A 49,158-nucleotide genomic window follows, 5' to 3' on the forward strand; every position below is an offset into this window, starting at 1 on the left:
CGGTAATACTCAAAAGGGTTCAGATTCGTGCGAATAAAGGTATTAAAACAGTTAAGGTTCTTTTTAAATTGTTAAGGAATTTATGAGTGGATTTGATTAACCTGGTATTTACCGAATAGAAGACTTTCTATGATCTGAAGCCAAAACTGTAAATAATATTGGCAAAAACTCAATTTGAACAAATTAAGAATAGAATTGCATAATAAAAAAGACAGTTAATTTTAGGCCATTTTCTACTGTGGAAATTGTAGTGATAAACAAAAAACCCCGTAAATCCTGGGATTTCGGGGTTTTTGTTTGAGTTTGGTACTCAAAAAGTGGAGTCGGAGGGGTTCGAACCCTCGTCCAAACAAGCAATTCAGATGCTTTCTACACGTTTAGTTTTCACTTAAATTGTCGGGAAAAAGTCTGGCCGAAAACTACCTAACTTCTTCCGTATCCTCAATTAGATTTTAGAACTGCATCAAGGTCCTACAGTTCCTATATTTACTTTATCGGTGCCCCTAATGCGAATGCCGTAAATCAAGGCCTTCGCGGGACATCTTGGCTCCCTGTCTTACAGGGACTAAGCAATCCTACTGTGATTCGGATTATGCAGCCAAGGCGTAGTTATCTTCGCCGTTTAAAAAAGTGTGAAATATGAGATTTACGAGCTATATCCCAGCGCTCGACGTGCTTACAACTCAATTAGACTCGCTGTCAAAACCAAGTCGACCCCATAAATAAAGAACATTATTATTTCCGCAAAGGCGGAAATCCAGTCAGTTTTTAGCTGATCTGAGCCTGCAAAGATACAATTTTAAATTCATACCTTTGAAAGGCATTCATAAAAGAACAAAACCCATACCAGAAATGATAAAATTTGCACTGATTAAAGAAGAAAAAACGCCACCAGACCGTCGCGTAGTTTTTTCGCCTAATAAACTAAAAGAACTCGTAAAAAAGTTTCCGGAAGCTAATTTTAAAGTGCAAAGTTCTGATATTCGTATTTTTACAGATCAGGAATATCGCGATGCCGGTTTTGAAGTTTCTGAAGATGTTTCAGATTGTGATATTTTACTGGGTGTAAAAGAAGTTCCGCTACCGGCGCTAATTCCGAATAAAAAATACTTTTTCTTTTCCCATACCATTAAAAAGCAACCTTATAACCGCGATTTGCTTAGGGAAATTCTAAAAAATAATATCGAATTATACGACCACGAGGTAATTGTTAATCAAAAGAATCACCGGCTTATTGGTTTCGGCCGATATGCGGGTCTCGTAGGAACTTACAATGGGTTGAGGGGAATTGGTTTAAAAGAAAATCTATATAATTTACCTAAAGTAGAATCTCTGCCAGATCTTGATGCCATGTTGGCAGAACTCGATAAAATTAAAATTCCGTCAATAAAAATATTACTAACCGGGGCAGGTAAGGTGGCCCGGGGCGCAAAAGAAATTTTAGATCATTTAAAAATCAGAGAGCTGGACGTGGAGGATTTTCTGAAATTTAAAGGAGAAGAGCCGGTATACTGCAATATAGATGTGCTTGATTATAATAAAAAGAAGGATGGCTCCGCGGGCAGTCATAAAGAGTTTTTTAAAGAACCTGGCAAGTACGATTCTAACTTTTTGCGTTTCGCGAAATGCAGTGATTTCTTTATATCGGGACACTTTTATGGAGATGGAGCGCCGGTATTTTTTACTGCTGAAGATGCAAAATCTAAAGATTTCCGAATAAAATATATAGCCGATATTTCTTGCGATATCAATGAGCCTATTGCCAGTACAATTAGACCTTCTACCATAGCTGAGCCTTTTTATGGTTACGATCCTGCAACTGAAGCCGAAGTAGATTTCCGCGAAAAAGAGAGTATCCTGGTTATGGCGGTAGATAATTTGCCTTGCGAATTACCAAAAGATGCCAGCGAAGGTTTTGGCGAAATGTTTATGGAACATGTGATCCCGGCTTTCTTTAATAATGATAAAAATGGAGTCTTAGCCCGAGCGCAGATGACTCAAAATGGCAGGTTAACTTCAAAATTCAGTTATTTACAGAATTATGTAGACGGAGTGTAGATTCTGTTTATAAGAATTTCTAAAATAAGACAGCTTAAAAGTCCTAGTAGGTAAGCAACCAAATCCCAAACCGAAAAACTGCTACCTAGTATTATCATTATAGGTTTGGGTGGCTGGTATTGGAGTAATTTTACGATATCAATGAGCTGGAGAAATTCTATTTTAAAGGAGAATATCAGAACAATAAATAGGCTTTTATAAATAGAGAATCGGCTTATTCCCATGAGAAAGCAATAAAGCATTATTACCACCAGGAAATCCCCAAGGTAAGGTCTTATAAAATCATCTTTTATAAAGCTGGCGATAAGAATTTCAATAATTAACAGGGAGAAAAAGCCAATGAGATAGTTTTTTCTGCGATTTCGGTTAAGTTTAAAGATGCTCAATTTTTAATTCTTTAGATTCCTCATTTTTCTTGCGTGGTATATGCATTTTGAATGTCCAGCGATTTGATCTCTTCTTGATATTCTGAAGGTAGGATCAGCGATTTAAGAAGTCCGTCTATTTTTATAATTCTGCTAATTTTATAAATAGGGATCACCGGGTTTAAGAAAGAAAACTTACGCAAATTTAAATAGTTACGAACGCTAACGGGAGTAATAAGGCTTTGTGTTTCCATTAATAGCCTGTAACGCATTAACCCCAGGTGTTTGCGGTACTGTTGGTAAAGGTCTTTGGTATATTCTCCATACTTAAGGTTTTGCTCCAGGTGTTCCTGCCGCATCTTTTCAAATTCGTGGAAATTCTTTGGTAGATATTTTAAATTCATTCTTTTACCTACCCTAAAAAAAACATCAAAAACTTCTTTTTTTTCAGAAAGTTCTAGCTTGCGTTCCAGGATTTCAAAAGACCTGATAGAATAATCTATAAGCATAAAAAGCACGTCCCGGTAAGCCCAGTCTGGAATATTTTTTCCGCGTTTATTTTCCAGCGAAGCGTGAATAGAATTTATATGATCTATTGCCTTAAGTGCCGACGATTTTTCAGCAAAAACTATTTCCCGGGCATAGGAAACCGTTGAGAAAAGCCTGCCAAGCGGATCTTGAGGTAAACGGCCGGTATAATAAAGCCAGTCTACAGCTTTATTGAGCGCAAACTCTGCCGAAGCCCCGGCGAAAATAAAGAGAATGGTATCACCCTTTCCCCAAATTTCGCGAACTATAGAGTTTTTATTTACAAAATATTGCATTAAGCGATTTTAAAATATTGTTCTGATAGTTTTTTTAACTTCCGGCAAAAGGAGTTCCAAAAACACCAACAGCAAGTTCTGCCCAGATCATAAAAAATACTGCAAGAATAATTCCACCGATTATAAGTCGGTTTTTACTGCTGGAAACCTTTCTCAACACAAGGTCAATTCCCAGCCCGGTAACCAGGAGTAAAATTCCCATAATAATAAAATCTGAAACAGTCCAAACCACTTCACTGCTAAACTGCATCGCGATAAAGGGGATCAATAAAAGTGCTCCCACGATAATTAGGATAATTAAAAATCGGTTAGTTTTCATAATAATAAATTTGATTGATAGTTATTTTAAGTACTTTGAATTTCAAAGTTGAATGATAAAAAAATAGGTTTATCCTTATTGCCTCTGTTGCTTTAATAAGTTTTCAATGGCGTCTATATGTTTCTGAAAATCCTTTCGGCCGGTTTTAGTGGCACTGTAGCGTGTATTTGGTTTTCGGTCTATAAAAGATTTTTCTACCGTTACATAACCTTTCTTTTCCAGGGCTTTAATATGGCTCGCAATATTACCATCGGTAACTCCCAGGAGTTCTTTTAGGCTTGTAAAATCAGCATATTCATTTACCATTAATACACTCATTATTCCCAGGCGTACCCGGTGATCAAAAGCTTTATTTATATCACTTATAATATTTTTCATTAAGCATTTTTTCTGTCATACTTATTGTACATCCAGATACCGTAGGCAATATGAAAAAATCCGAAACCAACTGCCCAAAAATATAATCCGTAGCTCAAAAACTGGGTTGCAATAAGGCCCAGGACTAAATTTGAATACCCTAAACTTCTAAGATCGCCAAAAGTATATTTGCTGGCATGAATAAGGGCAAGCCCGTAAAAAATAAGCATAGAGGGAGCTATAAGTCCTATAAGATTATATTGCAAAAGGATTAAACAGAAAATTCCACCTGATGTTAAAGGAGCAAAAAAATTGATAAGTAATCGTTTGCTGGTGCTATCCCAGCTTTTTTCGTTTGTTTTTTTAGCTTTCCTGGTGGTTAGAAAAACCGCCGTACCAATAGCCAGAAGAAGAACAGCAAGAGCTAATAAAAATAACTGCGTCAATATTTTCGCGTCCATTGAAGCCGGGCTCAGCGAATCTATGGCTGAATTATGCCCATCCAATAAACCTTTTCCAACTATAGCTCCAATAATTGCATAGCCACCTGCAAAAACTCCCGCGAGCCCGCTTAGGGAAATAAATCGAGAAGAGCGGTTCATCATGTGCTTGATGTCGCTTAGGTCTTGAACATACTTTTCATTTTCCATTATAAAGTACTTTGAAATACAAAGTAAAATAAAAAACTTCAATTATTATTTAAAAATCATCAAAATATTAAATTGGCCTGTTTTTTTAATTTTTTTCCGAACTTTATCAAAAATCAGAAATATGATAAACCGAACTTTCTTCTTTTTACTGCTTTTCATTTTTACCGGAACTACTCTTTTTAGCCAGGAAGTAGAACTGATGAGTTACAATATTAAATATGCTAATGAAAATGATGGTGAAAATTCCTGGTCTAATCGCAAGAACCATATAACCAAACAAATTAAGTTTTACGAACCCGGGATTTTTGGAGTTCAGGAAGCTTTGGCGATTCAGTTAAAACATTTTGAATCTGAAATTAAAAATTATAAATATGTTGGAGTAGGGCGAGACGATGGGAAAGAAGCCGGTGAATTCAGTGCTATTTTTTATAATGCTGAAGAGTTTGAAGTGCTTGAAAATAATACTTTTTGGCTTTCAGAAACCCCTGATGAAATTTCGGTAGGATGGGATGCTGCGATGGAAAGGATTTGTACTTATGCAAAATTCAAAGAGAAAAAATCGGGAACAGTATTTTGGGTTTTCAACACCCATTTTGACCACGTTGGGGAAAAAGCCAGGGAGAACAGCGCAAAACTTATTTGGGAGAAAATTTCAGCATTAAATAAAGAAAATCTGCCGGTGATTTTAATGGGTGATTTAAACCTGGAACCCCATACTGGCGGAATAAGATTTTTAATGCGAAAAATGAATGATTCTAAAGCGGTGGCTAAACTCGATTTTGGACCAGAAGGTACTTATAACGGTTATAATTTTAAGGAATCCGTAACTCGAAGAATTGATTATATTTTTACTTCAGATGAGATTGAAGTTAAAAAATATGGCGTTTTGAGTGATTCCAAAGATCTAAAATACCCCTCAGACCACCTGCCTGTTTGGGTGGAAGTTGATCTTAAATAGACCCATTTCTGGAGATATTTTTTAAACTTTTTCTCTATAATCTATTCTTAAAAATTCGTCATCCTAAACCAGGTTACAGGATGACGAATTTTATTAGAACTATTTAGAAATCCATAAAGGTACTTCGGGGTTTTTTCCGAATAATTCTTCGGTTACACTTCCAACTAACAGGCTGGAAATATTATTCGCACCTTTATCGGCCACAATTAAAATATCAACGTTATTTTTCTTTGCACATTCCAATAAATTACTGGCCACACTGGCATCCCTGCCGGGAATAATTAAGGGAGTCACTTCGCCTTCGTAATCTAATTTGCTAAGAAATTTATCTCCTTTTTCCCTGGCGTGTTTTTCAATTTTCGGCGCCATTGCTTCTTTAGGAACATAAGGTGAAAATTGCACCGGTACCGAATATACATGTGCCGCAGTTACAGGAGCCGAAGTAGCCTTCTGAAGCATTTGAGCTATTGGAAAGATTTTTCGAGATTCACGGGAAAAATCGGTTCCCGCCCAAATTGTTTTTATTTCTGGATGAAAGTCCCGTGGAACAGAGAGAATATCGCATTTTAAAAGACGCAGCAATTTGTTGCTTACAATTCCGGTTCCTTTTTTTCTATTCTTGTTTCCAACCATCACCAGGTCTATATAATATTTATTGGCGATATAATTTATCAAAGATTCTGTATAAGGGTCTTCCGAAATAAGAACTTCCCATTCTGCCTTACTATTAAAATGGGTTTCTACTTTTTCATTGAGTTCGTCGCCAATTATCTCATCAAGATTTACATCTTTCATTTGTTCATCAAAAAGCGAAGAAATCTCATATTTCTTAATATTATGTACAAAATATACCTTTTTAATTTTTAGCGTCTCCGATAAGAATGAAGCATATTTTATAACTGAATTATCAATGTCTGAAAGGTCTAAGGCAACCAGAATGTTGGTGAATTTTTCCATAATGCCTGTTTTTTAGTTTTGGTTATTTTTTTTCCCGAGGTTTCTTTTCTTAACAATATCATTCACGATATCTTCATAATTTTCCATCTCCTTTTGTTCTTTTTTATCCTGCATTTCTACCAGGTCTTCTTTTAAACCTTTGTAGAGAGAGTAGCACATAATAAGCAGAATAACAGCAAAGGGTAATCCCGTAACTATGGTTGCGGTTTGGAGCGCTTGTAGCCCGCCACCAATTAATAAAACTGCGGCTACAGTTCCTTCGGTAACTGCCCAAAAGATTCGCTGACCTTTTGGTGCATCTATTTTTCCTCCAGAAGTTAAACTATCAATTACCAAAGATCCAGAATCTGATGAGGTAATAAAAAAGCCGGCAATTAAAATTACTGCTACTACATTTATTACCATAGAAAGCGGGTAATCTTCAAAGAAAACAAATAGGGCAGTGGCAATATCATCGTTAACGGCGTCTATTATACTCATATCCCCACCAAGCGCTTCCTGGATTGAAACACTACCAAAGGCTGAAAGCCAGAAGAAAGTTACTAAAGAAGGTACTAATAATACCCCTAACACAAATTCTCTAATGGTTCGTCCTTTAGAAATACGGGCGATAAACATCCCAACAAATGGCGACCAGCCAATCCACCAGCCCCAGTAAAACACAGTCCAGTCGTTTTGCCAGGAGCTATTAGTGAAAGTTTCACTCCAGGTAGAAATTTCAATAAAATTGAAAAGATAACTTCCGGTATTTTCAACAAAAGATCTAAAAATAAAAACGGTAGGACCAAGCACTAAAGCCAGGCCAAGCAAAAGCAAGGCAACCCGCATATTCCATTCACTAAGAAATTTAACGCCTTTATCTACCCCAAGAACTACTGAAATTGTGGCAATAAGCGTAATTCCAGCAATCAATAATACTTGTGTAGTAATTCCGCTGGGAATATTGAAAACGTGATCTAAACCAGAGGCAATTTGCTGAACCCCGAACCCCAGCGATGTAGCTAAGCCAAATAAAGTAGCTAGAACCGCAAAAATATCTATTGCATCTCCAATTTTTCCATAGATTTTATCTCCAAGGAAAGGATAAAAAATAGAACGTATAGTTAGTGGCAAACCTCGAGTGTATGTGAAATAAGCAAGTGCCAGGCCAACTAAGGCATACACTCCCCAGGCGTGAAAACCCCAATGTAAAAATGTGAAATTCATAGCTTCCTGCGCGGCAGCTGCAGTTCCTGGTTCACCGGTTGGAGGTGCTGTAAAATGCATTACAGGTTCGCCCACACTAAAGAATAACAGCCCAATTCCCATCCCTGCGCTAAACAGCATGGCAAACCATGAGAGGGTTTTAAATTCGGGTTTGGCATTTTGGCCACCTATGCGCATCTTCCCAAATTGCCCGAGGGCCAGGTAGACCAGGAAAACCAGGAATATATTTACACACATGATAAAAAACCAGTCGGCATTATTGGCAACCGCGGTTTGAATATCTGCAAAAATAGTTTCTGCCTGTTTTTCAAAAATGAGGGTAAGAGCGATGCTTACAATAATTATAAAGGATGAAATAAAGAAAACGGGACCGTTTACTTCTAATCCAAAAATTGACTTTTTCTCATCGCTTCTGGTAACTTTCTTTGCCATATAAGTGGTTTTCAGAAATTAAATTAAAAATAGTAGCCTATGTTGATGTTGAATCTTGCTTCCCATTTTGCATCAGGGTTACCGACTGCAAAATCGTCTACAAAATTACCTCCCAACCAGGAGTGATTATAACCGGCGGCGTAATCTATATAAGTATAAACCTGCCCGGCGGTAACCAGTACTCCTGTAACGTTCATATAAGAATCAGTAAAACTGCTCTTATGTTTTTGCATATAACCAAAATCGTTATAGAATTCCAAATTAGAAACGGGCCCCAGGTTTACAGGGATATTTCTTGAAATTGCCAGGGAATATAAATTAAAGTCGGCAGCAACTTCATAAGGTGCGCCATAAGCACCAAAACTTAAAGCTTCCCTGCTTTCTCCTTCGGCATTAATTGGATTATGCGAAGCGGTTAAAGCCTGGGCTTTTAAATTCCAACGATTTTGAGTGATTTCGTAATGCGCGGCCAAACCGTAATGGTTTCCGGTTTCCTGAGTGTCTAAATTATATAGGCCGCCATATTGTGCCGAAACGCCTAATCTATTAGCAGTCTTATCCCCAAATTTATAAACAAATTTCCCGTTAAATTGATTTATTTCTTTGTTTCTGCCTACAACGTCATAAGAATATCTACTGGTAGAAGATTCGGTATCACTGCCAAATCGCAATTCTTCCGAATTTTTAAAGAAAGCAAAGTGATATTCATATTTCTCCCCGGCGTGAATATATTTTATGCCCATATCGTGATCGTCTTCCAGCCCCATATAATAGGTTAAATTAAAGAACCAGTTGTGGGAATTATATTGCTGAATACCAAATGGAACCTGGGTAAGGCCAATTTGAATTTCGTCTATATCATTAAATTTATATCCCATCCAGCCTTGCTTCATTACGCCACCGCCAAAAGCGTCAGAATATAATCTATATTCAGCATTTAAGTAAACCTCTTTATATTTTGCATTGAAGTTTACTCTAAAAATATCGTAACCAAAATCACCACCACGGTTTTTTTGTCCGTCTTTCCAGGAAGAAAGGTTGTAATTATAACGAAGCGCACCACCAACAGATACTTCTGGTTCTTCCTGCGCAGTTAAAGGAGCTACTAAAAATATACAGAAAATAGCTAAACAGAATTTCCAGGTAAATACACCTTTCGAAATAGGTTGTTTTTGCATTAAGGTTTAGGTTGGTTGAATTTCAAATTAACTTAATTTAAAACGGAAACTCTTAATAATGAATTAGATTAACTTTTATTTAATTAAATATAACAGCTGTTAAGAGAGCTATAGGTTTTGTTTACTAGCAGGAGATAATTAAAGCTATGGACAATAAATGCCCTCCAGCAGCTTTAAAATATAAAAGATTGCAACTGAAGAAAAACAACCTTAAATTTTGATAATTTTATTAAATAGGGTAGTGCAATAACAATCACACCCAAGACATATGACCGGGTGTTTTGATAAAATAAGTGGTAAGTAGAACGACATCCACCTTGGACTTAAAGAAATTTTTATAAGCTATTTACCGTTTTTTTTATTGCAACTAAATTACCTAGTAATTTCTCTAGGTAATTAAGATCTAGCATATTGGCGCCGTCACTTTTAGCGTTAGCCGGGTCAAAATGAGTTTCTATAAACAGGCCATCTACTTTATTTACTATTCCTGCGCGGGCAATAGTTTCTATCATTTCTGGTCTGCCCCCGGTAACACCGCTGCTTTGGTTGGGTTGTTGGAGAGAATGAGTAACATCTAAAACGGTAGGAGCAAATTCACGCATAGTGGGAATTCCCCTAAAATCTACAATCATATCCTGGTAACCAAACATAGTCCCACGATCGGTAACCATAACCTGCTCGTTATTGCAATCTGTTACTTTGGTAACCGCGTGTTTCATACTTTCAGGACTCATAAATTGTCCTTTTTTAAGATTAACCACTTTTCCGGTTTCTGCGGCGGCAACTACTAAGTCTGTTTGCCGCACCAAAAATGCTGGGATTTGGAGAATATCTACATATTCAGCAGCCATTTTTGCGTCGCTTATTTCGTGAATATCGGTTATAGTAGGGATCTCAAAAGTTTCAGAAACTTTTCGAAGAATTTTTAAGGCTTTTTCATCTCCAATTCCTGTAAAACTATCAATTCTGCTGCGATTAGCTTTTTTAAAAGATCCTTTAAAAACGTAGGGAATTTCCAGTTTATTGGTTATTTCAACTACTTTTTCAGCTATTCTCAGCGCCATTTCTTCCCCTTCAATTGCACAGGGCCCGGCTAGTAAGAAAAAATTGTTAGAATTAATATGTTTTAACTGCGGAATCTTTTCAAGTTTCATAAAATGGGAATTAGGAAAGCAAAGATAACAGAATTAAGCGGGTGTTACAATTCAAAAAATAAGTGTTTTCCCGAGTTTAATTTTCTACTTACTACATTATACGTAAGAACTATTTGTTGTAATTTCCCGTGGTAATTTTTAAAATATGGAGCTGCAACATTTGCTAATTTCTGAACTACAACACGAAGTTGTGCTTACCGAAAAATTTTTGAAACGTATTCCTGCCGATAAATTGGAATGGCGACCACATAAAAAATCAATGAGCATAAAGCAATTGTCGAATCATCTTGCTGAAATTCCAAGTTGGATAACCGCTACTATGGAAATGGACGAAATGGATATGGTTGGTTATAAATCTCCAGATTTTGATAGTATTGAGGAAATTCTTGAAATATTGCAGAATAATACCTCTGAAGCCGAAGCTGCTTTAAGAAAACCGGATAGTGAATACGAGAAAAACTGGAAAATGATGCAGGATGGCAAAGTGTTAATGGATATGCCTAAATATTCTGTTCTTAGAATGATGGTTCTTAATCAATTGCCACACCACAGGGCGCAATTGGGCGTTTATTTTAGATTACTGGATATACCGGTGCCGGCCACTTATGGGCCATCAGCCGACGAAAATTAAAAGATCAATTTTAAATTCTTAGCTTTGCAAAAAATTTAGCTATGCAAGGATTAAAAGAACAGTTCAGTAATTATTATACCCCTAAGCGTTTACTTATCAACGCACTAATAATGACGGCTGCTACCATTTTCTTTATCTATCAAAGACCCGAAGAGCCTTTGTTAGGTGTTGGTTTCGGAACAATTGCGGCTATTTATTTTGGTTTTTTCGTTTATAAAAAGCTAAAATCTACTTCCTGATTTTATTAAATTGCATTTTCAAAATTAACCTTTTGAATATCAGCTAATTTGCTTCTATATTTTTTATTTTGAATTAGTCGCCTCAGATACTTGTATCTTTAAAATTAGCCGTACATTTGCAGCCTTAAAAATGAGGCGCTTATATGACAGCTATTAAAAACATCGCGATTATCGCGCACGTAGACCACGGTAAAACTACCCTGGTAGACAAGATTATGTATCACTGCCGTTTGTTCAGGGACAACCAGAACACCGGAGATCTTATCCTGGATAACAACGATCAGGAACGAGAACGTGGTATTACTATTACTTCTAAAAACGTATCGGTAGTCTATAAAGACACCAAAATCAATATTATTGATACTCCTGGTCACGCCGATTTTGGTGGGGAGGTAGAGCGAGTATTAAATATGGCCGATGGGGTTCTATTATTGGTAGATGCCTTTGAAGGTCCAATGCCGCAAACCCGTTTTGTGTTGCAAAAAGCTATAGACCTTGGTTTAAAACCTTGCGTTGTAGTGAATAAGGTAGATAAACCAAACTGTACTCCAGATGAGGTGCACGAAAAGGTTTTTGACCTTATGTTTGAATTAGGTGCTGAAGAATGGCAGCTTGATTTCCCAACAGTTTACGGTTCAGCGCTTAATAACTGGATGAGCGACGATCCAGATGTAAAAACAGATAATATTGAACCGCTTCTTGATATGGTACTGGAACACATTCCATCGCCTAAAGTACAGGAAGGTTCTCCTCAAATGCTTATTACTTCTTTAGACTTTTCTTCTTTTACAGGAAGAATCGCTATAGGTAGATTACAACGTGGGCATTTAAAAGAGGGAATGCAGGTTTCATTAGTGAAGCGTGACGGGAGTATAAAAAAGACAAGAATTAAAGAACTTTTTATTTTTGAAGGTTTAGGCCGTAAAAAAGTAGACGAAGTTCAACCAGGTGATATTTGTGCTATTGTTGGTCTTGAAGGTTTTGAAATTGGTGATACTATTGCTGATATTGAAAACCCCGAAGGACTTAAAACCATCGCTATAGATGAGCCTACAATGAGTATGCTTTTCACCATTAACGATTCTCCTTTCTTCGGAAAAGATGGAAAATTTGTGACTTCAAGGCATATTAAAGAAAGACTTACCAAGGAATTAGAGAAAAATCTTGCCCTTAGGGTAAAGGAAACCGATAGTGCCGATAAATTTTTGGTTTATGGCCGTGGGGTAATGCACCTTTCTGTACTTATTGAAACAATGAGAAGAGAAGGTTACGAGCTTCAAATTGGACAGCCACAGGTAATTATCAAGGAAATTGATGGTGAAAAATGTGAGCCGGTTGAAGAACTAACTATAGATTTACCTGAAGAAGTTTCAGGAAAAGCTGTAGAAATGGTAACGATGCGAAAAGGAGAAATGCTAAGCATGGAAACCCGTGGCGAACGTATGATCATACAGTTTATGATTCCTTCGCGAGGAATTATAGGTTTGCGTAATCAGTTGCTTACTGCTACTGCAGGTGAAGCGATTATGGCTCACCGTTTTAAAGAATATCAGCCGTTGAAAGGTGGAATTCCACAGCGTCAAAACGGTTCTTTAATTTCTATGGAACGCGGAAAAGCAATTCCTTATTCTATTGATAAATTACAGGATAGAGGGAAGTTTTTCGTAGATCCGGGAGAAGAAATTTATGAAGGCCAGGTAATTGGTGAAAATTCCCGTCAGGATGATATGGCGGTAAATATTACCAAAACCAAAAAGCTTTCTAACGTACGTTCTTCTGGTGCCGATGATAAAGCGAAGATTGTACCTGCACTTAAGTTCTCTTTGGAAGAAGCCTTAGAATATATTCAGAAAGATGAGTATGTTGAGGTTACTCCAAGTCACTTAAGGTTGCGTAAAATTTATCTTACCGAAAACGAGCGTAAGAGAAATAAAATAGTTTAATCACTCAACTTTAAAGAGTTTGTTTGCTAATTTTCAAAAGGCGTCATGCTGAACTTGTTTCAGCATCTAATAACTTAGAACCTGAAACGAGTTCAGGTTGACGTTAAAAGAGAATTTTCAAACAAACTCTTCTTTTTTATATGGAATTCCTGGGAATTAGTCTTACTGAATGGATAGGTTATCTAGCCTCCTTTTTTGTAGCGATTTCTTTCTTTATGAAGAATATCATAAAGCTTAGAATTGTAAATAGCCTGGGTTGTGTCTTTTTTATTGTCTACGGAGTTTTAATAGATTCCTGGCCGGTAATTATTACCAACGCGGTAATTGTTTGTGTAAATTTCTATTACCTTTTTATCAATAAAAAACCGCACAGGGTAAAAGCTGATGAAGTTCAGCCTTAAACCGATTTTTGAACAACTTCAAAAACACGTTGCCCGTCACATTTTAAAGTTTTTGAAGGATATTTAAGCAGTAAAGCATAATCGTGCGTAGCCATAAGAATGGTATTCCCATTTTTGCTAATTTCCTGAAGTACTTCCATAACTTCTACTGAAGTTTGCGGGTCCAGGTTTCCGGTAGGTTCATCGGCAAGAATAAGTTCAGGGTCGTTTAAAAGAGCACGTGCAATAGCTACCCGTTGCTGCTCCCCGCCAGAGAGTTGATAAGGAAATTTAAATCCTTTAGATTTCATTCCTACTTTATCTAAAACCTCGTCAATTTTAAGATCCATTGCTTTTTGGTCTTTCCAGCCGGTTGCTTTTAGTACAAAAAGTAAATTGTCTTTTATATTTCTATCGGTTAACAATTTAAAATCCTGGAAAACAACACCAAGTTTTCGTCTTAAAAAAGGAATATCTTTTTCCTTAAGTGTACGCAAATTAAAGTCTACAATAGTTCCCTCACCTTCGGTAAGTGGTAAATCGCCGTAAAGTGTTTTCATAAAACTACTTTTTCCGGTTCCGGTTTTACCAATAAGATAAACAAAATCGCCTTTGTTTATGTGTACATCTACTTCAGATAAAATAAGGCTTTCACGCTGGTAAATAGCAGCGTTATTTAATTTCAAGACGGTATTAGACATAAAGTTTTAGGCTTTTCTTCAGTGTAAAAATATCGGTAAATATACATTTTTCAAAAGGCGCGGGTTTACTTTTTTTTACATTAACATAATTATCACTTTATATCGGCGTTAATAAAGCAAGGTTTAAATTATCTTTGAATACTCAACTTAAAAATCAATAAATGACACCTAACAAAATTTTACTGTTTGTTGTTTTAATTTTCTTCTCTTTTAAAGGAATTTCTCAGCGATCGGCTAACTATACCCACGATCTCGCTGAATTTAACAAAGCTCTTGAACTTTATAATAATCAGCAATTTTTGGCTGCCCAAAACTTGTTTGATGAAGTAAAAGAGCAAACCGATGACGAGAAAATTGAAGGAGATTGTGCTTACTATATTGCCAATGCGGCCGTAAGGTTAAACCAGCCCGGTGCAGACCGGTTAATGGAGCGCTTTGTAAGTCGTTATCCCACCAGCACAAAAACTAATTCGGCTTATTTGGATGTAGCCGATTATTATTTTCAAACCGGAAAATATTCCCTTGCCCGCAAGTGGTATGATAAAGTTGATGAAAAAAGTATGAGCAGGGCAGAAAGGGAACGCTATTATTTTAATAATGGCTACGCCTATTTTAGAGCTAAACAATACGACCAGGCGCGCACATATTTAGAAAGGGTTCGGGATTCGCAGGAGTTTGGTTCGCAGGCAAAATATTACATTGGTTATATGGCCTACGAGGGTGATGATTATGAGGAAGCCAATCAAAATTTTGAAGCGGTACGTAGTAACGATAGGTACAGTGAAGACCTTTCTTATTTCCAGGCCGATATGAACTTTAAACTGGGTAATTTCGAGGAAGCTATAAAACTGGCTAAAGAACAATTACAAAGTTCTAATCGTATAGAACGTTCGCAATTAAATAAGATTATTGGTGAAAGTTATTTCAACTTAGAGCAGTATGAAGAGGCGCTGCCTTATTTAAAAGAATATGATGGTGAACGCGGAAAATGGAATAATACCGATTATTACCAGTTGGGTTATGCTTATTACAAGCAGGGAGATTACGAAAAAGCAATCTCTGAATTCAATAAAATTATTGATGGAAAAAATGAGATTGCCCAAAACGCCTATTATCATTTAGCGCAATCTTATTTAGAATCTAACCAAAAACAGCAGGCTTTAAACGCATTTAAAAATGCCAGTGAAATGGATTTCAATTCTCAAATCCAGGAGGATGCGTATATGAATTATGCAAAACTCAGTTATGAGATTGGGAATAGTTATGAAAGTCCGTCGCAGGTTTTAATCAATTATATTGAAAAATACCCGGAATCTGAAAACCGGGAAGCCATGGAAAGTTTACTTATAGATTCTTTCCTTACTTCAGGAAATTTTGAGGAAGCAATGCGCTTGCTGGAAAACAATCGCAACTTTAGCGATAAACAAGCCTATCAAAAAGTAGCTTACTATTACGGACTTCAGTTATATGAAGAAGGTGATTATGAAAGAGCGATTAATAATTTTGAAAAAGCACTTTCTGAACCCAGAGATCAAAAAATTACGGCTAAAGCTACTTTCTGGAAAGCCGAAAGCGAATATAACATCAACCGAATTGATGATGCTATAATTGGATATCGTGAATTTTCAGGAATGAATGCCGCACAAGGCACCGATGAACTTGAAAATCTTGATTATAACCTTGGGTATGCATATTTTAAAAAGAATGAGTATGCAAGAGCAATAGAATATTTTAAACGTTATTCTGAAAACGGCGCGAACGAGGTTGCCCGTAGAAACGATGCTTTATTAAGATTAGGAGATACTTATTTTGTGAGCAGCCAGTACTGGCCGGCGATTGAAGCTTATAACAAAGCACTTTCGCTAAGTGGCGATAATGATTATGCCGCGTTTCAAAAAGCAATGAGCTACGGGTTTATTGATAGAAGAGACACCAAAATTTCTGACCTAAAAAGCTTTATAAATCAATATTCCCGTTCTTCTTTTAGAGACGATGCAATGTATGAATTGGGAAATACTTATGTTGCTGCAAATAATACTTCTGAAGCCTTATCTGCTTACGACAGGCTAATTAGAGAAGTGCCGCAAAGTGCATTTGTGCCCAAGGCAATGCTTAGACAGGCGCTTATTCATTATAATGCCGATAACGGAAACCGTGCTTTAGAAAGATTGAAAAAAGTGGTAAACGATTATCCTAACACACCTGAAGCTATGCAGGCCGTTTCTACAGCAAGAATGGTTTACGTAGATCTTGGCCGAACCGATGAGTATGCAAGCTGGGTACAAAATATAGATTTTGTTGAAGTGACAGATGCCGATTTAGATAATACTACTTACGAGTCTGCAGAAAATCAATATTTCAAGAATGAATATGACAGGGCGATTAGTGGCTTTGAAAATTACCTGCAACGTTTCCCTAATGGAATTCATTCTATAAACGCGAACTTCTATTTAGGACAAATGTATTTTAGAAATGGAAACAAGCAAAAAGCCGCTGCTAATTACCGGTCTGTAGCCGATAAGCCTAAAAATGAATTCACTGAAGATGCGCTTTCAAGACTATCTGAAATTTTACTTGAAAATAAAAATTACCGTGAAGCGGTAAGTTATTTAGAAAGATTAGAGAAGGAAGCGAGTTATGAACAAAATGTGATTTTTGCCCAATCTAATCTTATGAAATCTTACCTGGAATTAGACCAGCCAGGAAAGGCTGCAACTTATGCCGATAAAGTGTTGGCTAATTCAGAGTCAGATTCAGAGGCGAGAAACGATGCGCGTGTAATAGTGGCACGTGCTGCTTTTGCTTCCGGAAATATGAGTAAAGCAAAAAGTGCTTATTCAGAAGTTCAAAAAACTGCTAAAGGAGTATTTGCCGCTGAAGCTTTATATTACGATGCTTACTTTAAAAATGAAAGCGGAAATTACGAAGCTTCTAACGCAGCGGTGCAAATCCTGGCAAAAGACTTCTCTGGCTATAAACGCTGGGGCGCTAAAGGCCTGGTTTTAATGGCCGATAACTTCTACGAGCTGGATGATGCTTACCAGGCTACTTATATTCTGGAAAACGTAATCAATAATTTCTCTAATTATCCTGAAATTGTTCAGGAAGCTAAGCAGGAATTGTCCAGAATAAAGACAGAAGAAGCAAAAACCAATTCTTCGGTAGAAGCGAACAACTAATTCAACTTTCAATCTAACATTTAAGAATTTCTATATGCAAATGTTTTCAATAAAAAGAAACCTGTTTTTAAGTCTGTTTTTAATGAGTGGGCTTCTTTTTGCTCAGGATCCTATAGACAGCGAAACTGTAACCGTAGTAAAACCATATACCCCAACAGTTAAAGATGCAAATAAAATAAAGCAAACTCCCAAAGAGTCAGATTCTGTACGTACAGAAAAAAGGCCGGTGCAATACAGTATATTTTCAGTGCCCGTAGCTTCTACTTTCACACCCGCAAAAGGGCGTGCTACCACGGTAGAAAGAGAACGCCCGGTAAAGGTTTACGATAATTATGCAAGTCTTGGATTTGGAAATTATGGCAACCTTTTAGCCGAATTTTACAGTAACCTGGAAGTGAACCGCACCGATAATTTTGGGGTTTATTTAGACCATAATTCGTCGCAGGGTGGAATTGACGGGATTGCGCTAGACGATAAATTTTATGATACCGAGCTTAACCTAAGTTATAACTCAAAAACGAGAAATTTAGGTTGGAAAACCGAAGTAGGAGCGCAGCACCAGTTATTTAACTGGTATGGTTTACCGCAAGATGCTAATTTTAGCAACGAAGAAATAAATTCAATAGATCCTGCACAAAATTATTTTTCAGCTTATGCTGGAGCCGAAATTGAGCTGTACGATTCTTTTTTTGATAATGCCCGTGGTACTTTTAGACATACCGGAGATTCCTATTCTTCTTCAGAAAATCATTTTGATGCCCGCGGTACTTTTGAACTGAATATTGCCGATGAGTTAATCACCACAAATATTTATACTGATATTGTAAACGGACAAATGGGAGAACAATTCCTGGCAACCGATACTTACGATTATACTTTTATGAATTTCGGTATTAATCCCAGTTTATTAATTTTAAGAGATGATCTTACTTTAAATCTTGGCGTTGCATTTTTCTATAGTCAGGATGTAGAAAACAGTGATGGTAATTTTTATATCTATCCTAAAGTAACCGCTAGCTATAGATTAGGTGGCGATTATTTTACCCCTTACGCCGGTTTGGAAGGTGGCCTGCAACAAAACACTTATTATAGTTTTATACAGGAGAATCCTTACGTTTTTCCGGGCTTGGTAATAAAACCTACAGATAATGAGTATAATGCTTATGTTGGTGCCAAAGGGAAATTAAGCAATAGTATTTCTTATAATTTTAAAACCGGTTATGAGTCGCAATTTAACAAAGCTTTGTTTAGGCGAAATGCCCGGGCTAACGATATCACTACCGAAAATTATGCCTACGGAAATTCTTTTGAAGTGGTTTATGACGATGTGAAAACCCTTTCTGTTGCCGGGGAATTAAATGTAGATGTAAACCGAAATTTTAGATTAGGAATTAATGCTGAATATTTTAATTACAGCACAGATAACCAGGTTGAAGCCTGGAACCTTCCAGATTTTAAAGCTTCATTAAATGCCGATTATCAAATTAATGAAAAGTGGTATACCGGCGCTAATTTATTTTACGTAGGCGAGCGTTTTGACCAGGAAAGAATTGCTTCAGCAGGAGAGCCTTCTATGAATACAATTAGCCTTGATAGCTATTTTGATGTAAACGCTCATTTAGGCTATAGGTTTAACGATAGGCTTTCAATCTTTGCTAAAGGAAGTAACCTTTTAAATAACGATTACCAACGTTGGACAAATTTCCAGGTACAGGGATTACAAGTACTGGCAGGAGCGACTTATAAATTCGATTTTTAATAAAAAAGTCATCTTTAAATTAAAAAAAGCATCATTTATTGATGCTTTTTTTTGTTATTAATAATATCTTCGGCCAAATAATAGCCGGTAGGGAGCTTCAATTCAAGTGTTTATAGGAGCTGGTAAGGTAAAATTCCTTAACAATAACACAACATTGGAAATTCAAAATTAACAATAGAACTAACTAATATTGTACCCAAATTTTTAAGGAGGTCTTTTAGTAAAGACCAAAATCTAAATATCAAAACTATTAAAAAAGCTACTTAAATGGCAAAAGGCAAAAAGTTTAAAAGGAGTGACCGGTCCCGTCCCTATTTGAATATTCTGGACTTTATGGTTCAGGAAAAGGCATTCCTTGCAATTGTTATAGTTGGTATTATTATGGCCGGAATTTTTACCGGTAATAAAACTGCAGCCATGTGGCTTGGTTTTTTCTTCGCTGCCTATGCAACGGTAGCTAATGATAGTATCCAGTCTTTGGGAACTTTTATTGAAAGTAATAAAGCTAAACGTTGGTGGATTTTATGGCTCTACGTGGGTTCTATTTTTTTGGGAGTCGTAAGTTTCAGTTGGTTCTATTTTGATGGTGATGTAACTTTCCAAAGGTTACTTAAACCCGATGGATCCTCACCATATCCGCACCCTGAATCTTTCAGTTTCTTTCAAATTATAGCGCCTTTGGTGCTATTAATTCTCACCAGGCTTAAAATGCCGGTTTCTACCACTTTTCTTATTTTAAGTGTGTTTAGTGCCGATACTTCGGGGATTACCTCGGTAGTTTGGAAGAGTTGGACAGGCTATATTATGGCTTTTATACTATCGTTTTTAGTATGGTATCTTTCTTATAATTTTATAAAAAAATACTTTAAAAGCAGGAAATTTAATCACAGCTGGACGGCAGTTCAATGGATTGTAAGTGGTACACTGTGGGGAGTTTGGGTAATGCAAGATGGTGCTAATATAGCGGTATTCCTTCCGCGAAGCCTGGACACTTTTCAATTTATAGTCTTTGCTTTAACAATATTTGGTGGCCTGGGACTATTATTTTACTTAAGGGGAGATAAAATTCAGGAAGTGGTGAGTGAAAAATCCAGGATTTCTGATATTCGTGCAGCCACCTTAGTAGATTTAACCTACGTAATCCTGCTTATTTACAAACTATTTATAAGTACCGTACCAATGAGTACCACCTGGGTTTTCCTTGGAATTATTGGTGGTAGGGAAATTGCAATTAGTTTGGCAAGAACTAAAAAAGGTAAAAAACACCGTAAGAAAGCAGGTAGAATGATCTTTAAAGATTTTGCTTATGCTATGATTGGCTTATTCGTTTCTGTAGGTCTTGCTGCAGCGGCAAATAAAAGTATACGTGATCAAATTATAAATGCTATTTTTTAAGCATTAATTAAATAAAATTCATAAAATGCGCCTTTAATGGGCGCATTTTTTATTTTTATACGAAAATTGACAATAATGAGAAAAATATTACTTTTCGGGCTATTGAGTTTAATGCTTATTTCCTGTAATTCTGAAGATAAAGAGAAAGCAGATCTTCTTGTTTTTAATGCTGAAATTTATACTGTAGATGATAATTTTAGTTCTGCTGAAGCTTTTGTAACTAAAGATGGTAAATTCCTGGAAATAGGAACAGCTGAAGCGCTGGAGAAAAGATATGAAATTACTGAAAAGCTTGACGCCGGCGGCAAAAGTGTTTTTCCCGGTTTTATAGATGGGCACGCACACTTCTACCGCCTGGGTTTACAACAACAACGTGTAGATCTCACCGGTACCAAAAGTTTTGATGAAGTTGTACAACGAATTGTTGATTTTCAAAATCAACGTGGCGCAGAATTCATAACCGGGAGAGGATGGGATCAAAACGATTGGGAAAACAAAGAATTTCCCACAAAAGATACCCTGGATGAATTATTTCCTGATACTCCAATTGCTGTTACCCGTATAGACGGTCACGCACTTTTAGCCAATCAGGCTGCGTTAGATAAAGCGGGAATAACTACCGAAACTCCTTTTGATGGTGGCGATATTGAACAAAAAAATGGCAGGCTTACCGGCATTATTGTAGATAATCCTATGAGTCTAATTACCAATGCCCAACCGGAACCTTCTACGCAAGAGCAGGTGAACGCCTTGCTGGACGCTCAAAAAATTTCTTTTGAATACGGACTTACCACAGTGGTAGATGCGGGAATTAATAGGGAAACTATAGAACTTATGGATAGCCTTCACCAGGAGGAAAGTCTTAAAATAAGGCTGTATGCGATGATTAGTAACACCGAAGAGAACCTTGATTATTATTTGGACAAAGACCCAATTAAAACCGAAAGATTAAATGTACGGTCGGTTAAATTTTATGGCGATGGGGCACTGGGTTCCAGGGGCGCGGCTTTAAAAGAAGAATATAGCGATCGTGCCGGCCATTTTGGAGCATTACTTTCACCGGTTGAAGATTTTAAAGAAACCGCTGAACGCCTTGCTGCCTCAAAGTTTCAGTTAAATACACACGCTATTGGAGATTCAGCTAATTACCTGGTTTTAAAAACTTACGATGAACTCTTAAAAGATGGTGGAGACCGCCGTTGGAGGGTAGAACATTCCCAGGTAATAGATACGGCAGATTTTAAGTATTTCAGCAAAAATATTATTCCGTCGGTACAGCCTACACATGCAACCAGTGATATGTACTGGGCAGAAGATCGTTTGGGAGAAGAAAGAATGCAGGGTGCATATGCCTTTAAGAAATTACTGGACCAGGCTGAAATTGTAGCTTTAGGAACCGATTTTCCGGTAGAAGAAGTGAGCCCGTTTCTTACTTTTTACGCTGCTGTTGCAAGACAGGATACCAATAATTTCCCTGAAGATGGCTTTATGATGGAGCAGGCCTTATCTCGCGAAGAAACTTTAAAAGGAATGACTATTTGGGCGGCATACGCTAATTTTGAAGAAAAAGAAAAAGGAAGTATTGAAGCAGGGAAATTTGCCGATTTTATAATTCTTGATAAGGATATTATGAAAGTTGATGCCGCTGAAATTCCTGGAATAAAAGTTTTGGAAACTTATGTAAATGCTGAAAAAGTATATTAATGCATTCTATTAAAATAGATATCTTTGCACTTTAAAAATATAAGAAAATGAACGACGGATTATATGCTAAATTTTATACCACTAAAGGCCAGATTTTAGTGGAACTGGAATACGAAAAAGCACCGGGAACGGTTGGGAATTTTGTAGGTCTTGCTGAAGGTAAACTGGAAAACGATGCTTTTCCGCAAGGAAAACCTTATTATAACGACCTTAAATTTCACCGTGTGATTCCTAATTTTATGATTCAGGGTGGTGATCCCCAGGGTACAGGTGTTGGTGGCCCGGGATATAAATTTGAAGATGAAATTCACCCCGATTTAAAACACGATGCCCCGGGAAAACTTTCTATGGCAAACGCCGGTCCCGGTACTAATGGAAGCCAGTTTTTTATTACGCATACCGAAACTCCCTGGTTAGACGGGAAACACACTGTTTTTGGTAGCGTTATTGAAGGCCAGGATGTGGTAGATAGTATTAAGCAAGGAGATAAAATTGAAAAATTGGAAATCCTTAGAGCTGGAGAGAAAGCAGAAAATTTTAATGCTGTAGAGTCTTTTAGACAATTTGATGGAGCTAAAGCTAAAAGAGAAGAAGCTGCTAAAAAAAGGGAAGACGAACTGCTTGGAAAGCTTTCAGAAGGTTTTAAAACCACAGAAAGCGGACTTAGATATAAAATTGAAAAGAAAGGCGAAGGCGCAAAACCTGAAAAAGGACAAACCGTTTCAGTTCATTACAAAGGTATGCTTACCGATGGTAGTGTTTTTGATTCTTCTTATAAAAGAAATCAGCCGTTGGAATTTCCAGTGGGAGTAGGACACGTAATTAGCGGATGGGACGAAGGTATTCTTTTGCTGAATGTTGGAGACCAGGCTCGTTTTGTGATTCCGTCGCATTTGGCTTACGGGGAACAGGGCGCCGGTGGTGTGATACCGCCGAACGCAGCTTTGGTTTTTGATGTGGAATTGGTTGCGGTAAAATAAAAGCCGGAAATCACCTTAAAATATAAAGACCTCACAGGTTTTCGAAACCTGTGAGGTCTTTTTTTATGCGTCATTCTGAATTTATTTCAGAATCTAACATGAATAGATTATCAACATCTTAGATCCTGAAACAAGTTCAGGATGACGAGTTGAAAAACATTCCCAAGTTCTTTCATAATTTTTACTTAGAATCTGGCTGCGGGGTCATTCTAAGGTATGGTTTTACCTCTTTAAAACCTTTAGGGAACATCTCTTTGGCATCTTCATTAGAAACCGAAGGACTTATCACTACATCGTCTCCGTGCTTCCAGTTAGCCGGTGTGGCTACTTTTTGGTAGGCGGTAAGTTGTAGCGAATCTATTACCCTAAGTAATTCATCAAAATTTCTCCCGGTACTGGCGGGATAGGTAATCATTAATTTAATGGTTTTATCTGGCCCAATTACATAAACCGAACGTACTGTAAGTGTGTTGTCGGCTTTAGGGTGAATCATTCCGTATAGGTTAGAAACCTTCTTATCTTCATCAGCAATAATTGGGAAATTAACCGTAGTATTTTGGGTTTCGTTAATATCGTCTATCCAGCCTTTATGAGATTCAACGCCGTCTACACTTAAAGCCATTACTTTAGTGTTACGGGCTTCAAATTTATCTTTATATTTCGCTACCGTTCCTAACTCAGTTGTACAAACCGGAGTATAATCGGCAGGGTGCGAAAATAAAATTCCCCAGCTATCTCCTAAATAATCGTAAAAATTGATTTTTCCTTCTGAAGTTTCAGCATCAAAATTTGGTGCTTTATCTCCTAATTTTAATTCGCTCATAATATTATATTTTTATTGATTCTAATTATAAAATTAATGAATAATATTCAGTAAAACCTATTAAACCAATAGGATTTACTTGCTTTGTGATAAGATTAACTGATTGTTACTTTTAGCACTAAAAATGAGCAAAATTCTGTGTTTAAGATTCCGGGGCATATTTCCATTTAATACTACAGCCTAAACTGGGTTTCTGTAGCTCAGGAACTTTTTTATTAGAAAGTACGGCATCCATAGCATCCCGCAAATGTCTACCGTTTACGGGAATTCCATTTCCGGGGCGGGAATCGTCTAACTGCCCGCGATAAATTAGTTTTAATTCATCGTCAAAAAGATAGAAATCTGGTGTACAGGAAGCTTTATAAGCTCTTGCTACTTCCTGGGATTCGTCATAGAGATAAGGAAAAGAATATTGATGTTTCCTGGCTACCTCGTTCATATCATCAGGATGATCTGCCGGGTAATTTTCTACATCATTACTCATAATGGCGGCAAAACCAAAACCCAAAACACGGTAATCGCCCGCCAGTCTTACTATTTCTTCGTTTACATGTTTTACAAACGGGCAGTGGTTGCTTATAAACATAATTAAAGTGCCCTTTTTTCCCCGAATATTTTCTAGAGAATACCTATTGCTGGTAATTACATCTACAAGGTTAAAATCTGGGGCCCTGGTACCCAAAGCGATCATATTTGATGCAGTTCTGGCCATAGTCTCTTTTCTTATAAATTTACTCGATAATCTAGAATTAAAATGCTCCAGCGCTTGCTTCGAAATTAAAATATTTTTCCATATTTATGCTTCTCTGGCTCGCACAAGGTAATTTACGAATTCACTTCGGAATAGCCACTTTTTTTCTAAATTGGACTTAAAAATAAACTATGGAAATTTCCTGGAAAGATTTTGAAAAAGTGGAAATGCGAATAGGAACTATTACTGAAGTTTCCGACTTTCCTGAAGCTAAAAATCCTGCCTACAAAATGCTTATTTATTTTGGAAAAGAAATTGGGGAAAGAAAAACTTCGGCTCAAATCACCAAACGTTACAAAAAAGAGGATTTACTCAACAGGCAAATTGTAGCGGTGGTTAATTTTCCGAAGAAACAAATCGCTAATATGATGAGCGAATGCTTGGTTTTAGGGGCAGTAGGAGAAGATAATGATATCGTGCTACTAAACCCCGATTTTAAAGTTGAAAACGGTTTGCGGGTGGGTTAAAATTAGTCTTTTATTTTTTCATATTTACTCCCACAGGCTTCAATACATCTTGGGCTATGAGGATAAATAAATAACTTTCCTTCTTTTAATTCATATTTAAGCTCAAAAGTATTTTCACCGCAATCTGTACTTATCATTTTTTCAGCGTTGTCGTAAGAGGTTTCATTTATTTCCTCTTCGTTGCAAAAGCTATCTGAAGTCTTCACTAAGCCATTAGAGGTAAATTCAAGGGTTCTTCCATTTTCAACAGTTTGCCAGGTACCGCTTCCGTCACCGGGATCGGCGAGGGTTTCGGTTAACTGCCATTTTCCAGTAATTTCTTGGTTATCTAAATTAAGGTCTGGACTATTTGGAGTAGTAGAACAACTTGTTATCGCTGCGAATAATACAATAAAGAGCAAATTTTTCATCTTTTGGTTTTTAGTTATATTAAATAGATGCACACACCCACAAAAGGTTGCGTGCATCTATTCAGAAATTTACATTTCATCGCCAAAGAAGATGGCATTCATCAATAATTTATTGGTTCCAAACCAGAAAGCTCTGAAGTTGGTATTATCTGTAAACAAAATCACATTTCCGCGTCCCATTTCTGTATGTTTAAAAGGAACAGTCCCGGCAATAGAATCTAATCTAGGTGCGCTAATATAACCGCTTAATAAAGGTTCTTCGGTATACTGAATTGGGTTATTATAACTCTGTTTATCTGCTTCTACAAAAATAGTGGTATTCCTAAATAAAGGAAGTTTATCATTGGTATAACCAAAGTTCACGGGATGAGAACGATCTATATTTGCTTCAAATATAGCACCGCCAATTCCCTGTGCACCTCTAAAATCTCTTTGTTCTTCAAAACTAATATTTTCGGCCACCAGGCTGTCTTTTTTAATTTCAAGATCCATAAAATCTTCTTTTTCAAAAAAGCGGGCAGCATTGCGATAGCCAATTAAAGTTCCGCCATCGCGAACCCATTCTTTTAATTTATCAATATGGCTATCATCTAAAGCGCTTCCCCAGGAATTTGGCAGAATAATGTCAGTATATCTGCTTAGATCTGCTCTTGAAAAATTTCGGGTGTCAAGTTTTGTAATTTTCATGTCATAACGTTGATCGAATAAATGCCAGATCTCACCAGCATCGTACGGCGTGATCCCTTCGCCTACAATTAAAGCAACTTTTACAGGTTCCAAAGCCCTAAATTGATTACTTCCAAGGTTTACTCCCTGGGTTAAACCGGTGTCTATTCCATTTATTTCTACATTGGATTTTTGAGATACTTCTTGTAGAAATCGGTGCATTTTATCAGCCTCTAATTCCTGATTTTGAACCGGAATTAAAATTGTTCCATAATCATATTGTTTGTTCCCCAAAGAAAATGGCTGCATTCCCACTTTTGCACGCAAACCTTTTTCCAGGATCATATTTAAAGCTTTTGGTGAGTAGAAATCGTGCCACTGCATCACATAAGCATAATTGCTTTTTTCTACCTGATCAATTTCTGGTTTTTCCAGGTTTTCAATTTTCTCCCCGGCTTTATTCATTTTTACATTTTCAGCATAATCAAGGTTGAAAGCTAAAGGAAGCGTCCAGGCCGAAATATCGTAGAATAAACTATCTTCAAACTCGGTTCTACGCTCAAACATAGCTTTTACCAATCTATGCTGGCGCTGATTTTTAGGAACTACATAAGCCGAATTTTTTTTGAAATTCTTCCCGTCAGATTCAAAATTTTCCTGGATTTTATGAATTTCTATTTTATGTTTTTCTAGGATTTTCGCCAATTCGTAAGCTGATGAAGCATCTTTTTCACTTCCGAAAACATAAGCACCATTTTCAGTAGAATTGCGGGCATTCTTATAAAAATCACGTTGATAATTCAGGATTTTTTCGCGCATTTTTTTAGCAGCCTCTAAAGTAGAAAGTGCCGCGGTAAATTGATTTCTTATGGTGAACGGAAAAGTAAGAATACCGTTATCGGTTTCCTGGGCGTGACCACGGGAACTTCCCTGTTCAAAAAGAATTCCTATACTTCCATTAATATCGGGGAAAGTAGAGCCTTTTCCGTAGTAAAAGTCGTCGTAGTTTTCTTCGGTATAATAAAAAGAGCCTAACTCATCAAAAGCTGCTGCGTGATACGTTCCAATTTCCTTTGTGAGTTCCTGGTTAATATCCGGGGTAAGCGGATGTGTTCTGGAAGGAATTCCCGGTTGGAAGAAAAAGCTGGAATTAGAACCCATTTCGTGATGATCTGTCAAAATATTGGGAGACCATTTATGAAAAGTTTCCAAACGTGCCTGGGATTCGGGTAACTGTACCGGTAACCAGTCACGATTCATATCAAACCAATAGTGATTTGTTCTTCCTCCCGGCCAAACTTCGTCGTACTCCCTATCTTGCGGATCGGGATTTATATTTTCACTTTTATGGGTGTTAGCCCAGTAGGAGAAACGTTGTAAACCATCAGGATTAAAAGCTGGATCAAAAAGAATAATCGTATTGTCTAATAATTCCTGAACTTCCTCACCTTCAGCCGCGGCCAGGTGATAAGCTGCTAAAAGCGCAGCATTAGAGCCGCTTGCTTCGTTCCCGTGAATGGAAAAACCCTGGTTTACTACAATGGGCATTTCTTCGGTATTAAGCGAGGAAGCGTTTTCCCGGGTTAGAGCAAGATGCTTTTCCCTGATTTCTTCCAGGTTATTATGGTTTTCTTCTGAAGTTATGATAAGCAGAATAAGCGGTCTTCCTTCGTAGGTTTTGCCGCGATTTTCTACCTCAATTCTCGGGGAAACTCTTGAAAGTTCCCGCATATAATTTAAAAGTAAATCGTGGGTTATGTGCCATTCTCCCGGGATGTAGCCAATAATATCCTGGGGTTTTGGAATTTCTTCATTGTAACTTACATCCTGGGGTAGGTAATAATCTAAACTCAGTTCTTCTTGTTGGGCAAAAGCGCTAAAACAAAGAAAGAAAATAAGTAGGGGTAAAAGTTTTTGCATGTTATTTTTTGTTTGGTTATAAATATAAAAAAAACCGTCCTGAAAATATCGGGACGGTTTTGTATAGTTTTTAAATAGTTACCTTGAAACAAATGCACGAGGCACTTTATCAAATTACTGTAATTTTAAGTTAAGCATTAGAGCAATTAATCTCAATGCTCAGGTAAAATTTTAGATGTCGTCAAAACTCACATCGGTAAACTTCTCTGGAGAAACACCTTGCGTCTCACCGTTTTCTGAAGTTTCATATTCTTTTTTGAAATCTTTCTGGTGACGTTCGCTAATTACCTCTTCTCCTTTTTCATTCAGAATAAAGTCGGTCATTTCCTGTAAGATTTCATTAAAACCGGCAAAATCCTCTTTGTAAAGGTAAATTTTGTGTTTTTTGTAGAAAAAAGAACCGTCGTCGTTGGTAAACTTTTTACTCTCGGTAATAGTTAGGTAATAATCGTCTGCACGTGTGGCTCTCACATCAAAGAAGTAAGTTCTTCTTCCGGCCCTTAGCACTTTAGAGAATATTTCTTCTTTCTCCATCATTCCCTTGTCGCTCATAAAATAGATTCTTTATAATTTGGTTTAGTACTGCTCAAAAATCTAAAAATTTTTAACATCTAGCAAAAAATTTTCACATTTCTTTTTCATTTAGCTGTTTTGCATACAATTCTTTGTAATAGCCTTGCTGGTTTAGTAATTGGGAATGAGTCCCTTGTTGCACTATAGCGCCGTCTTCCAGGATAATAATTTTATCGGCATTTTTTGCTGAAGAAATCCTGTGACTAACAATTATTGTAGTTTTTTCTTTTGAAATTTTAAAAAGGTTATTCAGTATAGCTTCTTCAGTTTCAGTATCTACGGCAGAAAGGCAATCGTCAAACAATAAGATCTTAGGATCGTGAATTATAGCGCGAGCAATAGAAACACGTTGCTTTTGTCCGCCAGAAAGCGTGATACCGCGCTCTCCTAAAACAGTGTCATAGCCTTTGCTGAAGCCAGCAATATTTTTATGAACCGATGCGTTTTTGGCAGCTTCAAAAATTTCTTCGTCGCTGGCATTGGTTTTCCCGAATTTGATATTGTTTTTAATAGAATCACTAAATAAAAATGCATCCTGCGGAACGTAGCCAATACTGTTTCTTAAACTATCAAGGTTAAGATTTTCAATATTTCTTCCGTCTATGCTAATAGATCCCTGGTCAACATCATATAGTCTTCCAATAAGTTCAAGGATTGTAGATTTTCCTGCCCCGGTTTTCCCAATTATGGCGAGAGTTTCTCCACTTTCAACTTCAAAAGAAACATTTTTAAGCGCAGTAATATTCGTATCATCGTAGGTAAAGCTCACGTTATTAAAAGCGATGCTTCCGTGAATTTCATCTGGTGTTTCTTTCTTATTCGTAATTTCAGGTTTTTCGTCCAAAAATTCATTGATGCGTTCCTGGGAAGCATCAGCTTGCTGTACCAAAGAAGTTACCCAGCCTATAGATGCAATTGGCCAGGTAAGCATATTTACATAAAGGAGAAATTCAACAATAACTCCAATATTTTCAATCTCGCCGTTTATATACTGGTTACCACCTATATAAATTACCAGTACATTACTAATCCCTATTAATAAAACCATTAGCGGGAAGAAAAATGCCTGAACTTTAACCAAATCAATATTTTTATCGCGACTTCCATTAGCAAGGTCTACGAAATTGTGGTTAATCTGGGTTTCCATTCCGTAGGATTTTATAACGGCAATTCCACTAAAGCTCTCCTGGGTAAACGTATTAAGCCTGGAAAGATATTGTTGCACTACAGTACTGCGTTTATGAATGGCAACGCTAATTTTATAGATAGAAAATGCTAAAACCGGCAAGGGTGCTACCGTATACAAAGTGAGCTCTGGCGCTGCCTGAACCATAAAAATTAAAACCACCACGGTAGAAGTGAAGGTGGTAACCGTGTACATAATGGCCGGGCCAAGGTACATTCTTACTTTACTCACATCTTCGCTAATTCTATTCATTAAATCGCCGGTGCGGTTCTTTTTATAGAAATTAAGCGAAAGTTCCTGGTAGTGTTTATAGATCTCGTTTTTAAGGTCAAATTCAATATATCGGGAAACCACAATAAAGGTTTGGCGCATTAAAAAGGTAAGGAAAGCAGCTACCAAAGTGGCTCCTATAATTAGGGCAATGTTTATGGCAAGTTCGGTTCTAAGTACTTCCATAGTACTTATTTCCCCATTAATATATTGTTCTATTGCATCGGTAGAATCACCGATTAGCGGAATATAATATAACGCGAAAATGCGGGCAACGATGGTAATTACGAGACCAATTAGTAGTTTCCATTTATACTTTAGGAAATATTTATTGAGATGCTTAAGGTTCTTCATTTAAGAGTAAAAAAGCTAAAATTTGAGGATATGTTATTTTAACACGTTTTAAAAACCTCTTTGTTGAAATATTCTTTATTTTTGCACAGTGATTTTCAGAAAAATGAAAACGCTAATTTATAAAACGTAACAAGTTATGCAAGTTGATGTTCTAAATGCAAATGAACTAAAAAAGTCTGCACCAGTATTTGGTCAGCTCTCTTTTGACAACCACGAGCAAGTAGTTTTTTGCAACGACAAAGATACAGGTTTAAAGGCAATTATTGGTATCCATAACACGGTTTTAGGACCAGCACTTGGAGGCACCAGAATGTGGAACTACAGCACAGAATGGGAAGCGTTAAACGATGTTTTGCGTCTTTCTCGCGGGATGACTTTTAAAAGTGCAATTACAGGACTTAACCTTGGTGGTGGTAAAGCGGTTATTATTGGCGACGCTAAAACCCAAAAAACTCCAGAACTAATGAAGAGTTTTGGACGTTTTGTAGACTCTCTTAGCGGAAAATATATCACTGCAGAAGATGTGGGAATGGAAACTGCCGATATGGACACTGTTCGTGAAGTTACTAAATACGTAACCGGAATTTCTGAAGATAAAGGTGGTGCGGGTAATCCATCTCCAATCACAGCCTATGGTGTTTTTATGGGCTTAAAAGCCGCAGCAAAGCATAAATTTGGAAGTGATGATCTAGAAGGAAGAACCGTTTTGGTTCAGGGGATTGGACATGTTGGTGAAACCCTGGTAGAGCATTTAACCCAGGATGGTGCAAAAGTTTATATCAGCGATATTAATGAAGAAAGACTTGAAGCAGTAAGAGATAAGTACGGAGCTATAATTTTTGAAGGTTCTGATGTATATGGTGCCGAAGTAGATATTTATGCACCTTGCGCTCTTGGAGCAACCATTAACGATGAAACTGTAAAGCGCATTAAAGCTAAAGTAATCGCTGGTGCCGCAAACAACCAGTTAGCCGATGAGCTTACTCACGGTAAAATTCTTAGAGAAAGAGGGATTGTTTACGCTCCAGATTTCTTAATTAATGCAGGCGGAATTATAAATGTTTACGCTGAACTTGAGAATTACGACAAGAAGGAAATTATGCGTAAAACAGAAAATATTTACAATACAACATTAGAAATTCTAAGCAAAGCAGATAAAGATGATATGACCTCACACTTTGCTGCACTTAAAATTGCGCAACAACGAATTGATGATAGAAAAAATCAGAATTTGAAGTAGTCAATTTCAAAAGTTTGGTATTTTTGCAAGGCGAAAGAATATTCTTTCGCCTTTTCTAATTCTAAAAAGTTCTTTTACACTTATGTTGACAAGAAGACATATTCGGGTTAAAGTAATGCAGTCACTTTACGCCTTTAACCAAAGCCAAAACGACAACCTGGGAACCGAGGAAAAATTCCTGCTTAAGAGTATGGAGGAGATGTACGATCTTTTTCTGGTTCAATTAAGCCTAATTGAAGAGTTAAAAGGCCAGGCCGAAAACTTTTTAGAAAAATCTCAACAAAAGCACCTTGCTACCAGCGAGGAAAAAGATCCCAACAAAAAATTCATTTCCAACGCTATTTTTGAGATTTTCAAAAATAACGAGAGTTTACAGGATGCCCTGGAATCAAGAAAAATCACTCATTGGAAAAGGGATGATGATTATGTGCAGATTATCTGGGAAGCATTAAAGAAAAGCGATATCTATGAAAATTATATGGAAACTCGCGAATCCAGTTTCAAGGAAGATAAAGAGTTTATCATCGCTGTTTTTAAAGAAATTATTGCTCCTAATGAGAAGCTTTACGATTATCTGGAAGATGCAAAACTTACCTGGATAGACGATTTACCTATTGTAAATACTGCAGTTTTAAAGTTTCTTCAGAAATTAAAGCCGAATTCTGCTGAAAATATGAAGCTAGGGAATCTCTATAAAAATGATGATGACAAAGATTTTGCGAAAGAGTTATTCAGAAAAACTTATTTGAATGATGATGTGCTGGCAAAAGAAATGCTGGGTAAAACCCCAAATTGGGATAAAGACCGAATTGCAGAAATTGATATGATCCTTATGAAAATGGCGATCTGTGAATTCCTTAAATTCCCTTCAATACCGGTAAAGGTTACTATCAACGAATACCTGGAGTTGGCAAAGGAATACAGTACTCCAAAAAGCAGTATTTTTATAAATGGAGTTTTAGATAAATTATCTAAAGAATATAAGGAGGATAATAAGTTAAATAAAGTAGGGCGAGGCCTTATGTAATGAATAAAATTTCTTAATTTTAAAAATTAAATTATAAAGTTCACTATTATGAAAAATGGAATCTTAATGTTAGCTGCAGTGGGGGCGCTGCTATTTACTTCTTGTAAAGATAACAACAATAACGCCTCAGAAAAAGTAAAAGCTGAAAATGTAGAAAGCGCTGCAGAGCGTGATGCGCAGGCTACTGTTTATCCAAAAATGGAGTTTGAAGAATCTGAACATGATTTTGGGAATATTCCAAAAGGTAAAAATGTAGAGCATACTTTTACTTTTACCAATACAGGCCAGGCGCCTTTGGTAATTACAAATGCAAGAAGTACTTGTGGGTGTACAGTGCCAACCTGGACAAAAGAGCCAATTCAACCGGGAGAAACTGGTGAAATGTTGGTGAAATTTAATGGTTCTGGAAACGGGCAGGTAACTAAAACAGTTACAGTAACCGCAAATACAGAAGCAGGTACAGAGCGTCTTAGAATTAAAGCCTTTGTAGAAACCGAACAAAACGCTAGCTAGTAAATGGATCAATTAACCCAGTTTGCCCCAATAATATTAATGTTTGTGGTGGTGTATTTTTTTATGATACGCCCGCAAATGAAAAAAGCTAAACAAGAACGTAATTTTGCTTCAGAATTAAAGCGTGGTGACCGTGTGGTTACCAAAAGCGGAATGCACGGCAAAATTGTTGATTTTAGCGAAAAAAATAATGCGGTAATTATAGAAACCGGAGCAGGAAAAATAACCTTTGATCGTTCTTCCATCTCGATGGAAATGAGTAAAAAACTCAACGAACCGGCAAAGCCAGAAAAAGAAAGTAAGGCAAAAGCTATTAAGGAAAAGAAATAGTTTTTCTGTTTTAATCAATAGAATTTAGAATCCCCAGGCCATAGCGCTGGGGATTCTTATTTTATAGAAGATTTAAGAACTGTAAAAAACGTCATTCTGAACTCGTTTCAGAATCTAAGATATTAGAAACAGAAACTGTTTTAGGTTCTTATAAAAGATTTTAGCAATTTTTATACTTATCATTTAACCCGACACCGCTTAGAATCATCGGTTTAATTTTCTCCAGGCGAGATTTTTTTGTAACCTCTCTTTTCGCTTCAGAAATATAATCGGCGTATTCCCTTTGTTTACCTTTAGTTAACTCATAATAGGAATTCTTTAAATGTTCATCTTTTTCTAATTCCTCTTTGAGTTCTAAAGGCAGTACCAGTGTTTTATTTTTTAAAGGTTTTATTTCTTTTCCTTCCCGTTGATTCTGTATGGCTTCGGCTATGTATTTTCGAAGAATTTCCGGTTTTATTTCATCTTCTTTTTTAAACCTTATTTGTCGTAAAGCTTTGGTTTTATCTTCCTGGGCATTGTAAAGTAAAGCGGTATTTTCTTTTAATAAAGCGCCATTAAAAAACCAAAGTGCACAATGATTTTTAAAAGCAGCCATTCCTACTACATTTTTCCCATCTAAAGCATAAACGGGTGCACCCCATTTTATACATTCTTCCAATTCAGTGTTTTGTAGTATTTCTCGTAAAAAAAGTAATTCCTGTTCCCAGCTTGGGTGGGTTTCAATATACTGATCTACCGATTTTACTGCCATTTTTAACTTTTAAACAAACTGGTTATTTATAATTTTCTGAAGTCAATTCAGCGATTTTCACAATTACTTCAGTGGCTTTTTGCATACTTTCTACCGGTACATATTCATACTTCCCGTGGAAGTTGTGGCCGCCGGCAAAAATATTAGGACAGGGTAAGCCCATATAACTTAGTTGCGCGCCATCAGTACCGCCACGAATTGGTTTTAAAATAGGCTCAACATCTACCGCTTTCATTGCATTCTCAGCTATTTCAACAATATGCATTACCGGCTCTATTTTTTCTTTCATATTAAAATACTGGTCGGTGATTTCAACGGAAATACAATCATTTTCATATTGCGAACAAATCTCTGAAGCAAGGTCCTGCATCATTTCTTTACGAGCTTCAAAATGGCCTAAATCGTGATCCCGAATTATATATTCCAACACGGTTTCTTCAACATCGCCTTTCATATCGCTTAGGTGAAAAAATCCCTGTCTGCCTTCAGTATGCTCTGGGGTTTCCAAACGCGGTAGCGAGTTAATAAAGTCTATGGCAATATACTGGCTGTTTACCATTTTATCTTTTGCGTAGCCGGGGTGAACACCTTTCCCATTAACTTTAACAATAGCTTTGGCAGCATTAAAGTTCTCAAATTCCAGTTCGCCAATTTGGCTGCCGTCCATAGTATACGCCCATTCTGCACCAAATTTTTCTACATCAAATTTATGTGCACCGCGCCCTATTTCTTCATCGGGTGTAAAACCTACCCTAATTTTCCCGTGAGGAATTTCAGGATTATCCAGCAAATATTGCATCGCGGTCATAATTTCGGTAATCCCGGCTTTATCATCGGCGCTTAAAAGGCTGGTACCATCTGTAGTGATTATGGTTTGACCTTTATATTGTTTCAGGTCATCAAAATATTCAGAAGAGAGAATAATATTTTTCTCTTTGTTCAGCACAATATCCTTTCCGTCGTAATCCTCAATAATTTGTGGTTTTATATCGGTAGCATTAAAATCGGGAGAAGTGTCAAAATGAGAAATAAAACCAATTACCGGTACCTGGTGCGGTACATTTGCCGGCAGGGTAGCCATCACATAAGCGTGATCGTCTATACTAACCTCGGTCATCCCCATTTCCTGCAATTCATCTGCTAATTTCCTGGCTAGAACCCATTGCTTCTCGGTACTGGGAGTGGTCTGGCTTTCTGGATCGCTTTGGGTGTCTATAGTTATGTAACTGATAAAACGATCTATGATGCGCTGCTTGTTAATCATTGGTTAGTAGTTTACTCGATAATCGAGATTTAATCCCGAAAAATATCGGGACTCCGAGGCTGTACTCGTATTATTATTTTTTTTCCAAGTTATACCTCACGTGCTAACACTAAGGTACTTGATTTTCAAAATTAAACATTCGAATTTCAGCTTCAAAACCTTTTAAGAATTAGGGCTGGTTTTTTATGATTTCCTTCTATTTTTGCACAAACCAACTTTTATGTACAAATCTTCGATTAGGCCTCTGTTATTTCGATTTGATCCGGAATGGGTGCATCACTTCACTTTTAAGACTTTAAAAAAGCTTGGCAAAACTGCAGCTTTCAGAAATATTATAAAAAAGAAATTTCAGGTTGATGATCCGCGGTTAGAACGGGAGGTTTTCGGTTTAAAATTTAAAAATCCGGTGGGTCTTGCTGCTGGGTTTGATAAAGATGCAAAGCTTTTTCAGGAACTTTCAGATCTTGGATTTGGCTTTATTGAAATAGGAACAGTTACCCCAAAACCGCAACCGGGAAATGAAAAAAAACGACTTTTCAGGTTAAAAGAAGATAATGCGATTATTAACCGAATGGGTTTTAATAACGATGGCGTAGAAGCAGCTGTTAATCGTTTAAAAAAGAATAAAAATGTACTTATTGGCGGGAATATTGGGAAAAACAAAATCACGCCAAATGAAAATGCGGTAGAAGATTATAAAATATGTTTTGAGGCGCTTTACGATTATGTAAACTATTTTGTGGTGAATGTGAGTTCCCCGAATACGCCAAATTTACGTGAGTTGCAGGATAAAGAGCCCCTAACTAATTTGTTGAATACCCTGCAAAACTTAAATGCTAAAAAACCAAAGCAGAAACCTATTCTACTCAAAATAGCTCCAGATCTTACCGAGGCTCAACTTTTGGATATTATAGATATTGTAAAGGAGACAAAGATAGCCGGGGTAATTGCTACGAACACAACAATCTCTCGTGAAGGTTTGCAATCTGAAAATAAGAACGAAACCGGCGGACTAAGCGGCAAACCATTGAAGGATCGTGCAACTGAGGTAATTCGTTTTCTTTCAGAAAAAAGCAATAGGGCTTTTCCAATTATTGGGGTTGGGGGAATACATACTGCTGAAGACGCCCTTGAAAAACTTGATGCAGGTGCCAGTTTAGTGCAATTATATACCGGATTTATTTATGAAGGCCCGGGATTGATTAAAAAGATAAATCAAGCTATTTTAAGCAGAAAATAATTAATAAATGAAGAAATTCTACCTTACTTTTTTAGCCCTGGTTTTAATTAGCCTGGATGCTTATAGTTTTTCCGATGCTACCTCTCAAGTTCAGCATTCAGTTCTCATCAATGGAATTAGCTTTGGTACTGTAATAGCCGCAATCACTTCTTGGACTCGTAACCGGTCGGTTTTATTAATGGTTATACACGGGATTTTTAGCTGGTTTTATGTACTTTATTTTGTGTTGACGAGAAAGAAATCTGAAAGACGCTAAATTTTGTTAGAGCAACTTATTCCGTTTTTAACCGCTTCGGCGATCCTAACTATCTCTCCGGGACCAGATATTATTTACGTGATGGTTCAGGGAATGGCTAATGGTAAAAAGCATGGCTTTGTTACCGCTCTTGGTCTTGCAAGCGGAATTATAATTCATACCAACCTGGTCGCATTTGGGGTTTCAGCAATAATTAAAAATTCTGATACGCTTTTTTTTATCATCAAACTCTTTGGTGCAATTTACCTGCTATATCTTGCCTGGCAAGTTTTTAAGAGCGATCCGGAGATCGCCTATTCTGCGGAGGGAATTAAAGAGAAATCCTTATTTTCTCTTTATAAGCAGGGTTTTATAATGAATGTGCTTAACCCAAAAGTAACTATATTTTTTCTTGCTTTTTTTCCGGGTTTTCTTTGGGAACCAAACGGCAATACCGTGATACAATTCTATATTTTAGGTGCGTTCTTTATGCTTTTAACTGTTCTTATTTTTGGAAGTGTAGCCTTATTGGCAGGAAAAATCTCTAACTACCTTAAAAGGCATAAGCATTCCGGGATTGTATTGAAATGGCTGCAAATTGTAGTTTTTATTGGGATTGCAAGTTTTATACTCATTTAGAAGATTTTGATCGTATAGCCTTACAGGAAAATTAATAGTACCTTGTTTTCAATGCTATCAATTTAATAAAATGAATTATTTTGCATTGGTTTTTAAATATTCCTTAAAATACTATCTTTGGAGATATGGATAAAATCAAGCTTATCGAGTGTCCGCGAGACGCGATGCAGGGAATAAAAACCTTTATTCCTACGGAAAAAAAAGTACAGTATATTCAGTCTTTACTCCGTTGCGGATTTGATACCATAGATTTTGGCAGCTTTGTTTCTCCCAAAGCGATTCCGCAAATGGCTGATACTGCTGAGGTTTTATCCAAATTAGATCTTTCTACTACAAAAAGCAAACTGCTTGCTATCGTGGCGAATACCCGTGGGGCGCAAGATGCCTCGGTACATCCAGAAATTGATTATTTGGGTTATCCTTTTTCCATTTCTGAAAATTTCCAAATGCGTAATACGCATAAAACCATAGCCGAATCTGTTGAGATTTTAAGTGAAATCCTTGAGATCGCTGAAAACTCGAATAAGAAAGTGGTGGCTTATCTTTCAATGGGGTTTGGGAATCCTTATGGCGATCCCTGGGATGTGGAAATTGTAGGGGAGTGGACCGAAAAATTATCGGGAATGGGTGTGAAAATTCTTTCTTTATCTGATACTATTGGAACTTCTTCCCCGGATATTATTGAGTATTTATTTTCAAATTTGATTCCTAAATATCCTGAAATTGAATTTGGTGCGCATCTCCATACCACGCCCGCAAAATGGCACGAAAAAATTGATGCGGCTTACAAGGCCGGTTGCAGAAGATTTGACGGTGCAATTCAGGGGTTTGGGGGTTGCCCAATGGCTAAAGATGAGCTTACCGGTAATATGCCTTCAGAAAAAATGCTTTCTTACTTTAACTCCAAAAAGGCAGATTCCAATATTAAAATGACCAGTTTTGAGTCGGCTTTCAATGAAGCATCCAAAATTTTCAGCGTCTACCATTAATAGTGTTTATTTTAATTTTGATGACTATTAGAAAAAGCTATTTAAAATTAATCTAAATAAACTTGCCGTAAAGAAAATGGGTTTTTATATTTGCTGCTCTATAACTTTAATCAGTCTAAATAAAGCAATATGAAAAAGCTGTTTTTCTCAGCAATCTTAGGTGGGCTTACGCTTGCCTCTTGTTCATCTGATGATGATGTTACACCAGAAAATACGGAATTAGAAATTCCTGCAACCTACAATTTTGAAAGAGAAGGTGCTTCTACTGTAAGCTATTCTGGGCAAACTACGAGACTTCAAATGACTTCTAAAATTCTCTCTAAGTTTACCGATTTTGAAAATGGAAGTGAAGATCTTTTGCTTAATATGTTTGCAAATGAAAATGCTCCTTTTGAAAACGCAAGCCTTAACGAATCTTCTAAAAGTGTAAAATCTAAAGTAGCTGCTTCTAAATTGTATTTCTCAGCAAATACGGTTGAAAGTGCAGAAATAAAAAGTGATTTCGAATCATATATTACAGAGCAATTTACTGCGGTAAAAAATAATAGAAATGAGTTGGCTGAAGCTGGAATGGCGGGCCAGATCGCTCAGGGTGCAAGTGTTAGATATATAAATGAAAAAGGTTTGGAAATGAACCAGGCTTTTGCAAAAGGTTTAATCGGTGGCTTGTTGGCCGATCAGATATTGAATAACTACCTTTCTCAGGCAGTTTTGGATGAAGCTGATAATCGTGCGAACAATGATGCTGGTTTAGTTGAAGAAGGAAAAGCTTATACTACCATGGAACACAAATGGGATGAAGCTTATGGATATCTTTATGGCGATCCTTCTATCCCGGCTGAAGATCCTAATTCAGTTTTAAACGATAATAATGACGCACTGTTATTTAAATATATGGGTAGCGTAGATGGTGATAGTGATTTTGAAGGTATTGCAGAAGAGACTTTTGAGGCCTTTAAAACCGGTAGAGCTGCAATTGTTGCGGGAGATTATCAAACCCGTGATGAACAAGTGGAAATTATTCGTGAGAATATTTCAACGCTTATCGCTGTTAGAGCGATATATTATCTGCAGGCCGGTAAAAATCAATTGGCAAATGAGGAGTATGGAGCTGCATTTCATTCCCTTTCTGAAGGTTACGGTTTTATTTATAGTCTTAGGTTTACTCATAACCCAGAGACTGGCGCACCATATATTTCTGCTGGAAATGTAGAGAATTATTTGGAACAGTTAATGAATGGAAACGGTTTTTGGGAGGTAACTCCAGAAACCCTGGACAGTATTTCTGAAGAGATTGCTGCTCCTTTTGATTTTACTGTAGCAGATGTTTAATTAAAAAAATTAGCCGGAGTAAGACCTTGTCTGCTCCGGTTTTTAATATATATAGCTATGATTAAGATTTCAAAATTTTTATTGATTGCAACTTTATTATTTGCTGTTGCCTGTAGTACAGAAGATGATGGTGATAATGGAGGTGATTCTAATGGCGGCGACAATTTTGACAGAGGTGAAATGCTGGCAAATTGGGCAGATAATATTATTGTGCCTTCTTTTGTAGCTTTCCAGGAAGAAAGTCAGAAGTTGGAAGATATTGCAAAAGCTTTTGCTGAAAACCCCGGAGCTACCGAGCTAAATGTTCTTAGAGCGCAATACAAAGCAGCTTATCAGGAATTTCAAACCGTTGAAATGTTCCAGATAGGAAAAGCTGAGGAATTGAATTATCGCAGCTTCCTTAATACCTATCCTACAAAAACGGAAAATATTGAATCTAAAATAGCTTCTGGAAGTTATAATCTTGAGCTGCCATCAAATTTTGCAGAACAAGGATTTCCGGCTTTAGATTATTTACTGTATTCATACGGATCAACAGAAGAAACCATGGAAGTTTTCAATGCAAATCCAGAGTATATTAATTATATCATAGCAGTTGCCGAAAGGATAAATGCTTTAACTACTGAAGTTACATCTTCCTGGGAAGGTGATTATAGAAATACTTTTGTAAATAATACGAGCTCTTCAAGTACAGGTTCTGTAGACCGGTTTACCAATGATTATGTAATGTATTTTGAGAAGATCCTTAGATCTGGAAAAATTGGTTATCCTGCCGGTGCTTTCACCGGTTCTCCTTCCCCGACAAATGTAGAAGCTCTTTATGCCGGTGATATTTCAAAAAACCTGTATTTACAAGCTTTAGATAGTTTTGAAGATTTCTATTACGGCGTTAAAATTAATGGAGGCGAAAATGGTCCCAGTTACTATCAGTATTTAAAATATCTGGAAGACGGGACAAATTCAGAAAGTATAACTGCTTCTATAGCTGATCAATTTTCAGCAATAAGAGCTCAAAGTTCAGAATTGGATAGCAATCTGAAATCGCAAGTAGAATCAGATAATTCTAAGATGTTAGCTGCTTTTGATGAACTTCAAAAAGAAGTGGTTCTTCTGAAAGTAGATATGATGCAGGCACTTTCTATTAGCGTAGATTATGTAGATTCTGACGGAGATTAAATAGTTGATGCAACTTTCTCTGAGCAAATATCTAAAAAAGACTACGGAAGCCGCCCCTTTGGCGGTTTTTCGTTTGTTTTTTGGTATTATGATGTTTGCCAGTATAGTTCGATTCTGGCTAAATGGCTGGATCGAAAAATTATATATCGCCCCAAAATTCTTCTTTTCTTATTATGGATTTGAATGGGTGAAACCCCTTGGGGATTTCACTTATTTGCTTTTTATACTTTGTGGTATTGCTGCACTAATGGTGGCTGCAGGTTATAAGTACCGCCTCGCAATTATCCTTTTTTTCCTCAGTTTCACCTATATCGAGCTGATGGATAAAACCACTTATCTAAATCATTACTACTTCATCAGTATTCTCAGTTTTCTGATGATTTTCTTACCGGCAAATGCCTATTTTTCTATTGATGCCTGGCGAAATCCCGCCAGGGCTTTTCAAAAGATACCGCAATGGTGTATAGATGCAATAAAACTGTTGCTGGGAATTGTGTATTTCTATGCAGGACTTGCAAAAATTAATTCAGATTGGCTTTTTAGGGCTATGCCTTTAAAAATATGGCTGCCATCTAAATACGATCTTCCTTTGCTGGGAGATCTAATGCAGCAGGAATGGGTGCATTATGCATTTAGCTGGAGCGGTATGCTCTATGATCTCTTTATCCCTTTTCTTTTGCTTTGGAAAAGAACCCGCTTTGTTGCTTTTTTAATGGTGATTGTTTTCCATGTGCTAACACGTGTGCTTTTCCCAATAGGAATGTTTCCATTTATTATGATCGTTAGCGCATTGATCTTTTTTAGTCCGCAGGTTCACCATAAAATATTGAATTTTATATCGAAATGGTTCAGCATATCAAAGCAAAGATTTGATAATTTAAAAATCTATCAATTTTCAGGAATAAAGAAAAAAGTTAGTATTGGAGTGCTTTCAGTCTTTTTTATTATTCAGCTTTTATTTCCGTGGAGGTATTTATTATATCCGGGAGAATTATTCTGGACTGAAGAAGGTTTTAGATTTTCCTGGAGGGTAATGCTTATGGAAAAAGCCGGCTACGCCCAGTTCAAAGTGGTAAATTCAGATACCGGAAATCGATTTTATGTAGATAATTCAGATTTCCTTACTCCTTTTCAAGAAAAACAAATGTCGTTTCAGCCGGATTTCATTCTTCAATATGCTCATTTTTTAGCCGATCATTTTGAAAAGGACGGTCACGAAAATATAGAAATCTATGTAGACAGTTATGTGGCTCTCAACGGAAGAAAGAGCACTCCTTATATAGACCCGGAAGTTAATTTGCTTAATTTCGCGGACTCTTTTAAACATAAAATATTCATTTTACCATTTGAAGATGAGATTAAAGGTCTTTAGTATATTATTCTTTTTGGGATCGTTCGTTTACGCCCAGCATACGTTTAGCGGAAAGGTGATTTCCGCAGAAACCGGGGAGCCCATTCCCAATGCTGAAGTTTGGAATAAAACGGAATCTGAAGTAACTGTAGCCAATGAAAATGGTGATTTTGAATTTACAGATATTAGCTCAGGCACTTATGAATTTGCTGTTTTTAGTTACGAATATGCCATCCTGGAAAAGCAAATAACTATAAATGGAGATCTTGAAATGGAATTTAGCCTTTCGCCTTTAGCTGAAAGTTTAAGCGAAGTGATGATCACCAATAGGAGGGAGCAGCTTTTCGCTTTAAGGAAACTTAGAAAAGTAGAGGGAACTGCGATCTATGCCGGGAAAAAAAGTGAGGTAGTAGTAATGGATAAAGTTTCCGGAAATCTTGCTGCAAATAATGCCAGGGAGATTTACAGCCAGGTGGTTGGTTTAAATATATACGATAATGGTGATGCAGGGCTTCAATTGAATATTGGTGGTCGTGGTCTTGATCCTAACAGAACCCAGAATTTTAATACCCGCCAGAACGGTTATGATATCTCTGCTGATGTACTTGGATATCCGGAAAGTTATTATACACCACCACCGGAAGCACTGAGAGAAATCCAGGTGGTTCGTGGTGCGGCGTCGCTGCAATATGGAACACAGTTTGGCGGACTCATTAATTTTAAATTTAAAGAACCTCCTCAGGATAAGAAACTGGAGTTGGTTTCCAGACAATCGGTTGGTTCCTATAATCTTTTTACCAGTTTTAATAGTTTGGCCGGTACTATTGGGAAATTCAGCTACTATACCTATTATAATTATAAATCGGGAGAAGGATTTAGGCCAAATTCAGAATATGATTCTAATAACTTCTTTTCTCATCTAGCCTGGGATTTTAACGATAGAACCAAGCTTAGTTTTGAATATACTTATCTAGATTACCTGGCTCAGCAACCCGGTGGTCTTACCGATGCACAGTTTTATGAAAACCCTGATTATAGCAATAGGGAAAGAAATTGGTTTGACGTAAATTGGAATCTTTATGCGTTAAAATTTGAGCACAGTTTTTCTGATAAAACAGACTTTAGCCTAAATGTTTTTGGCTTAGATGCTTCGCGAAAAGCTGTTGGTTTTAGAGAGAATAGAGTTTCACAGCCAGACGATCTTTCTGCACCACGGGAATTATTGGTAGACCATTTTTCTAACTGGGGAGCAGAGGCAAGGTTGCTAACCAGGTATAATTTCTTTGATGAAGAATCGGTTTTACTTGTTGGAAGTAAATATTACGATGCTAACAATTTTCAGAAACAAGGTCCAGGAACTACTTCAGCCAGGCCGGAATTTACATTTACAAACGATCAATTTCCAAATTACCCAAGGCAATCAGAATACAATTTCCCGAACAAAAACCTGGCGTTCTTTGGAGAGAACATTTTTAATCTAACGAATAAACTTTCTATTACACCCGGCTTCAGAATAGAATATATTAATACGCAGGCAAACGGTTCCTACAAAGAAATAATTCTAGATTTGGCCGATAATCCTCTGATCAATGAAACCAGGGAAGAGGAAAAAGACCTGGAAAGAAGCTTTGCGTTATTAGGCGTTGGAGCCAGTTATAACTTAGATGCTTCGAATGAGTTATATGGAAATTTTTCTCAGAATTATAGGTCGGTGACTTTTAGTGATATTAGGATAGTAAATCCCAGTTTTGTGGTAGATCCAAATATTTCAGAAGAAAAAGGTTTTACTTCAGACTTTGGAATTAGAGGAAGGCTGAAGAATTATTTGTCTTATGACGCCAGTATTTTCGGTTTATGGTATCAGGATAGAATTGGAGAAGTCCTGGGGGTTGAAGATGGCTTTATAGTAAGAAAACGCGGAAATATTGGAGATGCTTTTATCTATGGTGTAGAAACTTTTGCCGATTGGAATATTCGCAATACCTTTTTTGAACAAGCTGAAAATTACCGCTTAAATCTTTTTGTAAATACGGCTTTTACAAACTCTGAATATACTGCTTCTGGAGAAACTAATGTTGAAGGGAACCAGGTTGAATTTATTCCGTACGTGAACCTTAAAACAGGTTTGAATTTTGGGTACGCTAATTTCCTGGCCGGTTTCCAGTATACCTACCTATCAAAACAGTATACAGATGCTACGAATGCGCCGCAGGATATTAATGATAATCAGCGTGGAATAGAAGGAAGTATCCCGGCTTACGGTATTTTAGATTTTTCGGCTTCCTATAGTTTTGGGAAGTTTAAATTGGAAACCGGTGTGAACAATCTTTTAGATAACTCATATTTCACCAGGAGAGCTACTGGTTATCCAGGTCCCGGTATTATTCCGGCGCAACCAATTAGCTGGTATTCAAGTCTTCAGTTTAAGTTTTAAAGATTTTTTTCTGCTTAATTTATCTTAAACTCGCTCATAAGGCTGGATCACAAAAGAGATAATAAATTGAATGAAATTAGATGCGAGTTAAACCTGGAAAACTCCTCTATTTCAGTTTTTAACCGTATATTTGCACGCAATTAAATCTTTAATTGCTATGATCGCACACGAATCCAAAATCTTAGGAGAAGGCCTTACTTACGACGATGTATTGCTTGTTCCTGCTTATTCTGAAGTACTACCCCGAGAAGTAAGCATTCGCACAAAATTCACTAAAAATATTTCAATAAACGTTCCTATTGTTTCGGCAGCTATGGATACCGTAACCGAATCCAGGATGGCTATAGCTATGGCGCGTGAAGGTGGAATTGGTGTTTTGCATAAGAATATGACTGCCGAACAACAAGCGCTTAAAGTGCGAAAAGTGAAGAGAGCAGAAAGCGGAATGATTATAGATCCCGTGACCTTGCCAATCACAGCTAATGTGAGCGATGCAAAAGCGAGTATGCGCGAGCATAGTATAGGCGGAATCCCTATTGTAGATGAAGACGGGAAATTGTTGGGAATTGTAACAAACAGGGATTTGCGTTTTGAGAAAAATCTTAAGCGTCCAATTGCTGAGGTTATGACTTCTGAAAACTTGGTAACTGTTGCAGAAGGAACTTCCCTGGATCAGGCAGAAGATATTTTACAGGAATATAAGATTGAAAAACTTCCCGTAGTTAACGATAATAATAAATTGGTTGGGCTTATCACCTTTAGGGATATAACCAAACTTACTTTAAAGCCTAATGCTAATAAAGATAGCTTCGGAAGGCTTCGCGTAGCAGCCGCCGTTGGTGTAACTGCTGACGCTGTAGATCGTGCAGAAGCTTTGGTAAATGCAGGGGTAGATGCAATAATTATAGACACAGCGCACGGGCATACCAGGGGAGTGGTGACCGTTTTAAAAGATATTAAATCTAAATTCCCAGATTTGCAGGTGGTAGTAGGAAATATAGCTACTGCAGAAGCTGCAAAATATTTAGTTGAAGCCGGTGCAGATGCTGTTAAAGTAGGAATTGGACCAGGTTCTATTTGTACTACCAGGGTAGTTGCAGGGGTTGGATTTCCACAATTCTCAGCCGTGCTTGAAGTAGCCGCAGCCCTAAAAGGTAGTGGTGTTCCAGTTATTGCCGATGGTGGAATTCGTTACACAGGAGACATTCCAAAAGCATTAGCCGCAGGAGCCGATTGCGTGATGCTAGGTTCATTGCTTGCAGGAACTAAAGAATCTCCGGGGGAAACCATTATTTACGAAGGAAGAAAATTCAAATCTTATCGCGGGATGGGATCTGTAGAGGCGATGCAAAAAGGCTCTAAAGATCGTTATTTCCAGGATGTAGAAGATGATATTAAGAAATTAGTACCTGAAGGTATTGTTGGGCGTGTTCCATATAAAGGTGAACTTGAAGAAAGTATTCACCAGTTTGTTGGCGGTCTAAAAGCCGGAATGGGCTACTGTGGCGCTAAAGATGTAGAAACCTTAAAGGAGACTGCGAAATTCGTGAAAATCACCTCTTCTGGAATTAGTGAAGGGCATCCGCATGATGTTACCATTACTAATGAATCACCTAATTACAGCAGGTAAACTTATTGCCTTATAAATTGAAAAGCCCTCTCAGGTTTTATAATCTGAGAGGGCTTTTTTAAATACGTCACCCTGAATTTATTACAGGATCTAATTTCTTGCTATTCTTCTTCAGCTGCAACAGGAATTTCAATTCCCATTTTATTCATTACTTTTTCGGTAATATCATATTCTTCTGCAGAGAAAGCAATGCTGTTTCCGCCGGCGTGTAGAATTTGAGTAAATCCTTCTTCGTCTATTACAGCTCGCATGGCAGCGTCAATTTTTTTATAAAGTGGATTAGTAAGCTCATTTCTGCGCATTTGCATCATTAACTGGGCTCTTTGTCTAAACTGCTTGATCTGGTTCTCAAGTTCAATAATTTTAGACTCACTTTCCTGGCGTGCTTCTGCAGCAAGGCTTTCGGCATTAGCCTGGTAAGTTTTTACCAGGGTGTCGTATTGCTTAACATTGGCCTGGAAATCTTGTTGTAATTCCTTGTCATAGGTTTCTAATCCTTTGTTTACAGCTTCCATTTGGGGCATTTGTGAAAGAATGTAATCGGTGTCTATAGTTCCTACTTTGGTTTGTGCGCTTGCAAAAATGCTAAAAGTTAAAAAGGCAATTAATAAACTGCTTCGTATCATGATTAAATTGTTTTTGGCAAATATAATAGCAGCTTTTAATTATTCATATTAAATCTTAAAACTATTTCTTGTTTAAAACACTTTGGTCGTTTTCTACAAAATCTTTAAAATCTTTCATATACTGGTAAGATTGTTTTCTAAAGGCGCCAGGCATAAAGAGGCCCATTAATTTCATAAAACCGCTAAAATTAAATTCGTTGTGAGAAATCCAAAGTGTATGCCCTTCTGGAGTTTCCTCGAAAAAGTTTTCCTGAATATTGTAGACACCTTTTGCCGAATAGTTTGCGTGAAACTGCGCAGGAAGATCGTTTTTAACAATTTTTTCTTCCATTTCAATATCTCGCTTTCCCATCTTATATTTTAGCATATTCTTTGAACCTTCTTCTCCTAATTTTCCACTAATAGGTTCCATAGAAATAAACCCGCGTTGCCAATGTTTCATATTATCTGGATTGCTAAATTTTTCAACAACTTCTGTACGTGGCTTTATTATTTTAATTTCAGTGGTATATTTCATATTAATCAATTTTTAAAGAATTCAAAAAAAATACTTTTTAAACTTCATTTAAAGATACTTAAGATAAAACAATTATAATTTTTAACTAGCTGTAATCGTTTAAACATAAGCTTGTGGAACCTAAATGAATTCTTATTTTTGCTTACTGGCAAATTACAGGCGTTAAGTCATTTGAAAATGGTATGTAAATTGCTATCTCAATAACTGATGATTTTGAAGATATCACCTGTTTTTATATGTTTTCTGCTGGCTGGTTTTATGCTTGCGGGTTGCTCTTATCTTGAAAAAGAAGAAGATCGCACAGTTATAGTAAGGGTTAACGATGCTTATTTGTATGAAGAGGATATTAACGCGCTAATAAACGAAAATACTTCTCAGGAAGATAGCGCTATTATAGTTTCCAATTATATAAACCGCTGGGCCACGCAACAATTACTTATAGACAGGGCACAATTAAATCTTCCCGAAAGTCAACAAAGAGAGTTTAGAGATCTCATAGAAAATTATAAAAATGAACTTTATACGAGTGCTTACAAAGATGCGGTGGTAAGCAGGCAATTAGATAGTACTGTGCCAAAGGAGGAAATGGAAGCTTATTTTGAAGAAAATAAAGGTAATTTTAAGCTTACAGAAGATCTATTGAAATTAAGGTATGTAAGCCTTGCTGAAAATAACACCAATATAAATGAAATAAAATCTTACCTAACCAGCTTTGATGAGAAGGATAAGGAAGAGCTTGATAAACTTTCTCTTCAGTTTAAAAATTATTCTTTTAATGATTCGGTTTGGGTGAAGTTAAAAACGGTTTACGATAAAATCCCTGCTTTAACTATAGATCACAGGGGGAAACTCTTAAACAAATCTAATTTTCTTCAGGTAGAAGATTCATTAGGTGTATATTTGATCTATGTAAAAAATGTGTTGGAACGAGGGCAGGATGCTCCTTTTGAATATGCCGAACCAACTATAGAAAAGATTTTGCTTAACAAGCAAAAATTAAATTTGATAAAAGAACTTGAAAAAGATATTACAAAAGATGCAATTAAAAATGAACAATTTGAAATCTATAATT

At 36.9% G+C, this 49,158-nt stretch carries 46 protein-coding genes and 1 other RNA gene; 26 read left to right on the top strand and 21 right to left on the bottom strand.

The features are described 5' to 3' along the window. Positions 1 to 315 precede the first annotated feature (315 nt). Positions 316 to 718: a transfer-messenger RNA gene (gene ssrA / locus AACZ30_RS02370) on the bottom strand. Between the two features lie 134 nt (positions 719 to 852). On the opposite strand from ssrA, the gene AACZ30_RS02375 reads away from it, so the two are divergent. Further along, complete coding sequence (locus AACZ30_RS02375) at positions 853 to 2,058, top strand: NAD(P)-dependent oxidoreductase (RefSeq protein ID WP_339647554.1); 1,206 nt, start codon at positions 853 to 855, stop codon at positions 2,056 to 2,058. Here the strand turns inward: AACZ30_RS02375 and AACZ30_RS02380 are convergent. The 5 genes from AACZ30_RS02380 to AACZ30_RS02400 form a co-directional block, all read right to left on the bottom strand. Further along, positions 2,040 to 2,444 carry a DUF2809 domain-containing protein gene (locus AACZ30_RS02380; protein ID WP_339647556.1) on the bottom strand — a complete coding sequence of 135 codons (405 nt, stop codon included), beginning with the start codon at positions 2,442 to 2,444 and terminating at the stop codon, positions 2,040 to 2,042. The two genes, AACZ30_RS02375 and AACZ30_RS02380, sit on opposite strands and share 19 nt — an antisense overlap. A gap of 20 nt (positions 2,445 to 2,464) precedes the next feature. Then, positions 2,465 to 3,247: an oxygenase MpaB family protein gene (locus AACZ30_RS02385; protein ID WP_093305084.1), complete on the bottom strand. Its 783-nt coding sequence runs from the start codon at positions 3,245 to 3,247 to the stop codon at positions 2,465 to 2,467. A 34-nt stretch (positions 3,248 to 3,281) separates the two neighbouring features. Beyond that, positions 3,282 to 3,566, bottom strand: coding sequence for a hypothetical protein (locus tag AACZ30_RS02390; RefSeq protein WP_075327643.1), 285 nt, complete (start codon positions 3,564 to 3,566; stop codon positions 3,282 to 3,284). Between the two features lie 75 nt (positions 3,567 to 3,641). Continuing rightward, the gene (locus AACZ30_RS02395) at positions 3,642 to 3,944 is read right to left on the bottom strand and encodes a transcriptional regulator (RefSeq protein WP_075327642.1); all 303 of its coding nucleotides are present in this window, start codon (positions 3,942 to 3,944) and stop codon (positions 3,642 to 3,644) included. Beyond that, positions 3,944 to 4,573: a hypothetical protein gene (locus AACZ30_RS02400; RefSeq protein WP_075327641.1), complete on the bottom strand. Its 630-nt coding sequence runs from the start codon at positions 4,571 to 4,573 to the stop codon at positions 3,944 to 3,946. Before AACZ30_RS02400 ends, AACZ30_RS02395 begins: the two co-directional genes overlap by 1 nt. 121 nt (positions 4,574 to 4,694) lie before the next feature. On the opposite strand from AACZ30_RS02400, the gene AACZ30_RS02405 reads away from it, so the two are divergent. Further along, a complete protein-coding gene (locus tag AACZ30_RS02405) occupies positions 4,695 to 5,531 on the top strand; it encodes an endonuclease/exonuclease/phosphatase family protein (protein WP_339647566.1) in 837 nt (278 codons plus the stop codon). A gap of 99 nt (positions 5,532 to 5,630) precedes the next feature. On the opposite strand, the gene AACZ30_RS02410 is transcribed toward AACZ30_RS02405, so the two are convergent. From AACZ30_RS02410 to kdsA, 4 genes are all read right to left on the bottom strand, one after another. Next, a complete protein-coding gene (locus AACZ30_RS02410; protein WP_339647568.1) occupies positions 5,631 to 6,488 on the bottom strand; it encodes a universal stress protein in 858 nt (285 codons plus the stop codon). A 12-nt stretch (positions 6,489 to 6,500) separates the two neighbouring features. Next, positions 6,501 to 8,126 carry a BCCT family transporter gene (locus AACZ30_RS02415; RefSeq protein ID WP_339647570.1) on the bottom strand — a complete coding sequence of 542 codons (1,626 nt, stop codon included), beginning with the start codon at positions 8,124 to 8,126 and terminating at the stop codon, positions 6,501 to 6,503. A 23-nt stretch (positions 8,127 to 8,149) separates the two neighbouring features. After that, entirely contained in the window at positions 8,150 to 9,304 is a 1,155-nt protein-coding gene (locus AACZ30_RS02420) for a hypothetical protein (RefSeq protein WP_339647572.1), read from the bottom strand. Positions 9,305 to 9,639: 335 nt separating this feature from the next. Beyond that, on the bottom strand, positions 9,640 to 10,458 hold the full coding sequence (gene kdsA, locus AACZ30_RS02425; protein ID WP_339647574.1) for a 3-deoxy-8-phosphooctulonate synthase: 819 nt from the start codon (positions 10,456 to 10,458) through the stop codon (positions 9,640 to 9,642). Positions 10,459 to 10,603: 145 nt separating this feature from the next. Between kdsA and AACZ30_RS02430 the strand changes: the two genes are divergently transcribed. From AACZ30_RS02430 to AACZ30_RS02445, 4 genes are all read left to right on the top strand, one after another. After that, positions 10,604 to 11,089 carry a DinB family protein gene (locus AACZ30_RS02430; RefSeq protein ID WP_075327636.1) on the top strand — a complete coding sequence of 162 codons (486 nt, stop codon included), beginning with the start codon at positions 10,604 to 10,606 and terminating at the stop codon, positions 11,087 to 11,089. Positions 11,090 to 11,130: 41 nt separating this feature from the next. Further along, complete coding sequence (locus tag AACZ30_RS02435) at positions 11,131 to 11,328, top strand: hypothetical protein (protein WP_093305072.1); 198 nt, start codon at positions 11,131 to 11,133, stop codon at positions 11,326 to 11,328. A 143-nt stretch (positions 11,329 to 11,471) separates the two neighbouring features. Further along, positions 11,472 to 13,271 carry a translational GTPase TypA gene (typA, locus tag AACZ30_RS02440; protein ID WP_075327634.1) on the top strand — a complete coding sequence of 600 codons (1,800 nt, stop codon included), beginning with the start codon at positions 11,472 to 11,474 and terminating at the stop codon, positions 13,269 to 13,271. Positions 13,272 to 13,411: 140 nt separating this feature from the next. Next, positions 13,412 to 13,672, top strand: a complete 261-nt coding sequence (locus AACZ30_RS02445) for a YgjV family protein (protein ID WP_075327633.1) — start codon at positions 13,412 to 13,414, stop codon at positions 13,670 to 13,672. Here the strand turns inward: AACZ30_RS02445 and AACZ30_RS02450 are convergent. Beyond that, positions 13,669 to 14,352: an ATP-binding cassette domain-containing protein gene (locus tag AACZ30_RS02450; RefSeq protein ID WP_339647580.1), complete on the bottom strand. Its 684-nt coding sequence runs from the start codon at positions 14,350 to 14,352 to the stop codon at positions 13,669 to 13,671. The two genes, AACZ30_RS02445 and AACZ30_RS02450, sit on opposite strands and share 4 nt — an antisense overlap. A 161-nt stretch (positions 14,353 to 14,513) precedes the next feature. Here AACZ30_RS02450 and AACZ30_RS02455 point away from each other — a divergent pair, with 161 nt between their 5' ends. The 5 genes from AACZ30_RS02455 (at position 14,514) to AACZ30_RS02475 (ending at position 23,369) form a co-directional block, all read left to right on the top strand. Further along, positions 14,514 to 17,531 carry a tetratricopeptide repeat protein gene (locus tag AACZ30_RS02455; RefSeq protein ID WP_339647582.1) on the top strand — a complete coding sequence of 1,006 codons (3,018 nt, stop codon included), beginning with the start codon at positions 14,514 to 14,516 and terminating at the stop codon, positions 17,529 to 17,531. A gap of 82 nt (positions 17,532 to 17,613) precedes the next feature. Beyond that, positions 17,614 to 19,290, top strand: coding sequence for a TonB-dependent receptor (locus AACZ30_RS02460; RefSeq protein ID WP_243870528.1), 1,677 nt, complete (start codon positions 17,614 to 17,616; stop codon positions 19,288 to 19,290). Between the two features lie 267 nt (positions 19,291 to 19,557). Continuing rightward, a complete protein-coding gene (locus AACZ30_RS02465; protein ID WP_208226258.1) occupies positions 19,558 to 20,685 on the top strand; it encodes a hypothetical protein in 1,128 nt (375 codons plus the stop codon). 75 nt (positions 20,686 to 20,760) lie between these two features. Beyond that, complete coding sequence (locus AACZ30_RS02470; protein WP_339647590.1) at positions 20,761 to 22,389, top strand: amidohydrolase; 1,629 nt, start codon at positions 20,761 to 20,763, stop codon at positions 22,387 to 22,389. Between the two features lie 47 nt (positions 22,390 to 22,436). After that, entirely contained in the window at positions 22,437 to 23,369 is a 933-nt protein-coding gene (locus AACZ30_RS02475; RefSeq protein WP_208226256.1) for a peptidylprolyl isomerase, read from the top strand. Positions 23,370 to 23,550: 181 nt separating this feature from the next. On the opposite strand, the gene AACZ30_RS02480 is transcribed toward AACZ30_RS02475, so the two are convergent. Both AACZ30_RS02480 and AACZ30_RS02485 read right to left on the bottom strand, forming a co-directional pair. Next, positions 23,551 to 24,192, bottom strand: a complete 642-nt coding sequence (locus tag AACZ30_RS02480) for a peroxiredoxin (protein WP_075327626.1) — start codon at positions 24,190 to 24,192, stop codon at positions 23,551 to 23,553. 142 nt (positions 24,193 to 24,334) lie between these two features. After that, entirely contained in the window at positions 24,335 to 24,904 is a 570-nt protein-coding gene (locus AACZ30_RS02485; RefSeq protein ID WP_339647593.1) for a thioredoxin family protein, read from the bottom strand. A gap of 170 nt (positions 24,905 to 25,074) precedes the next feature. On the opposite strand from AACZ30_RS02485, the gene AACZ30_RS02490 reads away from it, so the two are divergent. Continuing rightward, entirely contained in the window at positions 25,075 to 25,410 is a 336-nt protein-coding gene (locus AACZ30_RS02490) for a tRNA-binding protein (protein WP_339647595.1), read from the top strand. Positions 25,411 to 25,412: 2 nt separating this feature from the next. Here the strand turns inward: AACZ30_RS02490 and AACZ30_RS02495 are convergent, their stop codons facing one another. The 4 genes from AACZ30_RS02495 to AACZ30_RS02510 form a co-directional block, all read right to left on the bottom strand. Continuing rightward, positions 25,413 to 25,820, bottom strand: a complete 408-nt coding sequence (locus AACZ30_RS02495; RefSeq protein WP_339647597.1) for a hypothetical protein — start codon at positions 25,818 to 25,820, stop codon at positions 25,413 to 25,415. Positions 25,821 to 25,889: 69 nt separating this feature from the next. After that, entirely contained in the window at positions 25,890 to 28,406 is a 2,517-nt protein-coding gene (locus tag AACZ30_RS02500) for a M14 family metallopeptidase (RefSeq protein WP_339647599.1), read from the bottom strand. 171 nt (positions 28,407 to 28,577) lie between these two features. Further along, positions 28,578 to 28,958, bottom strand: a complete 381-nt coding sequence (locus AACZ30_RS02505) for a PUR family DNA/RNA-binding protein (RefSeq protein ID WP_075327621.1) — start codon at positions 28,956 to 28,958, stop codon at positions 28,578 to 28,580. Positions 28,959 to 29,031: 73 nt separating this feature from the next. Then, positions 29,032 to 30,789 carry an ABC transporter ATP-binding protein gene (locus tag AACZ30_RS02510; protein ID WP_339647601.1) on the bottom strand — a complete coding sequence of 586 codons (1,758 nt, stop codon included), beginning with the start codon at positions 30,787 to 30,789 and terminating at the stop codon, positions 29,032 to 29,034. A 136-nt stretch (positions 30,790 to 30,925) separates the two neighbouring features. Here AACZ30_RS02510 and AACZ30_RS02515 point away from each other — a divergent pair, with 136 nt between their 5' ends. The 4 genes from AACZ30_RS02515 to yajC all read left to right on the top strand — a co-directional run bounded on the left by AACZ30_RS02515 (position 30,926) and on the right by yajC (position 33,899). Continuing rightward, positions 30,926 to 32,029 (top strand): Glu/Leu/Phe/Val dehydrogenase, encoded by a 1,104-nt coding sequence (locus tag AACZ30_RS02515; RefSeq protein ID WP_070053412.1) that lies wholly within the window; start codon positions 30,926 to 30,928, stop codon positions 32,027 to 32,029. Between the two features lie 82 nt (positions 32,030 to 32,111). Next, positions 32,112 to 33,056 (top strand): transcription antitermination factor NusB, encoded by a 945-nt coding sequence (gene nusB, locus AACZ30_RS02520; RefSeq protein ID WP_070053411.1) that lies wholly within the window; start codon positions 32,112 to 32,114, stop codon positions 33,054 to 33,056. Between the two features lie 48 nt (positions 33,057 to 33,104). Further along, positions 33,105 to 33,569 (top strand): DUF1573 domain-containing protein, encoded by a 465-nt coding sequence (locus AACZ30_RS02525; protein WP_339647605.1) that lies wholly within the window; start codon positions 33,105 to 33,107, stop codon positions 33,567 to 33,569. Between the two features lie 3 nt (positions 33,570 to 33,572). Next, a complete protein-coding gene (gene yajC, locus AACZ30_RS02530) occupies positions 33,573 to 33,899 on the top strand; it encodes a preprotein translocase subunit YajC (protein WP_070053409.1) in 327 nt (108 codons plus the stop codon). A 160-nt stretch (positions 33,900 to 34,059) separates the two neighbouring features. Here yajC and AACZ30_RS02535 read toward each other — a convergent pair whose 3' ends face one another. Next, entirely contained in the window at positions 34,060 to 34,653 is a 594-nt protein-coding gene (locus AACZ30_RS02535) for a DUF1801 domain-containing protein (RefSeq protein ID WP_339647609.1), read from the bottom strand. Positions 34,654 to 34,675: 22 nt separating this feature from the next. Beyond that, positions 34,676 to 35,917, bottom strand: coding sequence for a peptidase T (gene pepT / locus AACZ30_RS02540; RefSeq protein WP_339647611.1), 1,242 nt, complete (start codon positions 35,915 to 35,917; stop codon positions 34,676 to 34,678). A gap of 220 nt (positions 35,918 to 36,137) precedes the next feature. On the opposite strand from pepT, the gene AACZ30_RS02545 reads away from it, so the two are divergent. The 9 genes from AACZ30_RS02545 (at position 36,138) to guaB (ending at position 46,943) form a co-directional block, all read left to right on the top strand. Continuing rightward, positions 36,138 to 37,157: a quinone-dependent dihydroorotate dehydrogenase gene (locus tag AACZ30_RS02545; RefSeq protein WP_339647613.1), complete on the top strand. Its 1,020-nt coding sequence runs from the start codon at positions 36,138 to 36,140 to the stop codon at positions 37,155 to 37,157. Positions 37,158 to 37,164: 7 nt separating this feature from the next. Further along, positions 37,165 to 37,413, top strand: a complete 249-nt coding sequence (locus AACZ30_RS02550) for a hypothetical protein (protein ID WP_339647615.1) — start codon at positions 37,165 to 37,167, stop codon at positions 37,411 to 37,413. 3 nt (positions 37,414 to 37,416) lie between these two features. Further along, positions 37,417 to 38,031 (top strand): LysE family translocator, encoded by a 615-nt coding sequence (locus AACZ30_RS02555; protein WP_339647616.1) that lies wholly within the window; start codon positions 37,417 to 37,419, stop codon positions 38,029 to 38,031. Positions 38,032 to 38,156: 125 nt separating this feature from the next. Further along, positions 38,157 to 39,020 carry a hydroxymethylglutaryl-CoA lyase gene (locus AACZ30_RS02560; protein WP_339647618.1) on the top strand — a complete coding sequence of 288 codons (864 nt, stop codon included), beginning with the start codon at positions 38,157 to 38,159 and terminating at the stop codon, positions 39,018 to 39,020. Between the two features lie 129 nt (positions 39,021 to 39,149). Beyond that, positions 39,150 to 40,352, top strand: coding sequence for a DUF4856 domain-containing protein (locus tag AACZ30_RS02565; RefSeq protein WP_339647620.1), 1,203 nt, complete (start codon positions 39,150 to 39,152; stop codon positions 40,350 to 40,352). A gap of 57 nt (positions 40,353 to 40,409) precedes the next feature. Beyond that, positions 40,410 to 41,528 carry an imelysin family protein gene (locus AACZ30_RS02570; protein WP_339647622.1) on the top strand — a complete coding sequence of 373 codons (1,119 nt, stop codon included), beginning with the start codon at positions 40,410 to 40,412 and terminating at the stop codon, positions 41,526 to 41,528. Positions 41,529 to 41,535: 7 nt separating this feature from the next. Beyond that, on the top strand, positions 41,536 to 42,900 hold the full coding sequence (locus AACZ30_RS02575) for an HTTM domain-containing protein (RefSeq protein WP_339647624.1): 1,365 nt from the start codon (positions 41,536 to 41,538) through the stop codon (positions 42,898 to 42,900). Continuing rightward, positions 42,881 to 45,313, top strand: coding sequence for a TonB-dependent receptor (locus AACZ30_RS02580; protein ID WP_339647626.1), 2,433 nt, complete (start codon positions 42,881 to 42,883; stop codon positions 45,311 to 45,313). The genes AACZ30_RS02575 and AACZ30_RS02580 overlap by 20 nt, the downstream gene beginning before the upstream one ends. Positions 45,314 to 45,470: 157 nt before the next feature. Then, positions 45,471 to 46,943, top strand: a complete 1,473-nt coding sequence (gene guaB, locus AACZ30_RS02585) for an IMP dehydrogenase (protein ID WP_339647628.1) — start codon at positions 45,471 to 45,473, stop codon at positions 46,941 to 46,943. 101 nt (positions 46,944 to 47,044) lie between these two features. Here guaB and AACZ30_RS02590 read toward each other — a convergent pair whose 3' ends face one another. Both AACZ30_RS02590 and AACZ30_RS02595 read right to left on the bottom strand, forming a co-directional pair. Next, positions 47,045 to 47,569, bottom strand: a complete 525-nt coding sequence (locus tag AACZ30_RS02590; RefSeq protein ID WP_339647630.1) for an OmpH family outer membrane protein — start codon at positions 47,567 to 47,569, stop codon at positions 47,045 to 47,047. 61 nt (positions 47,570 to 47,630) lie between these two features. After that, the gene (locus AACZ30_RS02595) at positions 47,631 to 48,086 is read right to left on the bottom strand and encodes an SRPBCC family protein (protein WP_339647632.1); all 456 of its coding nucleotides are present in this window, start codon (positions 48,084 to 48,086) and stop codon (positions 47,631 to 47,633) included. 213 nt (positions 48,087 to 48,299) lie between these two features. Here AACZ30_RS02595 and AACZ30_RS02600 point away from each other — a divergent pair. Next, positions 48,300 to 49,158 (top strand): peptidyl-prolyl cis-trans isomerase (locus tag AACZ30_RS02600; protein ID WP_339647634.1); only part of this gene is annotated, 859 nt, incomplete at its 3' end.

The organism is uncultured Salegentibacter sp., assembly GCF_963972535.1.
Classification (GTDB): domain Bacteria; phylum Bacteroidota; class Bacteroidia; order Flavobacteriales; family Flavobacteriaceae; genus Salegentibacter.

Coding starts and splice junctions, on each gene's coding strand:
- AACZ30_RS02375 (WP_339647554.1), top strand. CDS start 853: ATGATAAAATTTGCACTGATTAAAGAAGAAAAAACGCCACCAGACCGT.
- AACZ30_RS02385 (WP_093305084.1), bottom strand. CDS start 3,247: ATGCAATATTTTGTAAATAAAAACTCTATAGTTCGCGAAATTTGGGGA.
- AACZ30_RS02390 (WP_075327643.1), bottom strand. CDS start 3,566: ATGAAAACTAACCGATTTTTAATTATCCTAATTATCGTGGGAGCACTT.
- AACZ30_RS02395 (WP_075327642.1), bottom strand. CDS start 3,944: ATGAAAAATATTATAAGTGATATAAATAAAGCTTTTGATCACCGGGTA.
- AACZ30_RS02400 (WP_075327641.1), bottom strand. CDS start 4,573: ATGGAAAATGAAAAGTATGTTCAAGACCTAAGCGACATCAAGCACATG.
- AACZ30_RS02405 (WP_339647566.1), top strand. CDS start 4,695: ATGATAAACCGAACTTTCTTCTTTTTACTGCTTTTCATTTTTACCGGA.
- AACZ30_RS02410 (WP_339647568.1), bottom strand. CDS start 6,488: ATGGAAAAATTCACCAACATTCTGGTTGCCTTAGACCTTTCAGACATT.
- AACZ30_RS02415 (WP_339647570.1), bottom strand. CDS start 8,126: ATGGCAAAGAAAGTTACCAGAAGCGATGAGAAAAAGTCAATTTTTGGA.
- AACZ30_RS02420 (WP_339647572.1), bottom strand. CDS start 9,304: ATGCAAAAACAACCTATTTCGAAAGGTGTATTTACCTGGAAATTCTGT.
- kdsA (WP_339647574.1), bottom strand. CDS start 10,458: ATGAAACTTGAAAAGATTCCGCAGTTAAAACATATTAATTCTAACAAT.
- AACZ30_RS02430 (WP_075327636.1), top strand. CDS start 10,604: ATGGAGCTGCAACATTTGCTAATTTCTGAACTACAACACGAAGTTGTG.
- AACZ30_RS02435 (WP_093305072.1), top strand. CDS start 11,131: ATGCAAGGATTAAAAGAACAGTTCAGTAATTATTATACCCCTAAGCGT.
- typA (WP_075327634.1), top strand. CDS start 11,472: ATGACAGCTATTAAAAACATCGCGATTATCGCGCACGTAGACCACGGT.
- AACZ30_RS02445 (WP_075327633.1), top strand. CDS start 13,412: ATGGAATTCCTGGGAATTAGTCTTACTGAATGGATAGGTTATCTAGCC.
- AACZ30_RS02450 (WP_339647580.1), bottom strand. CDS start 14,352: ATGTCTAATACCGTCTTGAAATTAAATAACGCTGCTATTTACCAGCGT.
- AACZ30_RS02455 (WP_339647582.1), top strand. CDS start 14,514: ATGACACCTAACAAAATTTTACTGTTTGTTGTTTTAATTTTCTTCTCT.
- AACZ30_RS02460 (WP_243870528.1), top strand. CDS start 17,614: ATGAGTGGGCTTCTTTTTGCTCAGGATCCTATAGACAGCGAAACTGTA.
- AACZ30_RS02465 (WP_208226258.1), top strand. CDS start 19,558: ATGGCAAAAGGCAAAAAGTTTAAAAGGAGTGACCGGTCCCGTCCCTAT.
- AACZ30_RS02470 (WP_339647590.1), top strand. CDS start 20,761: ATGAGAAAAATATTACTTTTCGGGCTATTGAGTTTAATGCTTATTTCC.
- AACZ30_RS02475 (WP_208226256.1), top strand. CDS start 22,437: ATGAACGACGGATTATATGCTAAATTTTATACCACTAAAGGCCAGATT.
- AACZ30_RS02480 (WP_075327626.1), bottom strand. CDS start 24,192: ATGAGCGAATTAAAATTAGGAGATAAAGCACCAAATTTTGATGCTGAA.
- AACZ30_RS02485 (WP_339647593.1), bottom strand. CDS start 24,904: ATGGCCAGAACTGCATCAAATATGATCGCTTTGGGTACCAGGGCCCCA.
- AACZ30_RS02490 (WP_339647595.1), top strand. CDS start 25,075: ATGGAAATTTCCTGGAAAGATTTTGAAAAAGTGGAAATGCGAATAGGA.
- AACZ30_RS02495 (WP_339647597.1), bottom strand. CDS start 25,820: ATGAAAAATTTGCTCTTTATTGTATTATTCGCAGCGATAACAAGTTGT.
- AACZ30_RS02500 (WP_339647599.1), bottom strand. CDS start 28,406: ATGCAAAAACTTTTACCCCTACTTATTTTCTTTCTTTGTTTTAGCGCT.
- AACZ30_RS02505 (WP_075327621.1), bottom strand. CDS start 28,958: ATGAGCGACAAGGGAATGATGGAGAAAGAAGAAATATTCTCTAAAGTG.
- AACZ30_RS02510 (WP_339647601.1), bottom strand. CDS start 30,789: ATGAAGAACCTTAAGCATCTCAATAAATATTTCCTAAAGTATAAATGG.
- AACZ30_RS02515 (WP_070053412.1), top strand. CDS start 30,926: ATGCAAGTTGATGTTCTAAATGCAAATGAACTAAAAAAGTCTGCACCA.
- nusB (WP_070053411.1), top strand. CDS start 32,112: ATGTTGACAAGAAGACATATTCGGGTTAAAGTAATGCAGTCACTTTAC.
- AACZ30_RS02525 (WP_339647605.1), top strand. CDS start 33,105: ATGAAAAATGGAATCTTAATGTTAGCTGCAGTGGGGGCGCTGCTATTT.
- yajC (WP_070053409.1), top strand. CDS start 33,573: ATGGATCAATTAACCCAGTTTGCCCCAATAATATTAATGTTTGTGGTG.
- AACZ30_RS02535 (WP_339647609.1), bottom strand. CDS start 34,653: ATGGCAGTAAAATCGGTAGATCAGTATATTGAAACCCACCCAAGCTGG.
- pepT (WP_339647611.1), bottom strand. CDS start 35,917: ATGATTAACAAGCAGCGCATCATAGATCGTTTTATCAGTTACATAACT.
- AACZ30_RS02545 (WP_339647613.1), top strand. CDS start 36,138: ATGTACAAATCTTCGATTAGGCCTCTGTTATTTCGATTTGATCCGGAA.
- AACZ30_RS02550 (WP_339647615.1), top strand. CDS start 37,165: ATGAAGAAATTCTACCTTACTTTTTTAGCCCTGGTTTTAATTAGCCTG.
- AACZ30_RS02560 (WP_339647618.1), top strand. CDS start 38,157: ATGGATAAAATCAAGCTTATCGAGTGTCCGCGAGACGCGATGCAGGGA.
- AACZ30_RS02565 (WP_339647620.1), top strand. CDS start 39,150: ATGAAAAAGCTGTTTTTCTCAGCAATCTTAGGTGGGCTTACGCTTGCC.
- AACZ30_RS02570 (WP_339647622.1), top strand. CDS start 40,410: ATGATTAAGATTTCAAAATTTTTATTGATTGCAACTTTATTATTTGCT.
- AACZ30_RS02575 (WP_339647624.1), top strand. CDS start 41,536: ATGCAACTTTCTCTGAGCAAATATCTAAAAAAGACTACGGAAGCCGCC.
- AACZ30_RS02580 (WP_339647626.1), top strand. CDS start 42,881: ATGAGATTAAAGGTCTTTAGTATATTATTCTTTTTGGGATCGTTCGTT.
- guaB (WP_339647628.1), top strand. CDS start 45,471: ATGATCGCACACGAATCCAAAATCTTAGGAGAAGGCCTTACTTACGAC.
- AACZ30_RS02590 (WP_339647630.1), bottom strand. CDS start 47,569: ATGATACGAAGCAGTTTATTAATTGCCTTTTTAACTTTTAGCATTTTT.
- AACZ30_RS02595 (WP_339647632.1), bottom strand. CDS start 48,086: ATGAAATATACCACTGAAATTAAAATAATAAAGCCACGTACAGAAGTT.